A 56,802-nucleotide genomic window follows, 5' to 3' on the forward strand; every position below is an offset into this window, starting at 1 on the left:
ATTTTATGGCCTTGTGGCCGGGATCGAAAAGGCGGTGACATTCTGGCACCCGTCGCAACGCGGATAACAAAAGGAATTCAACAGACCCCGAAAACGGGGCATCAACAGCAACTAGGAGACATGAAGATGAATAAGCTTTTCAGCGGCGCGGTCGCCGCCTTTAGCCTGGCAGCCAGTGCGGCGCTTGCGGCGGATGAGGTGACGTTGCAGCTCAAGTGGGTCACACAGGCGCAGTTCGCAGGCTATTATGTGGCCAAGGACAAGGGGTTCTACGAGGAAGAGGGGCTGGACGTCACCATTCTGCCCGGTGGACCGGACATCGCGCCGACACAGGTGATCGCGGGCGGCGGGGCCGACGTGACCGTGGAGTGGATGCCGGCCGCTCTGGCCGCGCGGGAAAAGGGCCTGCCGCTGGTCAATATCGCGCAGCCTTTCAAGAGCTCGGGCATGATGCTGACCTGCTGGAAGGATGCGGGAATTGGTTCACCCGAAGACCTCAAGAACCGCACTCTGGGCGTCTGGTTCTTTGGCAATGAATTCCCCTTCATGAGCTGGATGAGCCAGTTGGGCATCGACACCGGTGGCAAAAGTGAGAATGGCGTCGAAGTCTTGAAACAGGGTTTCAACGTCGATCCGCTGTTGCAGCGTCAGGCCGATTGCATCAGCACCATGACCTATAACGAATACTGGCAGGTCATCGACGCTGGCGTCAGCCCGGATGAGCTGGTGACCTTCAAATACGAAGATCAGGGCGTCGCCACGCTTGAGGACGGTCTTTACGTTCTGGAAGAAAACCTCGGCGACGCGGCCTTTGTAGATAAGATGGAACGCTTTGTGCGTGCGTCCATGAAAGGCTGGAAATATGCCGAGGAAAACCCGGATGAGGCTGCCGACATCGTTCTGGAAAACGACGCAACCGGCGCCCAGACAGAAGAGCATCAAAAGCGGATGATGGGTGAAATCGCAAAGCTGACCGCAGGGTCGAACGGCGCGCTGGATCCGGCCGATTTTGAACGCACCGTGGGCACATTGCTGGCCGGAGGTTCCGATCCGGTGATCACCAAGCAGCCCGATGGCGCCTGGACCCATCAGATCACGGATGCGGCCCTGAACTGAACCAGTTCAAACAAAACGAATTTGCGCGGCTCCGATCGGGGCCGCGTTTCTGTTTCTATTGGTCGGAATGTGACTGTACTTGAGGCAGGAAAGGCTTAGTATTCTCTTGAAAATGAACGCAATTCATACGATTTGCGATAGATTTGGAAGAAAATGCAGAGCTTTGCAACAGAATTCAGTTCCGCTCTTGCCCTGATTGTGAACGGGGATGCCGAGTTGTGGGCGATTGTTCTGTTATCTCTGAAAGTTTCTGTATTTGCGGTTCTTATCGCCGCGCTGATCGGAATGCCCGTTGGGGCCGCTCTGGCGGTAGCACGTTTTCCGGGGCGTCGGATGCTGATCATCCTTATGAACGCGTTGATGGGGCTGCCTCCGGTCGTTGTCGGTTTGCTGGTTTACCTGGTTCTGTCGCGCTCGGGGCCGCTGGGTGTGCTGGAACTGCTTTATACGCCGACAGCGATGATTATCGCGCAGGTGGTGCTGGTCACACCAATTGTCGCGGCGCTGACACGGCAGGTGGTGGAACTTCTGGCCGAGGAATATTCCGAACAACTCCGCTCGCTGGGTGTGTCGCGGCTGGCCTCTGTGCCGGTGTTGCTGTGGGATGCACGGTTGGCACTGGTGACGGCGTTGCTGGCCGGTTTTGGCCGCGCAATCGCCGAGGTCGGGGCGGTCATCATCGTTGGCGGTAACATCAATCACGTAACACGGGTGATGACCACGACCATCGCGCTGGAGACGTCGAAAGGCAATCTGGCACTGGCACTGGCCTTGGGCACAATTCTGATCGGAATCGCGGTGGCGGTGAATGCCATGGTCAGTGCACTTAGCCTGCGGGCCGAGCAGGAAGGGCTGCGTCATGCGTGATCTGGGCTCTGAAATGGCAAGTTGCCTGTCGGTTGAGCGGGTGCAGATCGCCCGCAAGGGCAAGGCTTTGCTGGATGTTCCGCAACTGTCACTGGACGGGCCGGGGCCGACCCTGATCCTGGGTCCGAACGGATCGGGCAAAAGCCTGCTTCTGCGATGTTTGCACGGGTTGATCGTGCCGGATAGCGGTCAGATCAGGCAGGATGGGGCGATCCTGAACGCCGATCACAAGGCGCGCCAGGCAATGGTGTTTCAGCAACCTGTTTTGCTGCGCCGGTCGGTCGCCGCCAATCTGGACTTTGTGCTGAAACGGCAGGGCATTCCCCGCCGCGAACGGAGGCCCCGCATCGACGACCTGCTGGCCGAAGGCGGGCTGGAAGGCAAAGCCCGGCAATCGGCACGCTCTCTTTCGGGGGGGGAGGCGCAACGTCTGGCCATTCTGCGCGCGCTGGCGCTGAACCCCGAAACACTGTTTCTGGACGAACCGACCAGCGCGCTGGACCCAAGCGCCACCCAGATGATCGAGCGGATGATCCTGCGCGCATCCCGTCGGGGGGTGCGCATTGTCATGGTGACACATGATATCGGTCAGGCCCGCCGTCTTGCCGCCGATATCGTGATGATGCAGGGCGGGCGCGTGGTTGAGCACGGAGTTGCAAGGCAAATATTGGACGCCCCCGAAAGCGATGCCTCGCGCAGGTATCTGGCTGGCGGGCTGGTCACGTAATTCAATTGATCGGAGATCGAAATGATCCGAAATTTCATTCGGGCGGCATTGGTAACCCTTGGCCTTATTGCAGGCCCCTCGTTGGCCGAAGCGCCCTTTATTGTTGTGCAGTCCACGACATCGACCCAGAATTCCGGGCTTCTTGACTATATCCTGCCGGGGTTTGAGGCGGAATCTGGTATCGACGTGCGCGTCGTGGCCGTTGGCACCGGGCAGGCGATCCGAAATGCGATCAACGGCGACGGTGACGTTCTGTTGGTTCACGCCAAACCCGCTGAAGAGCAGTTCGTGGCCGATGGCTGGGGCGTGGAACGGTTCGATCTGATGTACAACGACTTTGTTCTGATCGGGCCAAAAGCCGACCCGGCCAAAGTCAAAGGCAGCGACGACATCGTTGCCGCGCTGACCGCGATTTCCGAGGCCAGCGCGCCCTTTGCATCGCGCGGGGATGACAGCGGCACCCACAAGGCCGAGATGGCGCTTTGGGGTGATGCGGGTCTCGACCCGACCGGCGCTTCTGGCACCTGGTACCGGGAAACCGGTTCAGGCATGGGGGCCACGTTGAACGTGGCAAGCGGAATGGGGGCTTATGCGCTGACGGATCGGGCCACGTGGCAGGCTTTTGGCAACAGGGGCAACCTTGAGGTGCTGCTTGAAGGTGATCCGCGGCTGTTCAACCAGTACGGCGTGATCCTTGTAAACCCGGAGAAGCACCCGCGCGTGCGGGCGGCGGCTGGTCAGCGCTTCATCGACTGGTTGACCGGGCCGGACGGACAGGCGGCGATTGCGTCTTACAAGCTGGATGGCCAGCAGTTGTTTTTTCCAAACGCAGAATAGCGCGGTTTCAGCCGCTGGCGCCGTTGTGGTGGATCGTGCCCAGCCCGGACAGGACATAGCCACCAAACTCCGTCGCGCGGGTCGCGAACCGTTCCGAGTGAAGGAAGCTGAGCAAAGTCAGCATCGGTGCGTCAAAATACGCCCGACGCCAGATCGCCAGATCCAGACGTTCGGAATGGGTGGGCAGGAACCCAAGATCATAGAGCCCCGCCAATGCCCCCAGACCGAACCCCGCCTCGGCCTTGCCATCATGCAGCGCGATGGCCAGTTCTTCTTCGGTTCGGGCGCAGGTGGGCAGGGTGTCCAGATCGTCGCGGGTCAGGTCATGGGCCTCTAGCTGCGCGTCGAACAGCCTTTGGCTGGCCGCGCTGTTCTGGCGCAGGATCACCCTGCGCCCTTTGAGGTCGGCAAACCCGGAGATTCCCGCGACACTCGGTGCCAGCAAAAGGCCGCGCTGTCTTTGCGCGATCTCGAAAAGGACGACCGGGGCTTCACCGAGGCTGTCGCGCAATGCGCTGGTGTTGAATCCGTCCGCTTCGTGGATGTGCAGGGCTGCCGCCTGTGCGCTGCGGTCCCGCAGCCGGGTCAGCCCGTCGAACGAACCGTCGTAATACGTCGCCAGCCCGGACCCGCTTTCGCGCAATGCCCAGTCCAGCAGGGGATCATGGCTGCCGGCCACAATTGGCGGAAGGGGCGGTTCGGCGACCTGCGGGCCGGACCGCGAGGCATTCAGCCAGGCGATGACCTCGGCCCGGGGAAACAGCAGCTTACCCATGGCCCGCACGCAGGGAACTTCACCAGACGAAGCCAGATCATAGGCCTTACGCTCGCCAATGCGCAGCAGGTCGGCAAGCTCCTTGGTGGTCAGGTATTCAGCCATTCAATCGAGCCGCACCGCCGCGCCGGAACCCGCATCTGCGGCGCTGAAACCGATCTGCTCCAGCGCAAAGGGGGCGGCGACCGTGATCACGACCATTGCGGCGACGGCTGTAAGAAAGGCTTTCATATTCTCCTCCGGCTCAGTTTTCCGGTGCCGTGGCGCGGCGCAGAAAGGCGACCAGATCGTCCCGGTCCTGCGACTTCGTGATCCGCTGCATCGGCATCTTCGATCCCGGAATGTAGTGATCCGGCCCCTTGTCGAAAAGAGCGTTTATCGTTTCGTCATTCCAAATGATATCAGAGTCTTGCAGCGTGTCCGAGTAGAAATAGCCGGGCAGGGTGCCGGCCTTGCGCCCGAACACGGCATAGAGAGTCGGGCCGGCACGTCGTTGCCCGTCCGGTGTCAGGCTGTGACAGATCGAGCATTTGCGGGCGAACTGACGCTCTCCGTTGCTCATCTCGTCAGGGTCTTTCAGAAAACTGGGTTCTGAACTGGCCATCTGCGCCTGTTCACCCAAGGCAGCGACAGGCCAGCTGTACATGGCTTCGTCCATGCCGCCCGCATGGAGGTTCTGACCGTCCGTGGAAAAGGCCAGGGCCCAGACCGGGCCGCGCAATGTCGCGCGAAAATCTTGTGCGATGCGCCACTCGGCCGTGTCGATGATCATGATGTAGCCTTCACCATCCCCAACAGCGAGCATGCTGCGATCCGGGCTAAGTGCCAGCGCCAGGATCGGGCGGCGGTCGAGGGTGAAATCATGTTCCTCTCCGGTGGACAGGTCGCGAATGCGCGTGACACCGTCCACAGCGCCATAGGCGATCCAGCCATCCTGCGCGTTGAACACCAATTCGTTTATGCCGAACCCATGTTCGACAACGCGTTGAATTTCCTGACCTTCAGAAATGTCCCAAAGTCGAAGCGCGCCGTCCATCCCAGCGGAATACAGTCGGGTGCCATCGGGGGAAAACACGACAGCATTCACCCCGCTACCCACAGGGCCCAGAATTCGGGGTTCTGAACCGTCTACCGGCCAAAGCCCGATCGTACCGTCCCAACTGGCAGTTGCGACATGCGTTTTCGAGGCGGCGAGGTCGACAATTTTGCCCTTGTGCTTCCCGACGATCTCGCCTCCGGGCCACCGGCGCAGGGTAAAGTCATCGCCTGCCGAATAGATCGCGGTTCCGTTGAAGGCGACGCTGTTGACCGCGGCCTCGTGCCCTTCCAGCCATTCCGGGGACTGGTCGGACCACAGGCCCACAGAATTGTCGAAGCTGGCCGTGGCGATGCGTCCATCCGGCGCGGTGGCGATCCCCATGATCGGCCCGCCGTGACCCTTGAGCGTAAAGAATTCGGCCCAAGCGGGCAGCGGGATCAGCGCCAGTGCCAGCAGGACGCGACGCATCTATTCAGCGGGTGAGGCGGTGGCCTTGCCCGTCTCGTCTTTTTGCACATCTTCCAGCCAGAGCGAATGATGCTCGCGGGCCCATTGCTCTTCGACTTCACCGGTACCCATGGCGTCAAACGCGCCCTCCATGCCAACCGATCCGAGGTAGATATGCGCGATGATGATGGCGATGAAGACATAAGCCACCATGACGTGCCAGACCTGCGCGTACTGCATTTCTTCCTGCGGTGACATCTCAACGGGCAGGTCCAGGCCCAGCATCTGGGGAATGCCGGTGGTGTTGGCAACCTGGAATGTCTTGGCGAACATCGGCAGTTCGAACGGGAACAGCAGGGACAACCCTGACAGGCTGATGGACACGCCCAGCAGGATACAGGCCCAGAAGATGACCTTTTGGCCCGCGTTGAACTTCCGTGCGGGCGGGTGGCTGCCTTTGGTGAACAATCCTCCTCCGGCGGCCAGCCATTTCAGGTCGGTGCGGTTGGGGATGTTATGGGCAATCCAGTTCACGGTGACGATGATCAGCCCCAGCATAAACGCCCAGGCGAGGTTGTTATGCAGCCATTTGCAGCCCTGAGCGATTGCGGCAAACCCCTCTTTGCCAAAGATGGGGATCAGAAAGTCGCGGCCATATAGCGTCAGCAGGCCCGTTAGGCCGAGGATCAGAAATGACCCGGCGAACAGCCAGTGGCCAAAGCGTTCAAAACCGTTGAAACGGGTGACGGTGCGGCCGGTCTTTTCCCCGTCGATGCGAATTCTTCCGCGGATCAGGAAGAACAGCAAGATAACGGCCAGCATCCCGCCAAGGATATAGGTGCCGTACTCGCGCAGAGGCCCGGTGCGGAAGTTCAGCCACCACATGCCGCCGTCCTGAATCAGCACGCTGTCCGCTGGTCCATGGGACGACACGGTCACATCCGCCGAGCCATAGCGCAGTGCGCGATAGACATCGCTGTCCGAGGCAACGCCGCGCGTGCCGAACTGGCCCAGCAGACCTTCGACATTGCCCTGACCGGTGTTTTCCGAGCGATAGCTGTTGTCCACTTTTTCACCGCGTTGCCGTGCCAGAATGTCTTCCAGCGTCGTGGCGCCGCCGGTCCGGGCGCGTTCGTCGGCCATTTCTGCGGCCGGATCATCGCCCGATTGCGCGACAACGATCTGGGCCATCCCGATGGTCAGCAGGAATGCAATGAGTAAGCGGAACATCTGAACCTCGGTCAAAATCCGGGATCAGGCGACCCACGATTGCGGGTCGCCTGTTTGGTTCATGAAAACGGTCTCAGCCGTCTTTCTGGTCGTAGGCCGTGCCCCAACCCCACGCGCCCGAGCCAAACCCGCGCGCGACGACGCGCTCGCGGTAGATGGCCGAGACCACGTCGCCGTCACCGGCAAGCAGGGCCTTGGTGGAACACATCTCGGCGCAGATGGGCAGCTTGCCCTCGGCGATCCGGTTGCGACCGTATTTGGCGAACTCTGCGGTCGAGTGGGTTTCCTCGGGGCCGCCGGCGCAGAAGGTACATTTGTCCATCTTGCCGCGCGATCCGAAGTTGCCCGCCTGCGGGTATTGCGGCGCGCCGAAGGGGCACGCATAGAAACAGTAGCCGCAACCGATGCACAGGTCCTTGGAGTGCAGGACGACACCTTCTTCGTTCTGATAGAAGCAGTCGACCGGGCACACCGCCATACAAGGCGCATCCGAACAATGCATACAGGCCACCGAGATCGAGCGTTCGCCCGGGTTGCCGTCATTTATCGTCACCACCCTGCGGCGGTTGATGCCCCATGGTACCTCGTGCTCGTTCTTGCACGCGGTGACGCAGGCGTTGCACTCGATGCAGCGTTCAGCATCGCAGAGAAACTTTGCTCTAGCCATTAATCGTCCTCCTTACGCTGCCGAGATCTTGCAGAGAGTCGCTTTGGTCTCCTGCATCTGGGTCACTGAGTCATAGCCATAGGTCTGGGCGGTATTGGAACTTTCACCCAGCACATAGGGATCAGCGCCTGCGGGGTACTTGTCCCGCAGATCCTCGCCCTGGAAATGGCCGCCGAAATGGAACGGCATGAAGGCCACGCCGGCACCGACCCTGTTGGTCAGCATCGCCATCACCTTGACCTTGCCGCCTTCGGGACCTTCGACCCAGACCTGTTGCCCGTCACGGATACCAAGGTTGTTGGCATCGCGCGGGTTGATCTCGACGAACATGTCCTGCTGCAACTCAGCCAGCCACGGGTTCGACCGGCTTTCCTCGCCGCCGCCTTCATATTCAACCAGACGACCTGACGTCAGGATTATCGGGTAATCCTTTGAAAAGTCGTTCTTCTGGATCGAGGCATAAAGGGTGGGCAGGCGATAGGCCTGACGGTCCTCGTAGGTCGGATAGTCCTCCACCAGGTCGCGCCGGTTGGTATAGAGCGGCTCGCGATGAAGTGGGATCGGGTCCGGGAAGGTCCAGACGACCGCGCGGGCCTTTGCGTTCCCGAACGGCGCACAGCCATGCTCGATCGCGACCCGCTGGATACCGCCGGACAGGTCGGTTTTCCAGTTGGTCTCTGGTCCCGCAACGGCGTCAATGGCCGCGCGTTCCTCGGCCGTCAGGTCACCGTCCCAGCCAAGGTCCATCAGCATCTGCATCGTGAATTCGGGATAACCATCCTGAATTTCCGACCCAACACTATAGACCCCTTCGGCCAGCAGGTTGTCACCATCCCGCTCCACGCCAAAGCGGGCGCGGAAGGTCAGGCCGCCTTCGGCCACTGGTTTGGACATGTCATAGAGGTTCGGTGTCCCCGTATGACCCATCTCTGCCGTGCCCCAGCAGGGCCAAGGCAGACCATAGTACTCGCCGTCATTGGGTCCGCCAATGGCTTGCAGCGTGGTTCTGTCGAACGTGTGCTGATTGGCCATATGGCTTTTCAGACGTTCCGGCGACTGACCGGTATAGCCGATGGTCCAGAGGCCCGAGTTGAACTCACGCGTGATGCTTTCAACATTCGGGGTTTCGGGGTCCTCCATCTCGATATTGCGGAAGAACCGATCCGCCCAGCCGAACTTGTTGGCGAACTTGGCCATGATGACCTCGTCCGGCAGGCTTTCGAACAGCGGATCAACCACCTTGTCGCGCCATTGCAGCGAGCGGTTCGAGGCCGTGACCGAGCCACGGGTTTCGAACTGCGTACAGGCCGGCAGCAGGTAGACGCCGTCGGTGCGGTCATGCAGAACGGCGGAAACGGTGGGATACGGGTCGATCACGACCAGCATGTCCAGCTTTTCCATCGCCGTCTTCATCTCCGGGCCCCGCGTTTGCGAGTTCGGCGCGTGGCCCCACAGAACCATGGCACGGACGTTGTTGTCCTGATCCATGTTCGCCGGGTCCTCCAGAACGCCGTCGATCCAGCGGGAAACCGGGATGCCGCGTTCATTCATCAGCGGCTTGTCCTTGCCTTCCTTGTCCTTGATCGTGGCGAACTGACCCTTCAGCCAGTCGACATCTTCGCCCCAGACGCGGCTCCAATGCGCCCAGGCACCGTTGGACAGACCATAGTAACCGGGCAGAGTGTGGGACAGAACACCAAGGTCTGTTGCGCCCTGCACGTTGTCATGGCCGCGGAAGATGTTGGTGCCACCCCCCGAAGTGCCCATGTTGCCAAGCGCAAGCTGCAGCACACAGTAGGCGCGGGTGTTGTTGTTGCCGTTGGTGTGCTGAGTGCCACCCATGCACCAGATCACCGTGCCGGGGCGGTTGTTGACCATGGTCCGGGCAACGCGCTTGAGCTGCGAACCGGGTACTCCGGTCACGCGTTCGGTTTCTTCCGGCGTCCAGTTGGCGACCTCTTCCTTGATTTGGTCCATGCCCCAGACTCGGGTGCGGATGAACTCTTTGTCCTCCCAACCGTTGTCGAAGATGTGCCACAGGATACCCCAGATCAGCGCAACGTCTGTGCCGGGGCGGAAGCGGACATATTCATCCGCATGGGCAGCCGTGCGCGTAAAGCGCGGGTCGCAGACGATCAGTGGGGCGTTGTTCTGCTCTTTCGCGCGCAGAACATGCAGCAGCGAGACAGGGTGCGCCTCGGCCGGGTTGCCGCCGATGATGAAGATGGCACGTGAGTTGTGGATGTCGTTGTACGAATTGGTCATGGCGCCGTAGCCCCATGTATTCGCAACACCCGCAACAGTGGTCGAGTGGCAGATACGCGCCTGATGGTCCACGTTGTTCGTGCCCCAATAGGCGGCGAACTTGCGGAACAGATAAGCCTGTTCGTTGTTATGCTTGGCCGAGCCCAGCCAGTACACGCTGTCCGGCCCGGATTCCTCGCGGATATTCATCATGCCGTCGCCGATCTCGTTGATCGCCTCTTCCCAGCTGATGCGCTTCCACTCGCCACCTTCCTTTTTCATCGGATATTTCAGACGGCGCTCGCCATGGGCGTGCTCGCGGACCGAGGCCCCTTTGGCGCAGTGCGCACCCAGGTTGAACGGGCTGTCCCAGCCGGGTTCCTGCCCGACCCAGACGCCGTTCTGCACTTCGGCGACGACTGTACAGCCGACCGAGCAGTGGGTGCATACGGATTTGATGTTTTCGACGGCCTGATTGGCCGCTGTCTGGGCGCTGGCGGGCGTCACGGTTCCACCCGTGGCGCTGATCGCGGCGAGGCCGCCGATCGTCAGGCCCGAGCCACGCAGGAATGCGCGGCGATCGACGGTTTTTTCGCCGATCTGGGACAGGATACTTGTCCGCTGGGGGCGTCTCGCAACCCCGTTGGTCTTTTTCCTAAGCATTTCTTTCCTCCCTTGCGCGCCGTGTTAGCCACGGCTGGCTTGGTACTGCGGGTGCCGACGTCAGGGCCAATCGCAACCGTCAGTCGGTTCGTGACATCGTCCGGTTCGGAACCGGGCGCTGTCGTCGCGGCTCAGAAGCGCGCGCTTTTCAGGTAGGCGCGGGTATGCGCGGTATCCTGAATGCGGGTTTCGTCCGTCGGCAGCTCTGCTGCTTCGGCTTCTCCGCTCAGACTGGCGGCGGCGACGGCAGCAGGCGCTGCGGTTCCGGCCAGCTTCAGGAAGTCGCGGCGCGTGGCGCCTTCTTCCTTGGTCTTGCTCATGGGCTTCTCCTTTCCCATTTGCGATCTAGCGCCCGATCAGGCGCTGGCGAGTGGCAGCGGTTCACGCTGCCGTCATCCGGAAGGCCTCTCGTTCGATTTCCATGAACACCCGACCGGCAGTGCCGACCGAGGCGTAGAGAACCGAGTTTTCAGCGGCTTCCAAATCCGCGTAGAAATGCGTGGCCCAGGGGCCGATATGTTTGCTCCAGAATGCTTTCTGGTCGTCCAGTGTGGCCGGTGAGCCAAAACGCCCGACGATCATGCCCGCCATCATCTCCATCAGCGAGGCAATGTTGTCTTCGGGCTCAAACACGTTTTGCGCCCGTGTGATGCCGCGCGCGGCCATGTCATTGCGCAATTGAGCCAAAGGTTTTTCGTTCAGGAACCCGGTCAGATAGAAGCTGGCATAAGGCAGCAGTTCACCGCGCCCCAGACCGATGAACAGCGCGTTGAATTCCCGTTCCGCGGCCGCAGGCTTGGTGACCTTGGCGACCCGTGCCATGGCCTGAATGGCCTGACCCAGATCAGTGTCGTCACCGCTCAGACCCGCGACCTGATCCAGCAGCATCTGGTCCGGCGGGGCCGACAGCAGCAGCCCCAAAAAATTGTAGAAATCCGCGCGCAGGCGATCCTCGGCTGAGACATCCAAATTTTGCGCGTTGCTTGCGGTCATTGGGTCATCCTTCGAATTCAAACTTCATGCGGCGCGGGGCAGGGGGTGCTTCCACTTCATCGGGGTCATCTGTTTCGGCGACCATGGCCGGAACGGGTTCCTCCGGCACCTCCGGATCTAATTCCGGTTCCGGTGAATTGGGCGCTGTTTCCGCCTCAATTTCTTCTTGGTCCGCGGCCAGCGCCTCGATATGCGCCAACATGCCTTTGCCCACCTGATAGGCTGTCGGAATGTTCTCGATCACGCAGGCGGCGTCGGTATAGTCCTCGCCGTAATCGACCAGCCCGTCCACATTGGCGAGAACCGGGTTCAGCCGCCACAAGCGCCGCAATGCCCGGCGGCGCAGCCGGTCGGGAACGGCTTTGGCCATAAACCCTGAAACGTCATCACCTGCCTGCAACTGATCGGGGTCGGGCAGGTTGAATTCCGCCAAAATCTCGGCATCTGTCTTTTCTTCCAATTCGGCCTGTTGCGCGGCGACGGCCTGTTCCTCTGCCGCGATAACCTCAGCCTCGGCCTCGGCCTGAACGGCGGCCTTGCGGCGTGACCAGAAATCGCGGGCTTCGGTCATTGCACGACCCTCCGCGGTGCGCGGTAGACGTCGGAATCCTGACGGATGCGCGCATCGCCCTTGCCGTCTTCTACAAGGTCCGTCCGCTTTTTGTCGCGGCGCCGTTTGACGAAGACCTCATCACGGTGATGTTTCAGAGCAAAGTCGCGAACCCAGGCGATCAGCCCTTCGGACATGGGGATTTTCTCGACGATCTCCTCACCGGTGTCCGCGTAATCCTGCCCTTCGAACGGGGAAGCTGTGACAAGTACGGCTTCCATGGGCCGGTCGCCATCCAGCGCATCCCGAAGAACAAGGTAGATCGAAGGTTGCCCATCCGAGAGGTTGACCATGTAGGCTTCGGTCTCGTCCGCCCACAAGGTCAATGGCAGGGTCGCGGCGTGATACTCGACCGCTTCACCCTCGCGGCGCAGTTCCAGCCAGTCAGCCGGCCCGGCCCCGGGCAGGACGGCAACGGCGCGCCAGTTCCACTTCGCCCAGCGGGTTACGCCAGGTGTTTTGCGCACGACGACGCCAATCGGCATTTCGATGTGGCTTGCGGCCTTGGCCACTTGCTCCTCCCCGGAAGGCTCTCCCCTGCCTTCCCTTGGGTCCACTATGGTACACAAAGCCTGTTTGTGCCAAGCTTATATTGCGGCCAAAAGGGCCTGATCACCAATAATTTAACTTGTGAATTTCCGATCAATTTTATCGGAAAAATCGGCTGTGTTCGCATTGATTTGACTGCGGATTTCTTGGAACCGGCCCGAGTTTGGATTGCCACATTGCAGATACGGTCTAATGTGCTGAGCATAAGAATATATCCGGGGGAGGATATGGCTACCAAACTTCTGTTGTGCGACTGCGAAGGAACGCAGTCAGTTGACGCCGACCGGATCGCCTCGGCTTGCGACGTTGAATGCCCGAAGGCGCATACCGCGCTGTGCACCCGCGAACTTGCTGTGGCTGCCGATTTCCTGAAGGGCGACGCGCCGGTTCTGATTGCCTGTGGGCAGGAACAGGATGTGTTTCGCGAACTGGCAAAAGACATTGGTGCCGACGCCCCTGCTTTCGTAGACTTGCGGGACCGGGCGGGCTGGTCTGCTCAGGGTGCGGACGCCGGGGCCAAAATGGCCGCGCTGGCCGCCGAGGCGGTGTTGCCGCATCCGGTTACACCCAGCCTGGACGTTATCAGCGAAGGGACCTGTTTCATTGCCGGCCCTGGCAACGTGGCCTTCGATCTGGCCGAACGTCTGGCTCCGACGCTGGCGGTGACGGTGCTGACCACGGATGACACAGAGCCAACATCGCGCGCCTATGACGTGGTGCGGGGGCGTATCCGCGCAATCCACGGTGCTTTGGGCGGGTTCTCAATACACCTTGACACGGTGCAACAGTTGCTGCCCGGCGGTCGTGGCGCATTTGCCTGGTCAGAACCACGAGACGGCGCGCAATCCTCCTGCGATATTGTTCTGGACCTGACCGGCGACACTCCGCTTGTACAGGCCCCGGCCAAGCGTGAAGGGTATTTGCGCGCTGATCCCAGAGATGCCGTCGCTGTCGAGCGTCTGGCCTTCGACGCAGCGCAACTGGTTGGCACTTTTGAAAAGCCGCTATACGTGCGGCTGGAAGAGACGCTGTGCGCCCATTCCCGTGCGGAACAGGTCGCCTGCACCAATTGTCTGGATATCTGCCCGACGGGTGCGATCACCCCGGCGGGAGAACACGTTGCCATCGAACCGATGATTTGCGCCGGGTGCGGCGAATGCGCCGCGCTTTGCCCGTCGACCGCCATCACCTACGAAGACCCGCCGGTTTCGGCCCTGCTGTCGCGGATGCACATTCTGGCGCGCACTTATCGGCGGGCGGGCGGCCACGCGCCGCGTCTGCTGGTGCACGACGCCCATGGGGCCGAGATGATCCGACTGGCCGCCCGGTTCGGGCGCGGCCTGCCCGCAGACGTCGTTCCATTGGAGTTGAACGTGATCTCGGGCTTTGGTCATGCCGAAATGCTGGCCGCGCTGGCGCATGGGTTTGCGCGGGTCGATATTCTGCTGGCCCCGACCACGGAACGCGATGCATTGGACCGTGAACTTGCGTTGGCGCAAGCAATAGGCGGACAGGACGGGATGGGGCTGATCGACGAATCCGACCCGGATGCCCTGTCCGACCTGCTTTACGCTCAACAGGTTCCTGCGCCTTTGGCCGACCCTGTTCTGCCTTTGGGGAACCGCAGGCAAATCGCGCGGTTGTCTGCACAAGCCCTCAATCCGCAGGCCGAGGCGCCATTGCCGCTGCCGGAAAATGCGCCCTATGGTGCGGTTGCTGTGAACACGGACGCCTGCACGCTGTGCCTGAGCTGTGTATCGCTCTGCCCTTCGGGTGCGCTGGTTGATAACCCGGACAACCCGCAGCTCAATTTTCAGCAGGACGCCTGTCTGCAATGCGGCTTGTGCAAGGGTATTTGCCCCGAGGATGCCATCAGCCTTGTCCCACAGCTGGATCTCAGCGATGCGGCCCTGTCCCAGCAGGTGCTGAACGAAGAGGAACCGTTTGCCTGTGTGGAATGCGGGGCGCTGTTTGGTGTGAAATCCACGGTCGAGCGGATCATGGAGAAACTGTCAGGCACGCACTCGATGTTTGCCACATCGGAACAGGCCCGGATGATCCAGATGTGCGACAATTGCCGGGTGAACGCGCAGTTTCAGCATCAGGACAATCCGTTTCAGTCAAAGCCAAAGCCCAAGGTGGTCACGACCGAGGATTATTTCTCGCAAAGAAAGGATCACTGAAGCTGCAGGGGTGCGCCCAGATCGGCGGCACGGATACCCGCGACGAAGGCCAGGATCGCCTCAAGATCGTCCTGCGTCAATTCGACCGGATGAATGGGTGACGGGCGCTGGGGGTCGAACGGTGGGGTAAGCCCGTCAATCTGGGTAAAGGACGGATGGGGGTTGAGCGCAAAGAACGCCTGGAACCGTTCCGACCAGTCGGGCATGGCGCGCAAAACCGCGAAAGAGGGTGTTGAACCAAGCCCGTTCATGCGGTTCCGGGGTCCGATCACATGGCACCGACCGCAATGGGTCATGGATAGCTTTTCGCCTTGTGCTGTATCCCCGTCGACAACCGTATTCGCCGGTGCCGCCGTGACAGCGAAGCTGGCCGAGAAGGGCGCGCCCTGATCCGGGACAAAGCTCTCGACCGTGCGCTTGCCGATATCCGACAGCAACCAGTCCCGAAACCGTTCATGTCTGGTGTTGTCCCTGATCCGCAGGTGATAGATCACGCCATCGCGGGCAAAGACCGGATCGCCGGGCGGGGCAGTTTCCAGCGACAGAACGCCCGCATCATCCGCAATAACGCGTATCCCGGTCTTGAGAGAGAAGCGCGGAAGGATATGTTGCAACAGACCAGAGTCTGCAACCTCGGCCGGGGCCGCGAGGCCAATTGCCTCTTGTGACCAAGAGGGGGTGGCAGAGAGCGTCAGGCTCAGGCACAAAAGGACAAAGCGCATGGTTCAGCCTAGCGGCCCGGCACCAAATGCGTCAATTGAACAGAAAGAGACGGAGACACATGCAATGAGCGGCGACCGGAGTTTGTCGATACGCACGGCCCTGAAGGCAGGGCGCATCAAGGAGACTGACGCATGAGTGTTCGTGACGCGGTTCTGACGAACCTGAAAAAGATCACTGATCCTGTCTCGGGTCAGGACATCGTCAGCGCCGGTGTCGTCCGCGCGCTGAATGTCGAAGGCGACACGGTGCGCTTCGTGCTTGAGATCGACCCAAAACAGGCCGAGCGGATGGAACCGGTGCGCGCGGCTGCCGAACAGGCCGCGCAACTGGTCGACGGAGTTGCCAAAGTGTCGGCCATGCTGACGGCCCATTCCGATAAGGCGCCGCCGGATCTGAAACCCAAGCCTAAACCCTCGCAGACCGGCCCGCAGGCAGTGCCGGGCGTGGATCGGATCATCGCGGTCGCGTCAGGCAAGGGCGGGGTCGGAAAGTCCACGGTCTCGGCCAATCTCGCCTGTGCTTTGGCCGCCGAAGGCCGTCGCGTTGGACTGCTGGATGCAGATGTCTATGGGCCGTCGCAGCCACGAATGCTGGGTGTCTCAGGCCGTCCCGCCAGCCCCGATGGCAAGACCATCCTGCCGCTGCGCAATCATGGCGTTACCATGATGTCGATGGGTCTGATGACCAATGAAGGGCAGGCGGTTGTCTGGCGAGGTCCGATGCTGATGGGCGCGCTGCAACAGATGATGAGTCAGGTGCAGTGGGGTGCACTCGATGTGCTGATCGTCGATCTTCCGCCGGGCACAGGGGATGTGCAGCTGACCCTGAGCCAGAAGTTCAAGGTGGACGGCGCAATCGTCGTTTCGACACCGCAGGACGTGGCCCTGATCGACGCCCGCAAGGGGATCGACATGTTCAATCAGCTCAAGACGCCGATCGTCGGCATGATCGAGAATATGTCGACCCATATCTGCTCGAATTGCGGACATGAGGAGCACGTGTTCGGGCATGGCGGTGTTGCGTCCGAGGCCGAAGCGCTGGGCGTTCCGCTGCTGGGGGAAATCCCGCTGCATCTGGACATCCGCGTCGCGGCGGACGGCGGCGCACCTATCGTCGTCAGTAAACCCGATAGTGCTCAGTCCGATGCGTTCCGCAAGATCGCCCGCGACATGATCGCCAAGGGATACGCATGACGCAGCCGGTCTTTCCCCCGTTGCTGACGGGTCATCCGGTGCAGGGTGGGGAAGACCCATTCGAGCGTGCGCAGGCCATGGCAGCGTTAGGATGTGATGCGGGAACAGTCATCTACAACATTCAGGCCGACCGGCTGCGCGTTGCCATCGTTTTCGCCCCCGAAGTTCCGTTGCGGGATGCGATGGCCATGCTGCCGCTTTGCGCCGTGGGGTTTCAGAATGCACTGGGCGCGCTGGCCCCGCCAGAAGTGGCCGTGCATCTGGGCTGGGACGGGCTGATCTGTGTGAATGGCGCCAAGTGCGGGACGTTCCAGGCCGCAGCCTCGTCCACCATTGCGAGCGAGGAACCGGACTGGCTGGTGATCGGATGGGAACTGGCGTTGTTGCAGACCGGCGATGCGCCGGGCGAAACCCCTGATATCACGGCGCTTTACGATGAAGGCTGTGCCGATGTCTCGCCCGTTCAAATGGTTGAAAGCTGGTCACGCCACATGCTCACTTGGCTCAACCGCTGGCAGGAGGATGGCAATGCTCCCCTGCATGGCGAATGGATGGGCTTGTTGCGCGGTGTCGGCGAACCTTTTGGCGATGGCGGCGTGTTTCTGGGTACGGACGAACGGTTTGGAATGCTGATCCGCAATGGTGCGGACACGCGGCTGCGCCCGTTGACGGAATTGTTGGAGGCGGGATGATGAAACTTGCGCGCGCGATACATTTTGACGAAAGCGACATGAATGTCTTTCATTCTCCGGCCCGAACCGGGGAATGGTGCATTTCCGGAGGGTTTGAATTTTCCAACTGGGGGCAGGCGGATCTGGAAGGCAAGGCACGGCAGGCGTTTTCGAATGGCTGGTTGGGTGTCGAAACCTTCGGGCGCGTGACCTTTGTTGCGGTCACCCGGATCGAACTACCCGAGGTCGCACGGATCGCGCAGAACCTGGCCGAACATTTCGTGCAGTTCTACGGAGCGCCCTCGGTCGAAGCCGCGTTGGGCGTCGCGCAATCCGAAGTCGCCCAAATGACGGAACTGTGCGAAGAACACGCTCCGAACACCTTGCTGACCGTCGCCCGGGAGCTGTCCGAAACCGGCGTGCACGAAGCCTACCGCATCATCACACCGCAAGAGACCCAACTTGAGGCGTTGGCCGTGCATGGCTCATTGGATGAGTGAGTATTAAAGAAAATCCGCAAAACCGCCGAACTGGCCGCGTTTGAAGATCAACCCTTTGCCGGTGCGGTACATGACCGTTTCAACTTCGCCCACGATAATGAGGTGATCGCCGGCCTCATGCCTGGCGTGAAGCTGGCAGTCGAAGCGGGCCAGACAGTTGGACAGGTGCGGGCGGCCTTTTTGATCTGTGTCCCAGTCGGCATGGGAAAAATCCAACCCGTCGCGAGCAAACCGCAGCGCCTGATCCTGCTGTTCCTGCGCCATCACGTGGATCGAGTAGTGCTGGCAAGCGCTGAATGATGCAAACCGGTTGGATTCTTTGGCCAGACACCACAGGACCAAGGGCGGCTCCAGCGAAACCGAGGAAAACGAATTGACGGTGATTGCCCGCGGGCCGCGGTCCGTGTTTGTCGTGATCACCGTGACGCCGGTTCCGAAACATCCCAACGCTTCGCGAAAAGCGATGCTCTGATCCGGGCCGGGCGAAAAGGTCTTTTCGGTCATTGGGTGCTCGTTCGATGGTCGCGCATCAGGTGCCACGACCCGCCGGAATTGTCCATGAAAAGCTGAATCCGGCGGATATGTTTCGGCGGTCAGTTCAGGTCTTCCAGCAGGCGACCGTGTTTGCGGGTTGCCTCGATAACCTCGCCAAAGGTGCTCATGCGGCGCGCCCGCAACATCGGCAGCATCTTGACTAACGCCTCGGCGGTGGCGACTGCGTCACCCAGGGCCGTGTGACGCAGGTCCTGTGGTATCGTGACCTCAAGCCGTTCGCACAAGGCGTCCAGCGTATGGGTGTCGCTTGCGCCAAACAAGACGGCCGACAAGAGAACGGTGTCCAGAATGGGGTGATCCCACTCGACATTCATACGCTTGGCGTGGCGCCGCAAAAAGGCCATGTCAAAGGGCGCGTTATGCGCCACGATCACGGCATTATGCGCAAATTGGTGAAAGATGCGCCCTGCCTGACCGATGTCCGGTGCGCCCGCGACCATGCGGTCATTGATCTTATGCACTCTGGTCGAGGCCGGAGGGATCGGGATGCCGGGATCAACCAGCATGTCCAGGCGTTCGCCATCGACTATCCGCCCGTTGACCACCCGTACCGCGCCGATCTGCACGATTTCATCTTTGTGCGGCAGCAGCCCGGTGGTTTCGGTGTCGAAGACGACGAAGCACAGGTTATGTAACGCAAGTTCCTCGAACTTGTCTTCGGTGTCGCTGTGCAGCAGGTCGAAATCATAGGTCAGAGGCCGGGCGGCTTCGGGCGGGATGTTGGCAATGCTGTCCTCGAAAATAAGCAGGTAGCCGGGCGCGTCGCCCAACGGCTTCATCCGGGCGGAATAGGATTGCGTGCCGTCGATGCTGTTCAGCTTGCATTGAACCTCAAGCCCCGACTTGGCGAGTTTCGCATATGCTCTCTCCAGCGGTTCAGGCAGCAGATACTCAAAAAGCGATGCGTTCAGGCGGGGGTGGGAAATCTGTGCAAGGACGCCGGCGGCCTGTCCGTCATAGAGCACAATCTTGTGGGTCGGGCTTGCCAGTACCATGGCGACCGGAATTTCGGTCAGCAGGGCCGTAAGCCTGCGTTTTTCGACGGACAGATGCGCCGTTTCGGCGGCCACGGCCTCGGCTATGTCCATGGTTTTGTCGGACAGCTGATCCGCCAATCCGGCCGCGGCGGGCGCTAGGTCGCCCAGAAAGCGCGCCGTGTGCGTGTCAACATCCGTGCTGACCCCGGCATGCGCACGGGCGCGCAACTGGGCCGACAACCGTTCGATCGGTTTGGCAACGTTGTCGTCAAACAACAGCCAAACGGCAACGATCAATGCCACGAACCCAAACCCCATCAGGATTTCGGCAAAAATGAATGCGCTGGCCAGATCCGGATCCGCGGCGCGTTTGTAACTGACCCAAAGCGAGAGGGCGCTTACAGCCAGGCTGCCAAGGGCCAGAAGGCAGAAGAACAGGAAAATTCTCAGGCGCAGGCTCAGCCGGATCAGCATGTCACACTCCGCAGGTTGCCTCGATTATCGGGTCATCTTTGCCACCGGTGATCCAGTCCGCGTTCAGCAATTGACCTTCGGTGCCGAACTCGGCCCCGTCCGCGAGATTGGCGCGCAGGTTTTCGGCACAGTCCACGGCAACCGGCAGTTTGGAAACCGGCGCCCATCGGCCAAAGAAATAAAGGTCAACAAGTCGCTGTTCCGGAACCAGTTCGTTGGTGCGAACCGAGACCGTGTCAATCGCCGCAAAGCGGTCCACAAAGGGCACGGCATAAGTCCAGGGGCGGTAAAAGGCGCGGCTTTCGACCTCTTGTATGATGGTCAGACCATCCGGAAGCGCATCGCGCGTGCGGTCGTACCAGGAATACTCGCTGGAGACCGTCACGCCGATCATGCCCACTCCCGCAGCGACCGGCGCGGCCCAGCGGGGCAGGCGGCCCCCCGACAGTTTGTTGACGACCATTACCAAACCGGCAAACGCGAAGCCTGCGAAGATGGTGCCGATAAGTTCCAGAAACATAGTGTCGCTCCGAATTTCGGGCGCTTGCGCCCATTCCTTGGTCAGCCGGGATCAGCCGAGAATTCCTTTGCCATGACCAACCGCCGATTGCATCGTTTTTACAACAACGAACGCGTCCCGCAGATGACTTCGCTCAAAGTCGGACAAGCTGGACGGTGGCAGATAGTTGTCGGGTTCTTTGTCTGATTTGACCAGCCTGACCTGATGCTCAAGGCGTGCTTCGGCAATCAGATCATAGGCGTCCAACAAGTCCCGCGCGCCTGCGGCGCTAAGCACCCCCGCCGCCTCGGCAGCTTTCAGGCGGGCGCGGGTGTTGGCCTCGGTCAACTGACCTTGCAGGCTGTAGACGCGGGCCAGATCGACGACCGGCACAACGCCGTTGTGCTTGAGGTCCAGCGTATTGCGATGCTCGCCCGAGCGGATGGTGGCAAACCCACGCAGCAAGCCAAGCGGCGGCGTGTGCTTTAGCGAGTTCGAGATCATGTGGGCCACAAAGATCGAATTCGCGTTTGCGGCAGCAAGGGTATCGGCCTGAAGATCGGAAAACAGATCGAACGCGCCTCCGATCGGACGCAGGTCGAACATGACCGAGGCCAGCATCTGCGCCTCGGGGTTTGGTTTGGCAATCCAGCCGTGGAAATAATCACGCCAGACGCGCACCGGCTGACACCAGCGCGGGTTCGTGGCCATCATGTCGCCGGGACAGTAGAAATAGCCACAGGCGTCCAGCCCGTCGGAAACAAATTTCGCAAGGTCTGCGAAGTAGGCCATGTCTGCATCGCCTGCGCTGTCATCCAGCATCAGGCAATTGTCCTGATCCGATACGCCGGTCTGTTCCTGCCGCCCCTGCGAGCCGCAGGCCAGCCACAGGTAGGGCACCGGGGCAGCGCCCAGCTTCTTTTCGGCAAGCGCCAGAAGGCGTCGGGTCGCCGTGTCCGCAATATCGGTGATCAGGCGGGTTACGATTTCGTGCCGGTTACCTCCGGCAACCAGTTGCACCAGCAATTGCGGAATTTCCGCCGTCACCGCGGCCATCTGCTCGGCCGTATCGGCATGCGCGATACGCCGGACCAGCTCGGCCGAGTTCACGGCCTGGTAATGGGTCAGATCCGTCTGGGTTACGATGCCGACCAGCTTGCCGCTTTCGGAAATCGGGATATGGCCGACACCGCGTTCCATCATGACATGCAGAACATCAGACCCGATGTCCGACGGTGACAGGGTGACCGGATCAGATGTCATGATCGACGCAACCGGCGTATCACTGGCCATCGCTCCGGCCACGTATTTGCCCGAGATGTCGCGCAGTGTTGCTATGCCAAGCAGCGCATCGCCGTCGGTGACGCAGAGAGACGAGATATGGCGGTCGCGCATCATGCGCGCGGCTTCCTGAACCGGCATGGACGGAGGGCAGGTGGCCGGGTCGCGGGCCATCAGGACGTCGATTGAACTGGTCGCCAGGCTTTGCGGGCCGGTCCGCTCTCCGCGCGTTCTGTTGAAGAATTGGGCGACGACGTCATGGCCGTCGATCAGCCCGCGCACCAGATCCGGCGGCAGAACGATCAGCACAGACGGCGTGTGCGCCCGCGCCTTGGTTGCGGCCTTGCCGTCTTTCAACAGCCCGCGTTCCCCAAACGAATTGCGCAGACCCAGGTGCGAGACGACCGAGCCATTCTCATCCGTAATTTCAACCTGTCCTTCGTAAATGACGAACACCCCGGGCAGCGTGTGGCCCAGTTCGTAAACAGGAAAGTCCTCTTCGACCTCCCAGACTTCGATCTGCTTCGCCAGTTCGTCCAGCGTGTCGGCGGGCAGGGCGTCATAGGGGTGAACGGATTTCAGGAACCGGGTGATCTCATCATGGGACAGGGGCATGGAACGGTCCTCGTCTTCCGGGTGAAAAATCCCGCCCGGTGGAATGCCGGGCGGGAACAGTGGATCGAATGACGCGGTCAGCGACGGAGGTTACTGACCGCATCGAACTCAGTGATCCTGAGCTGCACCCGCACCACGGGGAATGCGGACGCTTTCGACCAGATCCTTGATCTCCTGCGGGGTCTCTTTGGTCATGCCTGCAACCGTGTAGGCAACCGCAAAGTTGATCATTGCACCGATTGCGCCGAACGAAGTCGACTTGATCGGACCCAGCAGCGGGTCAGCATCGGTGAACGAGTTGGTGCCCGGGATGAACAGCCAGCCCTTGTGCAGGAAGATGTAGACCAACGTGACCGTCAGACCAGCCAGCATACCCGCAACCGCACCGGTGTTGTTGATGCGGGTCGAGAAGATCCCCATCATCAGCGCCGGGAAGATCGAGGCCGCCGCCAGACCGAACGCCAAGGCCACGGTTTGCGCCGCAAAGCCCGGTGGGTTCAGACCCAGATAGGTTGCCACAACAATGGCCACAGCCATCGCGATCCGCGCCGCCAGCAGTTCACCCTTTTCAGAGATTGACGGGTTGATTGCACCTTTGACAAGGTCGTGGGACACAGCCGACGAGATTGCCAGCAGCAGACCCGCAGCGGTCGACAGAGCAGCCGCAAGACCGCCAGCCGCGACCAGACCGATCACCCAACCGGGCAGGTTGGCAATCTCGGGGTTGGCCAGAACCAGGATGTCGCGGTTGAACTTGGTCAGCTCGTTACCGACCCAGCCTTTTTCTTCTGCCAGCGCCTGCATGTCGGCATTCGCATCGTTGTAGTACTGGATCTTGCCGTCGCCGTTCTTGTCTTCCCAATCCAGCAGACCGGTTTTCTTCCATGTCGCCATCCAGTCATAACGCGGATCAGTGTCGATTTCCTCGACCGAAACGGCACCGCCTTCAATGCCACCGTTGGGCCACATCATGTCGGTGATGTTCAGACGGGCCATTGCGCCAACCGCAGGGGCGGTCAGGTACAGGAGCGCGATGAAGACCAGCGCCCAGCCGGCGGACCAACGTGCATCAGACACTTTCGGCACGGTGAAGAAGCGCATGATGACGTGCGGCAGACCCGCAGTACCGATCATCAGCGACAGGGTGAACAGCACCATGTTCAGCGTGTTCGAGTGGTGGGCCGTATAGTCGTTGAAGCCCAGCTCGGTCACGATGGCGTCCAGCTTGGTCAGCAGAGGCTCACCGCTGGCGGTGTCGCCAAACAGACCCAGTGCCGGAACCGGCGTGCCTGTCAGCTGCAACGAGATGAAGATGGCCGGGATGGTATAAGCGGTGATCAGCACGCAGTACTGAGCGACCTGAGTGTAGGTCACGCCTTTCATCCCGCCAAACACCGCGTAGGCAAACACAACGCCCGCACCGATCAGCAGACCAGTGGTGTTGCTCACCTCAAGGAAGCGGCCAAAGGCCACGCCCACGCCGGTCATCTGACCGATCACGTAGGTCACCGACGCCACGATCAGACAGATCACGGCAACGATACGCGCGGTCTGGCTGTAAAAACGGTCGCCAATGAATTCCGAGACGGTGAATTTGCCGAACTTGCGCAGGTAAGGGGCAAGCAGCAGCGCCAGCAGCACATAGCCACCGGTCCAACCCATCAGGAAGGTCGAGTTGTCATAGCCGGTAAAGGCAATCAGGCCCGCCATCGAGATGAACGAGGCCGCGGACATCCAGTCCGCCGCAGTCGCCATACCGTTGGTGACCGGGTGAACGCCGCGACCAGCGGCGTAGAACTCGGATGTGGATCCCGCACGGGCCCAGATCGCGATGCCGATGTACAGCGCAAAGGACGCGCCGACAAACAGCAGGTTGATGGTAAACTGGTCCATGCTGATTACTCCTCGTCCACGCCGTATTCAGCGTCCAGCTTGTTCATGCGCCAGGCGTAGTTGAAGATCAGCACCAGAAAGACCAGAATCGATCCCTGCTGTGCGAACCAAAAGCCCAGATCGGTGCCGCCAACGGCGATCCCCGATAGCATCGGACGCAGCAGAATGCCGAATCCAAACGACACCAGCGCCCAGATCGCGAGGCTGATGTAAATGAGGCGCAGGTTGGCCTGCCAATAGCCCTTATCGGCTTCGGCAGTCTGCGCTGAGTTTGTAGATTGATCCGCCATCGCGGGTTCCTCCTTCGCTTCCCTCTGTGACGGTCCGCATCCGACTCCTCCAGTGTCGCGGACCGCCTCCCGATTGCACCTGACGGTGGGTTGACGTCAGGCATAACTTCTCCGGTCCGCCAGGGCGGGTCCTTTGAAGCATTCATGTAAAGGATCAAAGCCTTGGGGCTTATCTCCTCCCCTTAGTTCATCGCCGCACCAACGATCCTTTCGAGATCGCCGGCGATGTCTTCGATCTTGCCCATGGCGTCGGTGCGTTGCAGGACGCCATGTGTCTCGTAATAGGTGATCAGCGGCGCGGTCTGTGCGTGATAGGCCTGAAGGCGCGAAGCCACCGTTTCCGCGTTGTCATCGGCACGGCGCTTGAACTCTGTATGTCCGCACTTGTCGCACTTGCCGTCCTCGGCGGGTTTTTTGAACGTGTCGTGGAACCCTTCGCCGCAGCCCCCGCAGGTGAAGCGGCCCGAGATGCGGATCACCATTTCGGAATCTTCGACCTCAAGGCTGATCGCGGCGCTGATCTTCTGATCGCTTTCCGACAGCAACCCGTCCAGCGCCTCGGCCTGAACCGTCGTACGCGGGAAACCGTCCAGAATTACGCCCTTGGCGCAGTCCGGTTCGGCCAACCTGTCGCGCAGAATGGCAATGACGATCTCGTCGCTGACCAGATCGCCGGCCTCCATCACGGCCTTGGCCGCCTGTCCGGCGTCGGTTCCGGCGGCAACAGCCGCCCTCAACAGGTCACCGGTGCTGAGCTGCACCAGACCGAACTTGTCCTCCAGCATCCGCGCCTGCGTGCCCTTCCCGGCGCCCGGAGGGCCGAGAAGGATCAGAACGGTGGGTGTGGTGATCGTGGTCGCGTCCATCACATCCTCACTTGTTCGCACGGTTTTCGATCAGGTCTTCGACCACCGACGGATCGGCAAGGGTCGAGGTATCGCCCAGCGAACCAAAATCGTTCTCGGCGATCTTGCGCAGGATACGGCGCATGATCTTGCCCGAGCGGGTCTTGGGCAGGCCGGGGGCCCACTGGATCACATCCGGGCTGGCAATCGGGCCAATCTCGGTCCGGACCCAGGTGCGCAGCTCTTTCAGCAACTCGTCCGAGGGTTCGCGATCATTCATCAAAGTCACATAGCAATAGATGCCTTGTCCTTTGATTTCATGCGGATAGCCAACTACGGCGGCCTCAGCCACGGCAGCGTGGGCCACCAGTGCGCTTTCCACTTCGGCGGTGCCCATGCGGTGCCCCGAGACGTTGATCACGTCGTCCACGCGGCCGGTGATCCAGTAATCGCCATCTTCGTCCCGACGACAGCCGTCGCCGGTGAAATAGTAGCCCTTGTAGTCCGAGAAATAGGTTTTCTCGAACCGCTCATGATCGCCCCAGACGGTGCGCATCTGACCGGGCCAGCTGTCCTTGATGCACAGCACGCCTTCGACGCCGTTGCCGTTGATTTCGACACCGGATTGCGGGTCCAGAACGACCGGCTGCACGCCAAAGAAGGGCTTCATGGCCGAACCGGGCTTCATCGCATGCGCGCCGGGCAGGGGCGTCATCATGTGGCCGCCGGTTTCGGTCTGCCACCAGGTGTCGACGATGGGACAATTGCCCTTGCCGACAACCTCGTTGTACCAGTTCCAGGCTTCGGGGTTGATTGGCTCGCCCACAGTTCCCAGCAGGCGCAGATCGCTCAGATCGTGTTTCTCGACCCATTCGTTGCCCTGACCCATCAGCGCGCGGATCGCGGTGGGGGCGGTGTAGAACTGGTTGACCTTGTGCTTCGCGCACACTTCCCAGAAGCGGCCCGCGTCCGGATAGGTCGGCACGCCCTCGAACATCAGCGTCGTCGCGCCATTGGCCAGCGGGCCATAGACGATATAGCTGTGCCCGGTGACCCAGCCGACATCCGCCGTGCACCAGTAGATATCCCCTTCGTGATAGTCGAAGGTGATCTCGTGCGTCATCGCGGCATAGACCAGATATCCGCCTGTGGTGTGCACCACGCCCTTGGGCTGACCGGTTGAACCGGAGGTATAGAGAATGAACAGCGGATCTTCGGCATTCATCTCGGCCGGGGCGCAATAGTCATCTGCCTCCAGCGCCATTTCGTTGTAGTCATAGTCGCGGTCGGCAATCCAGGTGGTCTGACCACCAGTGCGCTTGACCACCAGACATTTGACGGTGTCCTTGCAGTGCAGCAGCGCTGCGTCTGCGTTGGATTTCAGCGGTGTCTTGCGGCCGCCGCGCGGGGCCTCGTCCGCGGTAATGACGACCTTGGCGTCACAACCGTTGATCCGCGCTGCCAGCGCGTCAGGTGAGAATCCGGCAAACACGATGGAGTGGATGGCGCCAATACGAGCGCAGGCCAGCATGGCATAGGCCGCCTCGGGGATCATCGGCAGATAGATCACAACCCGGTCGCCTTTGCGCACGCCCATGGATTCAAGAATATTGGCCATGCGGCAGGTGCGGCGGTGCAGTTCGGCATAGGTGATATGCTGGGCTGCGTCGTTTGGATCGTCGGGTTCCCAGATAATAGCCGTCTGGTCACCGCGGGTTTTCAGCTGACGATCCAGGCAGTTTGCCGAAACGTTCAGAGTGCCATCTGCGTACCAGTTTATACCAACCGAACCAAAGTCATAGCTGACGTCCTTAACCTTTGAGAAAGGCTTGATCCAGTCGATCCGCTTACCATGTTCGCCCCAGAATGCGACGGGATCGTTGATCGAGGCCTGGTACATTTCATTGTACTTGTCGGCATCGACGTGGGCGCGCGAAACGGTTTCAGCGTTCGGCGGATAGACGTTGACCCCTTCCTGGGCAGCGGTTGTCATACTGAGGCTCCTCCCTCTGGACTAGATTTGACCGGATCGCATGTTGCCCGCAGACTGAACAGGCACCGTCGATCTGCTTCCTCCCCGAGAGGAATAATACTGAGAACTGAAAACAAAGAAATAAATTACAGAAAACTCACGATTAGTTTGTAAAGAACTTTTTCTTCGCTTGTCAGTTTAGTAAATTTTCCGACACCGGAATAAAAAATGGTATTTGAATCAACAGATAGTCTGTAACAAAATTCTCTGTCTTGCCTCAATGATTTGCGCTCAGTGCGCCACCGCCCGGATTCTCCTCACAGTTGTTAGCGTATGACGTTGATCCCGGGGGTTGCGCGCATACCCCGTCCGGGGTTGGCACATTCCGATGTTGGCGCTAGCTTTGTGGCCAAGCGCTCGGACAAGGGGCGCAGCATAGGGAGAAATCATGATGAAAAAAATGTTGAGCGGTGCCGCCGTCGCCGCCTTGGGTGTTGCATTCGTCACCGAAGCAGCAGCGACCGAGTGGAATGCGTCCGTCTGGGGCAAACGCCGCGCGTTCACCGAACATGTTGAAAAACTGGCCGAACTGGTCAGCGAAAAGACTGGTGGCGAGTTCACCATCAACGTCAGCTATGGCGGCCTGTCCAAGCCGCGCGAAAATCTGGATGGAATCGAAATCGGCGCGTTCGAGATGGCCCAGTTCTGTGCCGGGTATCACCGCGACAAGAACCGCGCGATCACGGTTCTGGAATTGCCCTTCCTTGGCGTGAATACACTGGAAGAAGAGGTTGCCGTCAGTCATGCGGTATATGATCACCCAGCGGTCAAGGATGAGATGGCGCAATGGAACGCCCGTATCATCATGACTTCGCCAATGCCCCAATATAATCTGGTCGGTACTGGCGATCCGCGGTCCACCCTGGCTGACTTCGACGGTATGCGCGTCCGTGCGACCGGTGGTCTGGGGCAGGCATTCGAAGCCGTTGGCGGTGTCCCGACCTCGGTCCCTGCGACCGAAGCGTTCAATGCCATGGAATCCGGTGTCGTGGATACGGTTGCCTTTGCGCAGCACGCGCATCTGTCTTTCGGGACAATCAATGAGGCCGACTGGTGGACCGCCAACCTGAACCCCGGCACGGTCAACTGTCCGGTCGTCGTGAACATCGACGCCTATGAGGCGCTGCCCGCCGAGCATCGCGAAGCGTTGAACAGTTCGATCGACGAGGCGATTGACCATTACCTCGCCAATTACGGCGGGTTACTGGAGCAATGGGACGGAGTTCTGTCCGAAAAGGGTGTTGAGAAAGTTCAGATCGACGACGCCGTGATCGACGAATTCCGCACCAAGGCGGCCGATCCGATCCGCGAGCAATGGATCGCGGACATGGCCGCTCAGGGCCTGCCGGCGCAGGACCTGTACGATCTGGTTCAGACCACGCTCAAGCAGCAGCGCGGCGGTAACTGATCGCGTTAACCGGGTGCCGAACCAGGCACCCGGACACCGATTACAAGACAGGGGAACGCCGGAATGGCAGGACAGGCCACGGTGCTTGAAGATGGCAGCCGCCTTAGCCGGCTGGATCGTCGACTATTGCAGGCAGAGCGTTTTCTGGCGCTGATCAGCGGAATCGCCGTATTCGGGTTGATGGTGCTGGCGGTTGTTTCGGTCAGCGGTAGGAACGCGATCAACGCACCCCTGCCGGGTTATGTGGACTGGATCGAACAGGCCATGCCGCTGATTGCCTTTCTGGGCGTTTCATTTGTGCAACGCGATGGCGGGCATATCCGGATGGATATCGTCATCTCGCGCCTGCATGGCCGGGCACTTTGGCTGTTCGAACTGATCTCGGTGATCCTGATCCTTGTGCTGATGCTGGCGCTGGTCTGGGGCAGCTGGTCTCATTTCGACCGGTCCTTTGATTTTGGCGCGCCACTGTGGAGCCGCGACAGCTCCATCGACATCGGCATCCCGCTCTGGCCTGCCAAGCTGCTGGCCCCGGTTGCGTTTTCCGTGCTGTGCCTTCGTCTTACGCTTCAGGTCTGGGGCTATGGCCGTGCCTTCGTGCTGGGTTTGGAAAACCCGGTTGCGGTGCCGCTGATTCAGGACACCGCTGCACAGGCCGCCGCCGAGGCCGAGCAGTTCGAAGGGCAGGACTAGCAGATGGACACGATTGATATCGGCCTGTGGGTCACGGGTGGTCTGCTGGTTCTGGTCGTCACTGGCATGCGCGTGGCGTTTGCGGCGGGTCTGGCCGGGCTGGTGGGGCTGATCTGGATATTCTGGGCCAAATTCGACTATGACCCCGATCGGTTCGGCAAAGCGCTGACTGTCGCCGTCAAAACGGCAGGGCAGGTGCCGCATTCCAAGGTTGCCGCACACACGCTCAGCCTGATCCCGACCTTCATTCTAATCGGGTATCTGGCCTATTATGCCGGATTGACCCGCGCCCTTTTCGAAGCAGCCAAGCGTTGGGTCGCGTGGGTGCCGGGCGGGCTTGCGGTCTCGACCGTTTTCGCCACAGCCGGGTTCGCTGCCGTGTCCGGCGCCTCGGTGGCCACGTCCGCCGTTTTTGCCCGGATCGCGATCCCCGAGATGTTGAAGGTCGGTTATAACAAGCAATTCGCGGCCGGGGTCGTCGCCGCCGGCGGTACGCTGGCTTCGCTGATCCCACCGTCGGCCATTCTTGTGATTTACGCGATCATCGTGGAACAGGATGTAGGTAAACTGCTGCTGGCCGGGTTCATTCCCGGCGCGTTTTCAGCCGTGGTTTATGGGCTGCTGATTGTCGGGATCGCGGTCATCTTCAAGTCGGTCGGGCCGCCGGTTACCGGATTTACTTGGAAACAACGGTTCGCATCCTTGCCCGGTGCGTTCCCGATCGTGGCGGTGATCCTGATCATCATCTGCTTTGTCTACAACCCGTTCGGTGAAAAAGCCTGGGGTACGCCGACCGAGGGTGGGGCGATTGGTGCCTTCATTGTCTTCTGTTTTGCCCTGTTCCACGGCATGCGCTGGACAGAACTGAAATCGGCGCTGCTGGAAACAGCCAAGCTGACGGCGATGATCTTTTCGATCATCTGGGGTGTCCTGATTTATGTGCGGTTTCTGGGCTTTGCCGATCTGCCGGGCGTGTTTTCCGACTGGATTACGTCCCTGGAAATGTCGCCGATGCTGATCCTGATTTGTATCCTGCTGGCTTATGCGGTCCTGGGCATGTTCATGGACGCCATCGGAATGTTGCTGTTGACGCTGCCTGTCGTGTATCCGGCCGTCATGGCCCTGAATGGTGGCGAGACCGTCAGTGCCGCCGACAGCGCCTTTGGCATGTCGGGTCCAATGTGTGCGATCTGGTTTGGTATTCTGGTCGTCAAGATGGCCGAGTTCTGTCTGATCACACCGCCCATCGGTCTGAACTGTTTCGTCGTTGCCGGCGTGCGCCCGGATCTGAGCGTGCAGGACGTGTTCAAAGGCGTGACTCCGTTCTTCGTCGCAGACGCCGTCACCATTGCGTTGCTTGTCGCCTTCCCGGCAATTGTTCTCTACCTACCGTCGCTTGCCGGGTGAGCTGGGGTATTTTGCGAGGCTCTGCCTCGCGCTCCGAGGTATTTAGGGCCAGATGAAGCAGGGGATCCTCACTTCATCTGGCTGCAAATACCTCGGGAGAGACGCCGAAGGCGGCGGGGGCAGAGCCCCCCTGTCGGTGCGCTATTCTGCCCGCATCAACATTCCGAAAAGATCGCGCGGATCGTCCGGGTCGGCCAGCATGTCGAGGGGTTCAAAGAACTCTGTGCCTTCGATTGCAGATTTGACGTAGCGCAGGGCAGAGAAGTCCTCGATCGCAAAGCCAACGCTGTCGAACAGGGTGATCTGACGGTCGTCGCGGCGTCCTTCGGCCTGGCTGGTCATGACCTGCCACATCTCGGTTACAGGGTGATCGTCATCCAGCGCCTGAATCTCCCCTTCGATCCGGGTCTGTTCGGGGTATTCAACGAAAATATCCGACCGCAGCAGGATATCGCGGTGCAGTTCGGTCTTGCCCGGGCAGTCACCGCCGATGGCGTTGATGTGCACGCCCGGCCCGACCATGTTATCCGTCAGGATGGTGGCGTATTTCTTGTCCGCAGTGCAGGTCGTGATGATATGCGCGCCCTCGATCGCCTCTTCGGGCGTTGTGCAGGACACGACTTTCAGACCTTTGCCTTGCAGGTTTGCCGCGCATTTTTCGGTTGCTCTACAGTCTGTATCATAGAGGCGGACGGTTGTAATTCCGCACATCGCCTTGAAGGCCAGACATTGGAATTCCGATTGCGCGCCGTTGCCGATCATAGCCATAACCGTTGCGGATTTCGGGGCCAGATAGCGACCCACCAGCGCCGAGGTCGCGGCGGTACGCAGCGCGGTCAGCATTGTCATCTCAGTCAGCAGGGTGGGATAGCCGGTATAGACATCCGCCAGCAGGCCAAAGGCGGTCACGGTCTGTAACCCCTCGGACGTGTTCTTGGGGTGGCCGTTGACGTATTTGAACCCGTAGGCTTCGCCATCCGAGGTGGGCATCAACTCGATCACGCCATGCGGCGAGTGGGCAGGAATGCGCGGGGTCTTGTCGAAGCTCTCCCACCGTTTGAAGTCGGATTCGATTTGGGCCGCAATCTGGGTGATCATCCGTTCGAGACCAATGTGATGCACCAGTCGCATCATGTTGTCGACGGATACAAACGGCACCAGGGCTTTGTCGGAAGGTTGCATGATGGCCTCCTATCGGCGCGAAAGATGGATGCCGGCAATCATGCAGCGCACAGATCCACCTGCGGTTTCGATTGTGGGCACCGAAAGCGGCAGCGGCGTCGCGCTTGCTTCGATGATTGCGATTTGTTCCGGGGTCAGTGATGCCAGCGCCCGGCTGGACAGTGCCAGCACCAGCCCGGATTGGCCGCTCAGTTCGATCGCGTTGCCGGCAAACTCACCGATCTGTTCGTGGGACAGGTCGATGACGGTGCGGCCGGTTTCCTCCAGCCGGGCCTTTACGGTTGCCCGCCGTTCGGGATCGGTGATCATGTCCAAACAGATCAAAGCGTATTCGGTCCCGATGCCCATCAGGACATTGGTGTGGTACACGTCACGGCCTTCAGCATCCTGTGCTTCGAACACGATGGGTTCATAGTTGAAATGGGTGCAGAACCGCTCCAGCAGGACGGGATCGGCGCGGTTGGATTTGACCGTGTAGGCGACGCGGCCAACGTGATCCAGAACCATTGCGCCGGTGCCTTCCAGCGCCAGTTTGTCCTGCTCCAGCCCGGAATAGTCGATCACATCCTGAACGCGGTATTCCTGCTTCAGCATTTCGATGACGTCGGGCCGACGTTCGCGCCGGCGGGAGGGTACGAACATCGGGTAGATCGCGACGTGCCCGCCGGGGTGGGTGGAAAACCAGTTGTTCGGAAAAACGCTGTCCGGCGTGTCGAACTGGCCGTGATCGTCGAAAACATGCACCGTGATGCCTGCGTTGCGCAGCAGTTCCACCGCCCTGTCATGCTCGGCACGCGCCTCGGCAGAGGTCGCGGCGGCCGATCTGTCGGCGAGGGTCTGAAAGGCATTGTCGTCGCGCGTTTCTGGGTTCGAGGCGAACGCGTGTGGGCGGATCATTACAACGGACGAGGGCGCTTGCAGGGATTGCATCAGAAACTCCGGGTCGGGCGGTCAAAGATACGGCGGCCCAGAAGCGAGGCAGCCAGATCGACCATCAGTTTGGCAGTGCGCCCCCGTTCATCCAGAAACGGGTTCAGTTCGACCAGATCCAACGAGCCGACAACCCCGCTTTCGTGCAGCAACTCCATCACCAGATGGGCTTCGCGTTCGGTCGCGCCACCCGGAACGGTGGTGCCGACCGCCGGCGCGATCGAAGGGTCGAGGAAATCGACATCCAGCGAGACATGCAGCAAACCATTGGCAGCCCGGACCCTGTCCAGAAAAGCCATCAGAGGCGCTTTGATCCCGTGTTCGTCGATGCTGCGCATGTCCGCCAGCATTGCGTGGTCCTGCTCCAGCTTGGCGCGCTCGGCGGGATCGACCGACCGCAGGCCGATCATGCCCACACGATCCGTGGGGATCGGCGCGGGTACTGTCGGAAAGGCGTCGAAACCGGATTGCCCGGTGAAATAGGCGACAGGGGTGCCATGCAGGTTGCCGCTACCGGTGCTGTCCGGGGTATGGAAATCGCTGTGCGCGTCCAGCCAAAGCACGAACAAGGGTCGCCCGATCTGATCGGCATGGGCGGCCATGCCTGCGACAGTGCCCATCGACAGGGCATGATCGCCGCCCATGAAAATCGGCAAACCGTTGGGTGCCGCCTCTTGCGCTGCGCGGCTCAGGGCGCTGGTCCAACCGATGCATTCCGGCAGGGCAAACAGATGTGCGTGCTCGGTCACCGTTGTGTCATCCGGCCGGACGTCACCGATATCCGTGACGCGATGCCCCAGATCGGACAGGGCCTGTTCGAGACCAGCAACCCGATAGGCGTCTGGCCCCATACGGCACCCCTGACGACGCTTTCCCGCATCCATCGGGGCACCAACCAAAATTACGTGTTCGATATCCATATGGTTATCTAATTCGTCGGGATGGCTTGCGAGAAGACATCAAAATGTTCAAAATGAAACCAAGAGGCACGAAATGAGAAGCTGACATGGACGATTTGGATAGCAGGCTGCTTAATGCGCTGCACCGGGATGCGCGGGCATCTCTGTCCGAGCTTGCGGAAACGTTGGGCGTGACCCGCACAACAGTGCGCAGCCGATTGCAGCGCCTGAAGCAGTCGGGCGAGATTGTTGGGTTCACCGTTCTCACACGGCAAGACGTGGCGCAAAGCCCGGTCCGGGGTCTGATGATGCTGGAAATCGAGGGCCGGGGAACCGAACGCACGATGGCCAGGATTGCCGCCATGCGTCAGGTGCGCGCCGTTCATTCCACCAACGGCAGCTGGGATCTGATCGCCGAGATCGGGACAGAAACCCTGGCCGAACTGGACGAAGTTCTGTTCCAGATCCGGCGGATGGAGGGGATAACCCGGTCCGAGACCAACCTGCTACTGTCCACACGCAAAGGGCGGGTCTGAACCTGCGTAGCGCTTTGAGCTTCAAAGAAATTGTGCAAGAGTTGCCCGGCGCGGACCGGCCGCGTGCAGGAGTGATGCAGCGCCTGAAGAGCAGGGATACACGATGACCAATCAGGAAACAGGGGAAGAACTCTGGGCCCTTCGCTGGGCCGAGCGGGTGACCGGATTTCTGGAAAAGCCTTGGGTCAAAATCGCGATTCCGATCCTGGTGACCCTGATCGCGCTGACGGTGCTGCACGAATTGTCTTCGCATGTGAAATGGTCGGACGTTCAGAAGGACGTCGCCAATACATCGTGGAAACTGATGTTTTTCGCGCTGTGCTGGACCTGCTTCAGTTTTCTGTCCTTGTCCATGTATGATGTGTTTGCCGTTCAAAGCGTGGCCGAAGGTAAGGTCCCTCTGCCCGTTGCGGGCATGGCCGGCGCCAGCGGCTATGCCGTTTCAAACTGCCTTGGGTTTTCCTACATCACGGGTACAGCGATTAGGTACCGCATCTATGCCTCACTGGGTCTGGACCTCAGCCGGGTTGCCGGAGTCATCGCGACCTCGTGGATTGCGTTCTGGTCCGGCTTTGTGCTGCTGCTTGGCATTCTTCTGACCCTGCATCCGGACGGGATCGCGAAGGTTCTGCCCATCAGCGAAACCACGGAAACGGTGATCGGGATCTGCCTGCTAGCAAGTGTCGCGACCCTGTTCCTCTGGCTGGCGAAGGGCGGGCGCAGGCTCGCCTATGGCGGGGTCGGGTTCAATTTGCCCGGCGGCAAGCTGGCGGGCCTGCTGACCCTGGCGGCGGTCGGCGATCTGTTTGGGGCGTCGATGACGCTATACGTGCTGATGCCGGATGATCTGGGTGTTGGCTATCCTTATTTCTTTACGATCTATATCGGAGCAATTGCCGTTGGCATCCTGAGCCATGCGCCCGGCGGGATCGGCGCATTCGAGGCGACGCTGATCGCGGGGCTGGGCGCCTCGGGGCGGTCTGACGTCATCGCGGCATTGTTGCTGTACCGGCTGGTTTACACTTTCTTGCCCTTTGCAATCGCAAGCTTGTCCATCGCCGTCGCGTCGGCCATGACGCACCGCCATCACATCAGCGGTGCCGCGACCTGGGTCTACCGTGTCATCCGCCCGATTGTTCCGATGGTCGCGGCCGGGGTCGCTGCGGTGGCCGGGGTCATCCTGCTGGTTTCCGGGGCGCTGCCCTCCAGCAGTCAGAACCTTGGGGCGCTGCGAGAATTCCTGCCCCTGTCTTTTGTCGAAGCCTCACATCTGGTCGGCAGCGCCGTAGGGGTCCTGCTGATCCTCGTGTCGCGCGGGCTGTTCCGAAAACTCTACCGCGCCTGGGTCGTTGCGATGTTGTTGATGGTGGCCGGATTTGTGGCGTCGCTGGCCAAGGGGCTGGATACCCACGAGGCGATCAGCATGCTGGGCACCATTGCGCTGCTGGCCATGTTCCGGGGCGCGTTCTATCGCGTCAGCGGCGCATCGATCTTTCGGCTGAACATCCCCTGGCTGGTCAGCGTCATCGCCCTGCTGGCCGTCGTTTTCTGGGTCGGGCTGTTTGCCTATTCACATGTTGAATATCAGAATTCCCTGTGGTGGGAATTCGCCTGGAATGGCGACGCCTCGCGCTTTTTACGGTCCAGCCTCGTAGTCGCAGTCATTCTTGGCGTGGTTGCGGTGAATTCCCTGTTCGGGCGCGACATCCCGCCGCCGGTACGAACCGAGATTCCGCCTGTCGTCGAACGTCTGGTGATGGAATGCGAAGACACCGAATCCCAAATCTCGCTGACGGGCGACAAGCAGTTCCTGATCTCACCCGATGAAACCGCGTTTCTGGCTTATGCCGATACGGGCAATGCGCTGATCACCAAAGGCGAACCTGTGGGTGATGAAGCCGCCGGGAAGCAGTTGATCTGGCAACTGCGTGAAATGGCAGACCGCGAAGGCAAGCTGTGTGCATTCTACAGCGTATCCACCAAATACCTGCCGACCTTTCTGGATCTGGGCCTGTCCATCCTGAAAATCGGCGAAGTCGCGCGCGTGCCGCTAAAGGATTTCTCGCTGGACGGCAAGTCGCGCAAGCGATTCCGGCAGGCTAAAAACCGGGCCGAGCGTGAGGGGTACGTGTTCGAGATCATACCAAAGGAAAAGCTGGCCCCGGTGCTGCCCGAGTTGCGAAAGATTTCGGACGACTGGCTTGAGCGGAAGGCCGGCGAGGAGAAGGGGTTTGCCCTGGGCGGTTTTGACGACCAATATCTGTCCTACTTTGATCACGCGGTGCTGCGGAATGGCGACACCGGCCAGATCGTCGCCTTTGCCAACCTGTTTCAGGGTGGCCATAAATCCGAGCTGTCGCTGGACCTGATGCGGTATGAACCCGACAGCCCAAGTTTCGTCATGGACGCCTTGTTCGCGGAAATGATGGCATGGGGGGCAGAGCAGGGGTTTCGGTGGTTTTCGCTGGGCGCGGCGCCGTTTTCGGGGATCGAGAACCGGCAGCTGGCGTCGCTGTGGAACCGCATCGGCGGGTTCGTTTACGAACATGGCGAGCAATTCTATCACTTTGAGGGGCTGCGGTCCTTCAAACAGAAATTCGAACCGGAGTGGAGCCCGAACTATCTGGCCAGCCCCGGCGGGTTGGCTGCCCCGCGGATCCTGTACGAAGTTAACATCCTGATCTCGGGCGGGCTGCGCGGGCTGACGAAATAACGGTCAGTTCAGGCTGGCGCGGGTCGGGGTTTCCTCCAGAAGATCGCCCCAGTCGGTCCGGTAGGCCATCTCGGCCAGCACGGTTTCCGGCAGGAATTCCTGATTCTGCCGGATTTGCCAGCCACCGCCCAAGCCCTTGTAGACGGCGACCAGATTGCTCGACACTTGCTGTCGCGCCTGGATCAGATTGGCCTGCGAACGCAGCAACGCGGTTTGCGTGTTCAAAATACGGGAATAGTCGGCGATGCCGTCGCGATACTGATCCACGGCGATCTCGGCCGCCTTGCGCGAGGCTGTGACGCTGTTTTCATAAAAGCCCACCTGTTTGCGCGACTGCGCATAGGCGACCATGGCGCTTTCAACCTCGGAATAGGCGGTCAGAACAGTGTTCTGATAGTTGGCGATCAGTGCCTGATAGGCTGCATCCTGCGCGCGCACATTATTCTTGATCCGTCCGTAGTTCAGCACGTTCCAGACTACGCCGGCATTCGCCAGTCCCGTGGAACTGGACGACGAAAACAGATCCCGCCCTCCGGAAGCCTGCAGACCGATAGTGCCGGACAGGATGAACTGCGGATACAGATCCGCTAGCGCAATCCCGACCTGCGCCGATTGTGTGGCCGCCGCAAGTTCTGCCGCGCGCACATCCGGGCGGCGACGCAGCAGTTCCGCAGGTACGCCAACGGCCACATTGGACCGCGCGGATGGAATGCGTCCGGCGTTGCCCAAAAGGCCGGTCATGCGCGAAGGTGTCTTGCCCAGCAGCACGGCCAGCGCATTCTTGGCTTGTTGAATGTCACTTTCAATCTCGGGCACCAGCGCTTTGGTGTTGTTCAGCAGCGCCGTGGATTCCTGCACGTCCAGTTCTGTCGTTACGCCGTTGTCAAAACGTAACTGGGTCAGGTCAGCGGATTCCTGTTGCAGCTGTATGTTGTCGCGCGCAACGGCCAGAGATTCCTGCAACGCGCGGATGTTCACATAAAGGGCCGCCACGTCTCCGGTCAGGGTGACCAAAGCGTCGTCATAATTGGCAACTTGCAGCGCCAGATTGGATCGCGCCGCCTGCACGCCACGGCGTTGCTGACCCCAGACATCCAGCTCCCACTGGGCATCGAATCCCACCTGCGAGGTTGAAAATTCCGTATCCAGCGGAATGATCCGGCGAATGTCCGAAATCGGCCCCAGGTTTTCGCTGATTTGGCGGCGTTGGATGGAACCGCCGATGGCCTGCGATTGCGGATAAAGTTCTCCGAACGCGATGCCAAGCTGTGCGCGGGCCTGCAACACGCGGGCTCCGGCCACCTGCAGATCAAGGTTTTGGGCGTAGGCTTCGGCGATCAGTTTGTTCAGGGTCGGATCGTTGAACGTTTCCCACCATTTCACCACGGGCGCGCTGCGCGAGGTCAGGCCGCCCGCGCCGGTGCTGGGACTGTTTACCTCGATCCATTGCTTCATCACCGGAGAGTTCGGGCGCACGAAATCCGGACCAACCGGAGCGCAGCCCGCCAGCAGGGCGGCGCAAAGGGCGGTGCCGATCAGGCTGCGGTAAAGTTTGGCCCGGATCATGTCATGCGTCCTCAGATATCCAGTGGTCGGATGAAGTTGGCGAAAGAGTAAAGGCGGATATTGATGCGCCGCAGGAACTCAAAGCTTTTGCCCTGACCCGTATAGATCGCCACTGCCGCGTGACCCCCTGCGGGAAAAGTATGGCCATCAGGTATATCGACCGAGATTTGCACCGCGATACGTCCGGGCAGTTTCGGCAGTTCAAACCCGGGCAGGCGGCCCGAGGGCAGGTACTGACCCTGTCGTGTGGCCCACCAGATCGCTTCGACCTTGCCGGTGAGAATTTCGCCGGGATACAGGTCAAGGGCAACCTCAACCTCCTGACCCGGCTCGACAAATTTCAGGTTCTGCTGGCGATAAGTGGCCAGGATATAGGGGTTTTCCTTGGTCACAAAGCTGGCGATTGCACCCAGTCGGATATCGCCGACCACCAGGCCCGGTCGCGCCTGTTGCGAGACGATCATACCGTCTTCGGGGGCGTAGATCGTAGTATTGTTCAGGAAATACTGCGCCTTTTCCAACTGCGCCTGTGCCTGAAGGATACCGGTGTTCACCCCGTCGATCTGAGAGTTCAGCGCCAGCTCGGCCTTTTCCAGATTGGCCTCGGCCTCTTTGATCTGTGCCTGATCTTCGGTGACCTGTTCGTTCCAGCGATCCAGTTCGTCCTGACGCGCCCCGCCGGCAGGGACCAGATTTTCATACCGCGCCTGCTGTGTCTGCGCATAGGCCAGCTGCGCATTCGCGCGTTCGACGGCCTCAGCCGCGACAATCACATCCTGCTCAAGGATTTTGGCGTTCTGCTGGGCTGCGACCAGTTGCGCGGTCGCCTCTTCGACCTCAAGCGCGAAGACTGTGTCGTCGAAACGGTAAAGCGGGTCGCCTTTCCTGACCTCGGTATTCGGTTCGACCAGCACTTCTGTCAGGATGGTCGGTTCGGTCAGGCGAGGCACGATCTGGATGGTCGAGCGGACAACGTGGCTGTCGAGCGAAAAGGGTTGAAAAAAGCGCAGGGCGACCAGAAAGATCAACAGCAGGTGTGCGCCCACCCAAAAGGACACGATGCCCCAGGTGATATTGAATTTCAGCCACTTCGCCTTGAAGAAAATGAACCAAACGAAAATGATGTAGAACAGCGTAATGCCGAGGGCGACAAACATATTCTGTGACTTCCTTTGGCCTTAGCTCTTCTGCGTCTCGTCGGGGTCCAGCGGGTCGCGGTATTCTTCGTTGAGTTTGCCGCCCAACCGTTTGATTTCCTTGCGTACCGCGTCGCGTTCATCGTCGGGCATGCGGCGGATATCGACGGTTGTCCCGTCGTGGAATGCCCAGATAAAGGCGTGTACCCACGGGACGATGGCCAGAAACCCCATCCAGCCCATGATTTTGACGGCCTCGGCATGTGGGTGGTTGCGTTTGATCGCGATGCGCCCCGGCAATCCCATGATGAACAGAAACAGTGCCATCACCGCGATCAGCAACAGGATCAACGCCACGAATGTCAGATAGTCATAGTAGCCCAGCGGCTGCCCCAATAAGCCCATGCTCGTGCCTCCTTTTGGGAAGGTTGACCTATCCTCAGCCGTTGCTACCCACTTCGTCAATCAATTTGTAGCTGGTCGGCGGGTCGGCACAAATTCCCGGGCCGCATTCCAGCAGTGTCGTGCCTGCGTTCAGCGCCGCCAGACCCAGCATGATGAAAAAGGCAACCTTGGCCAACATACTGCCACCAAAGCGCGGCTGCGTGTCGGTGCCGTTTGCATATTGGCGATCGAAGAGCAGCATGATCGCCGTTCCAAGTAGGATCAGAAAAAAGCAGATGGCCGCCCAGGTGTAGTAGTGCAGCCCCAATACGGGTGAGCCGTAATGGCCGGTGCCCGGAACGATGTGCAATAGGATCTGGCGGACGGACACGCTGCCGCCATAAAGCGCGGCGATCAGCATGATGGCATAGTGCCGTGGGCGCGCGCCGTATAGCAGGTTCAGACCCAGACCAACACCAACTGCCACAAAGCCAACCCTTTGCAGCAGGCACAGGGGGCAGGGCAGTTCGTAGAGTTTCAATTGATAGATATAGGCCAGCGACAAGACAAGGCTGACGGCCAGCATACCAAGCGCATTCAGGGTTCGTGACAGTTCAGGTGTCATTGCGGCCCCCTACAACTGAATGGTCAATTGGCTGGTGGCGTGAAACTTCAGCCAATACACACTCAACGCCAGCGTGAAAAAGAACAGCACGTTGGCCGCGGTGGTTCTTTGGTAATAGTTCAGCCCCATCGTGGCTGTAAGTAACGCAAACAAAAGCGCTATCATGGCCCGGTCCTCCCCTCCCGTGCGACGATTGCCATGTTAACGGATAGTGTCAGGTGAATGTGCCTCTGGCAAGAACCGGTATGCGCTGTTCTCGTATAATGCGAGTCGTCCGGGCTCAGCCGCACACGGTAATCTGCGTCTTCCACGCGGCGCACTTGCGGGCCAGACCCTTGGGCGGGGCTTCATCGGTGTAGAACACGTCGACCTCGGAGAGAGAGGCAATACGCGCAGGGGCGGTTCGCTGAAACTTTGACTGATCGGCCACAAGGCAGGTCCGGCGGGCCTGAGCGATGATGGTCTGGCTGACGCGCACTTCCTGAAAGTCGAAGTCCATCAGATCGCCTTCGAAATCCAGGGCCGAGCACCCGATGATCGCGTGATCGAACTTGAACTGCTCGATGGTGGATATGGTCAGATTTCCGATCAACCCCCCGTCCGAGCGGCGCAGAACGCCACCGGCGACAACGATCTGGCAATCAGGGTTTTCGACCAGGATGTTGGCCACGTTCATGTTGTTGGTCACCACCATCAGGTCCTTGTGCGACAACATCTGGCGGGCGACGGCCTCGGTCGATGTGCCGATATTCATAAAGACGGAAGCTCCGTCAGGGATATCCTGCGCGCATCTTTGGGCGATGCGTGCCTTGGCCTCGGAGTTCAGTGCGCGACGATCCTCGTACCCGATATTGGACACGCCGGACCGCAGCACCGCGCCACCATGCACCCGGTCCAGCTTACCCATATCGGCAAGATCGGACAGATCCCGGCGAATGGTCTGCACCGTCACGCCGAATTTCGCGGCCAGATCCTCGACCATCACCCGGCCGTCCTGTTTGGCTATGTTCAGAATGTCCGACTGTCGAAAGGAAAGTGACATGCTCCGCTCCGGCTGATCCGCTGTATTCGTTTTTGTTCCCTTTGGTTCAAAATGCAAGGGTTCTGTAATGAGTGTGGGCTTCGGAAAAGATAACTTTCTGGTGCATTTTTCAGTTTTTGGCCGTTGCAAGTATCCTAAAAGCGAAAATAAACGAAAATCAACATTGACGAACCGAGCCTTCACCGCGTTAATGAGCGCGCGTTTTCCACAGTGGGGAATCATCCGGAAATGGAACAGCAAAACGATCAGGTAACCGACCTTTTCATCATCGGTGGTGGGATCAACGGATGCGGTATCGCCCGCGACTCGGCGGGGCGGGGATTGTCCGTCACCCTGGCGGAAATGAACGATTTGGCGTCGGCGACATCATCGTCTTCGACCAAGCTGTTCCACGGCGGTCTGCGCTATCTTGAATATTTCGAGTTCCGCCTGGTCCGCGAAGCCCTGATCGAGCGGGAAACGCTGTTGCGGGCGATGCCGCATATCAGCTGGCCGATGCGGTTTGTGCTTCCGTACCACGCGGATATGCGGTTCGACTCGGAAACCCCGACTTCACGCCTTCTGAGTACGGTCATGCCCTGGATGAAGGGGCGGCGACCTGCCTGGCTGATCCGTTTGGGATTGTTCCTGTATGACAATCTGGGGGGGCGCAAGATCCTGCCGGGTACGTCGTCGGTGAATCTGTCTGCATCCCCGGAGGGCGCGCCGTTGCAGGACAAGTTCGTGACCGCCTACGAGTATTCCGATTGCTGGGTCGAAGATTCTCGGCTGGTCGTCTTGAATGCCCGCGACGCGGAAGCCCGCGGCGCGAATATTCTTGTGCGCACCGAGGTCCTTTCGGCCCGACGAGAGGGCGATCTGTGGGAAATCACGGTTCGGGATCGGGATTCGGACGAAACCCGCGTGTTTCAGTCCAGAATGCTGGTCAACGCGGGCGGTCCCTGGGTAGGGGATATCATCCAGACCAAAATCCATGTGAACTCGCGCGAAGGTGTGCGGTTGGTGCGCGGCAGCCATATCGTGACCCGCAAACTGTTTGACCACGACAAATGCTACTTCTTTCAGGGCGAGGACGGCCGCATCATCTTTGCCATACCGTATGAGCGGGATTACACGCTGATCGGCACAACCGATCAGGACCATCCGGACCCTGCCGAACCTCCGGTCTGTACCGAGGCCGAGCAGGACTATTTGTGCGCATTCGCATCCAAATACTTCAAATCCCCTGTTACACGCGACGACATAGTGTGGACCTATTCCGGGGTTCGTCCCTTGTACGATGACGGTGCCAGCAGCGCGACCGCCGCAACGCGGGACTATACGCTCAAGGTGGATGCGCAGGGCGGGGCGCCGGTGCTGAACGTTTTCGGCGGCAAAATAACAACCTACCGGCGGCTGGCGGAAAGTGCGCTGGAGAAAATTGGCGAACACTTCCCGGATCTGCCCGGCCCCTGGACCGCGGGTGTTGCGCTGCCCGGCGGTGACTTTCCCGTTGACGGGGTGCAGGATCTTGTGGCCGGGCTAGAGGCCGACTATGCCTTTCTGGACCGGGCCTGGGCCGAACGGCTGGTGCGCGCTTATGGCACCGAAGCGCGCGGAATTCTGGGCGAGGCGCAAACCGCGGACGATCTGGGCGACAGTTTTGGGGCAAACCTGACTGCGCGCGAGGTGGAATGGCTTATGGACAAGGAATACGCGCGCCGGGCTGAAGATGTGGTCTGGCGCCGGAACAAGCTGGGCCTGAAACTGAGCGGTGACCAGATAACCCGCCTTCAGGAGTGGATGGACCAGCGTCGCAGCTAGACTCAGGCCCTTGTTCAACAATACAAGCGAAAAGCCCCGCCATTTCGGCGGGGCTTTCATTTGTCTCAGGCTGCCTTTTCCGAAGGCCCGGGATCGTTTTTCGTGCCTTTGATCCACTCCCTCAGCCCCTGCATCATCGCATAGAGCACCGGCACAAGGATCACACCGATCAGCGTCGCAGCCAGCATACCGCCGAAAACAGCCACACCGATGGCCTTCTGGCTGGCCGCTCCGGCACCGCTGGCCGCAAGCAGCGGGACAACGCCCAGCAGGAAGGACAGCGCGGTCATCATCACCGCGCGAAAACGCTGAAAGGCTGCTTCGGCGGCTGCGTCCCTGATCGACAGACCCTTGGCCCGTTGTTCCATCGCAAACTCGACAATCAGAATCCCGTTCTTCGACGCCAAACCCACAAGCATGATCATCCCGATCTGCGTATAGAGGTTGATGTCGCTGCCCACGATCGCCACGGCGGCCACCGCCCCGAAGAGGGCGACAATCACCGACAGAAGGATCGAGACTGGCATCGACCAGCTTTCATACTGGCCAACCAGGAACAGGTATCCGAACAGGATCGCCAGCCCGAGGATCACAATCACCAGACTGCCCGAGGCCAGTTGCTGCTGGGCGGTACCGGTCCATTCGAACGCATAGCCCGGGGGCAGGGCGGTCGCCGATTCCTCGGTCATGACATTGATCGCGTCGCCGCTGGACAGACCGGGCGCCGGGACGGCGGTCACGGTCGCCGAACGGAACAGGTTGTGCCGTTTCAGCAGTACCGGACCCAGCACGTTTTCGACGTCGATCAAAGTCGCAAGCGGCACCATTTCCCCTTTGGTGGACCGGACATAGAGGTTCCCGATGTCTTCGACATTGTCCCGATAAGACCCGTCCGCCTGTATCATGACGCGATAGACGCGGCCGAACAGGTTGAAGTCGTTGACGTAATAGGACCCCAGTTGCGCCTGCATGGTCTGGAAAATTTCGGCCACGGACACTTGCAGCGTTTTGGCCTTTTCCCGATCCAGATTGACGAACAGTTGCGGCACGTTCGCGCGGAACGTCGTGTAGGCCTGTCCGATTTCCGGGCGTTGGTTGGCGGCATAAACAAAAGACCCCACGGCCGAGGCCAGATCCTGTGGTGAGCCTCCGCCGGTCTGCTGAACCTCCATCTCGACACCGGCCGACATGCCCAGGCCCTGAATGGGCGGCGGGTTGAAAGCCACGATCGAGGCGGCGGACTCGCCGTTGGCAATGGCCAGAATCTTGGCCAGAATGGCGTTCGCGCTCAGGTCATCCTCTTGCCGCTCGTCCCAATTGTCGAGGTTCACGAAGATCGCCGACCCGTTGGTGATGGTGCCGTTGAGCAGCGAGTAGCCGTTGATGAGAACCGTGCTGGCCACACCGGGGATCTGCTGAATCTGCTCGTCGACGCGGCTGGATACGGCCTCAGTGCGTTCCAGGGTCGCAGCATCAGGCAATTGGATATCCACGAAGAGATAACCGTTATCCTCCAGCGGGATGAAGCCGCTGGACGTGTTGGACATGATCGTGCCTGTCCCCATGGCCAGCGCAACAATCACACCCAGGGCGATGACTGGCAGGATCAGAAGCTTACGCACAATCGCGACATAGCCCAGCCGGACGGTTCCGATAAAATTCTCGAACAGGGCCAGCAGACCCTTGGGCGGGCCTGTCCGTTCCCGCAACACCAAGCCGCACAGGGCCGGGGACAAAGTCAGCGCGTTGATCGAAGAGATCACCACCGCGGTCGAGATTGTGACGGCAAACTGCGAATAGAGCCGCCCTGAAATGCCGGGCATGAAGGTGACGGGAACAAACACCGCCAAAAGCACCAGCGTGGTCGCAATGACGGGGCCGGTGATCTGACCCATGGCCTTGCGGGTTGCATCGGCAGGGGGCAGGCCTTCATCCGCGATGATCCGTTCGACGTTCTCCACCACGACGATGGCGTCATCCACGACGATGCCGATTGCCAGCACCAGCGCGAACAGAGAGATAGTGTTCAGCGACATGCCAAAGGCAAGCAGGAAGGCGAAGGTGCCGATCAGCGAAACGGGGATGGCAACCGCCGGAATGATGGTCGCACGCCAGCTTCCGAGAAACAGGAACACAACCGAAATCACCAGAATGAAGGTCAGGATAAGCGTCGAAACCACGTCATTTAGTGATTGTTCCACAAAATCCGTGGTGTTGAACGGTACCTGATATTCGACATCATCCGGGAACGAACGCGACAGCCTCTGCAACTCGGCTTCAACCCGGTCGGACACGGCAAGCGCGTTGGCTCCGGGCGCCTGATAGATCCCGATGACCGTGGCGGGTACGCTTTCGAAATACCCGGACGCTGCATAATATTCGGCGCCAAGTTCGACGCGGGCAATGTCCCGGATCCGGACAATCGAACCGGCATCGCCGGTCCGGATGACAATGTCACCAAATTCGGCGGCCGAGGTCAGCCGGCCCTTGGCCTTGATCGTGTATTGGAACGTCTGCCCTTCCGGAACCGGGGGCGCGCCGATTGATCCTGCGGACACTTCGACATTCTGTTCGCGAATGGCGTCGATCACGTCGCCCGGCGCGATGGACAATGCTGCCATCTTGTCGGGGTCCATCCAGATCCGCATCGCATATTCCAGATTGGTCAGCACGTCCGCCTTGCCGACGCCCTGCACCCGCGCCAGCGCGTCCTTCAGATTGATCGAGGCGTAGTTGGAAAGAAATACACTGTCATAGGTGCCGTTGGGCGAGGTCAGCGTCACCAGCAAAAGCATGTTGGTCGACGCCTTCTGCGTGACCACGCCAGAGGATGTGACCTCGGTCGGCAACGACGCCATGGCCTGGGCCACCCGGTTCTGAACGTTCACCGATGCGATATCGGGATCGGTACCCACCTCGAAAGTGATATTCAGCGAGTAGTTGCCGTTATCCGATGAGGTGGACGTCATATAGATCATGTCGTCCACGCCATTGACCTGCGCCTCGATCGGCGCGGCGACGGTGTTTTCAACCGTTTCGGCATTCGCGCCGGTATATGTGGTTGTGACACTGACCACCGGCGGCGTGATGTCCGGGAACTGCGCCACCGGAAGCACCAGATAGCCAATCCCGCCCATGATGGTCAGGACAAGCGAGATGACAAGCGCCAGCTTGGGCCGGCTTATGAATAGAGCTGAGAACATCGGTTATTCTCCCGGCTGCTCAGACGCGACAACCGCGTCGACAGAGACGCCGGGCCGGACCCTCTGCAGGCCCTCCACGATCACGCTTTCGCCTTCGCGCAGACCATCCTTGACGATGATCGCCGATTCCACCGTGTCGCCCGTGGTGATATAGCGTTGTTCGACCATCTGCTTGTCGTTGACGACCAGCACGAACTCACCCCGTTGGTCCCGCTGTAGCGCGGCCTGTGGGATCAGCACCTCCAGAGTGGGTTCCAGCGCTTCGATATTCACGTTCAGGAAGGCGCCGTCGATGATCAGCCGGTCGGCATTGTCAAACTCGGCCCGTAACGAGATTGCCCCGGTCAGCGGATCAATCCGGTTGTCGACGAAAACGATCTTACCGGTTTCCTCCAGTTCCGTTCCGTTGGGCAGGGTGACCCGGACGACCGGGCTCTGATCGCTGCCGGCCAGCGAGGCGGCGTTTTCTCCAAAGGTCTCCAAAACCGTGGTGAACTGCTTTTCGTTCAGTGAAAAATTGACGTAGATCGGCGCTTCGCTGACGATATTGACCAGCGGTGGATTGGTCGGGCCGACAACGTCGCCGACACTGATGGCGACGCGACCGATGCGGCCGGTAAACGGGGCCTGGATCTGCGTGTAACTTAAGTCCAGTTCGGCCTGCTGAATGGCGGCCTTGGCGGCTTTGACCTCGGCCTCGGCCACCAGTTCGTTGGCGCGGGCTATGTCGCGTTCGGATTCCGGTGTGGCGTCGCGTTTGTACAGTTCTTCTTTCCGCGCAAGTTCCACCCGGGCCAGTTCCAGGCTGGCCTCGGCCCGGTCCAGATCGGCGTTCCGGGCTTCAAGCGTCGCCTCATACAGATCGGGTTCGATGGTGAACAGCAGATCGCCCTCATTCACCAGCGCGCCGTCTTCGACGTTCTGACTGTCCAGAAAGCCGCTGACGCGTGCGACGATGTCCGCCTTTTCCAGCGCTTCCGCACGACCGATGAACACCGCTTCTTCGGTGATTTCCTGTGAATAGGCAGCCGCGATCGACACTTTGGGCGGGGCAGCTTCGCCCTGATCCTGCGCTGATGCGCTCTGTGCCAGTCCGATGCAGATCACAGCAGCGGATGGCCACAGAAATCTGGCAACGATGCCTTTTTGACGGTATCCGGAAAACGTCGATACAAGGGACATGGCAATGGCCTCTTTGAAGTAAATATGCGCACAACCCGAACCGTCAGCTTTGGACCGAGTCACAGGAACTTTGGGTCAGGATGGCGGGTTTGAGTGTATTTCTCAACCTTGTTGACGCCCGGGACGTGAATGCAATTGCAGAAATTATTATGACTCCGCGCGGGTTTACTGCCGCCTTCCAACGTCGAGGGTCGGCTGTGGGCCTTTGAGATGTGCAGCCGCGAGGGCACAAAAAAGGGGGCCGGAGCCCCCATATTGGTCGTTACTTTTTGTCCGATCAGCCGCGCGTGCCGGCGAACCGGTTTTGCCAGTCTTCGCGTTGTTCATCGGTGATTTTGGCGAACAACACGTCGGGCACGGTAAACGCGTGCCCGGCGGGCAGGGCGTTCAGCGCGGCAGCGACATCGTCGGGCCAGGTGGTGTCCAGCGTGTTCATCGCGCTCAGCATCCGGGCCGAGGTTTCGGGGATGAACGGCGCGCTCAGCACGGCGTAAAGGCGGATCAGGTTCAGGCCCAGACGCACCTGCGCGGCGGCTTGCTCCGGGTCTTCCTTGAAGGTCGACCAGGGGGCTGCGGCTTGCAGGTATTCGTTGCCAGCGACCCAGATCGCCCGCAATTCCCGCGCGGATTTTCGGACCTCCATCGCTTCCATATGCTCCTCATAGGCGCGGACGCGATTGGTCAGCTCTTCGATCAAAGCTTGCTCGCGCGGGCCATTCGCACCGCCTTCGGGCACCGCCTCGCCGAATTTCGAGCGGCAGAACTTGGTGATACGGCTCACGAAGTTGCCCAGAACGTCGGCGAGGTCCTTGTTCACCGACTGCTGGAAATTCTCCCACGTGAATTCGCTGTCGCTGCTTTCGGGCGCATGGCTCAGCAGCCACCAGCGCCAATAGTCGGCGGGCAGGATCTCAAGCGCCTGATCCATGAAGACGCCACGACCCTGCGAGGTCGAGAACTGGCCGCCGTCATAGTTCAGATAGTTGAAGGATTTCAGGTGGTCGACCATCTTCCAAGGCTCACCCGAACCCAGAATGGTGGCCGGGAAGCTGAGGGTGTGGAAGGGCACGTTGTCCTTGCCCATGAACTGGACATAACGCACGTCGTCCGCGCCCTTGTCGGTGCGCCACCAGCGTTCCCATTCGGCGTCCGTCTTTCCGTTGGCCTCGGCCCATTCGCCAGCGCAGGCAATGTATTCGATGGGCGCATCGAACCAGACATAGAAGACCTTGCCTTCCATCCCCGGCCAGTCCTGATCGCCTTTCCTGACCGGCACACCCCAGTCCAGATCGCGGGTAATGCCGCGGTCTTGCAACCCATCACCGTCATGCAGCCATTTCTTGGCAATCGAGGTGGTCAGGATCGGCCAGTCGGATTTGCTGTCGATCCATGCGTCCAGCTGGTCCTTCATCGCGGATTGACGCAGATACAGGTGCTTGGTTTCGCGTACTTCCAGATCGGTCGAGCCGGAAATAGCCGAGCGCGGCTCGATCAGGTCGGTCGGGTCCAGCTGTTTGGTGCAGTTCTCGCACTGGTCACCCCGCGCACTCTCATATCCGCAGTTCGGGCAGGTGCCCTCGATATAGCGGTCGGGCAGAAAGCGGCCATCGGCGTTGGAATAGACCTGTTTCTCGCTGACTTCGCGGATCAGCCCGGCATCGTCCAGCTTGCCTGCGAAATGCTGCGTCAGTTTCTTGTTCTGTTCGCTGGAGGAACGACCGAAGTGATCGAAGCTGAGGCCAAAGCGCTTGGCGATGTCGGCCTGAATGCCATACATCTCGGCGCAATATTCGGCCACCGGCTTGCCCGCCTTGGCCGCCGCCAGTTCTGCGGGTGTGCCGTGCTCATCCGTGGCGCACAGGAACATGACCTCGTTCCCCCGGCCACGCTGATAGCGCGCGTACAGATCGGCAGGCAATTGCGAGCCGATCAGGTTGCCGAGGTGCTTGATCCCGTTAATGTATGGGATCGCCGAGGTGATAAGAATCCGAGCCATGTTCCGTATCCGCGTATCTAACTGCGCGCCCGTCTACATTATGTAACCCGCCAGCAAAAGCCCGGCTTTCGTGCAGATGTGATTTTAAGCACGCACCGTCCGGAAAATCGGTGAATCGGCGATTCCCGGATTGCAGAGGTTTTAAGGGCTGCAATACCCATAGGTTGAACATTGGAATCACAACCTCTTGATTTTTTGTAATGACTGCCCATCTAGAATGTATACCAAAGTATACTAAAACGGGGACTACTTGCTGATGCTCAACTTTCTGCTCGAGGGTGCGTTTGCGCCCTTTACAATGGCGCTCGCTTTACTGTTCAGCCTTCTGGCGCTCGAACTGATTGCGCTGGCGTTGGGCGGAAGTCTGATAACCGGCGATGGCGAGGTCGATCTGGACATGGTCGACGCCCCCGATCTGGACGTTGCCGATTTCGATCTGGATATCGACGCCGATGTTGATCTGGGCGATTTCGAACTGGCCGAGGTCGAGACGGAAGCGCCCGAGGCTGCCTCGGCCGGTCCGTTCGGCTGGCTGGGTATCGGCAGAATGCCCTTCATGATCTGGCTGCTGGTCCTGCTGGCGGGCTTTGGCCTCAGCGGTATGGGTCTGCAACTGGCTCTGCGCGATTTGCTGGGATTCAGCCTGCCGTCGTGGATGGCCGCGATCCCGGCCGGTCTGTTCGGCCTGTGGTTCGCGCGCGGCTTCGGCGGTGCCTTTGCCCGCCTGCTGCCCAAAACCGAATCCGAAGCGATGTCTGAACGAATGCTGGCCCGCCGCCGTGGAGTGATCACGCAAGGCACGGCATCGCACGGTCGCCCGGCCGAGGTTCGTGTGACCGATCGTTATGGCAATGCGCACTACCTGCGGGCTGAACCCTTGCAGGCCCAGGACGCCCTGACGCAAGGCACCGAAGTGCTGGTGCTGCGCGACCGACGGCGCGACCGGTTCGTTCTGGTCGGCTTGTCAGACTAACCAAATTTCAACCCCAATACGGAGGATTTTGCATGGAACTTACATTCCTGGCCGTCACAGTTGTGACCATTCTGGCGGTATTTCTTTTCATCGGTCTTGTGCTGGGTCGGCTCTACCGCCGCGCGACCCGAGAGGTCAGCCTGGTGAAAACCGGCGCGGGTGGCAAAAAGGTCATCATGGATGGTGGCGTCATCATCGTGCCGCTTCTGCATGAGGTCAGTCCCGTCAACATGAAGACCCTGCGCCTTGAGGTGCAGCGCAGCGGTGAGGCTGCCCTGATCACCAAGGACCGCATGCGTGTGGACGTTGGCGTCGAGTTCTACGTCTCGGTCATGGCGACCGAAGAGGGCATCGCCCGCGCCGCACAGACGCTGGGTGACCGCACCTTCGACGTCGAGCAACTGCGCGAGATGATCGAAGGCAAACTGATCGACGGCCTGCGCGCCGTTGCGGCCCAGATGACCATGGACGGTCTGCATGAAAACCGCGCCGACTTTGTGCAGGAGGTTCAGAATGCGGTGTCCGAGGACCTGTTGAAAAACGGTCTGTCGCTGGAATCCGTTTCGCTGACCGCGCTGGACCAGACACCGTTTGAGGCTCTGGACGAAAACAACGCCTTCAACGCCGTGGGTATGCGCAAGCTGGCTGAGGTCATCGCTGTGTCGAAGAAAGAGCGCGCTCAGATTGATGCCGAAGCCGAAGTTGAGGTGCGCCGCGCCGCGATGGAGGCCGAACGCCAGAAGCTGTTGATCGAGCAGGACGAGGCGCAGGCGCGCATCGAACAGACGCAAAAGGTCGAAACCCTGCGCGTGGCGCAAGAGGCCGAGATCGCCGCACGGACTGAGGACTCGGTGCGTGAAACCGAACGCGCACGGATTGCCCGCGAAGAAGCCATCCGTGCCGCGGATATCGAGCGCGAGCGCAAGATCCGCGAGGCCGAAATCTCGAAAGAGCGTGAGCTGGAAGTGGCCGAGCAGGAACGCCAGATCATCATCGCGCAGAAATCCGAAGAGGAAAGCCGCGCGCGTGCATCTGCTGATTTGGCCCGGGCCGAGGCGACCAAAGCAACCGAAGCCGTGGCAACCGCCCGCGAAGTGGCCGAGGCCGAGCGTCAGAAGCAGATCGCCCTGATCGAAGCCACCCGTGAGGCCGAACGTCAGGCCACCGCGATCCGACTGGCTGCGCAGGCCGAGAAAGAGGCCGCTGCCGACCGGGCCGAAGCCCGTCGTGAAGAAGCGCACGCCGAAGCGGACGCACTGAACATCCGGGCCGAGGCCAAGAAGAATGACATGCTGGCCGAAGCGGAAGGTAAGCGCGCGATTGTCGACGCCGATAACGCTCTGTCCGCGGCGCAAATCCGCATGAAGGTGGATCTGGCACGGATCGAAACCATGCCGTCGATCATCTCGGAAATGGTCAAACCGGCCGAAAAGATTGACTCGATCAAGATTCATCAGGTTGGCGGCATTGGTGCTGCAAGCGGTGGCACCGCGTCAAATGGCGACAAGCCGGTGGTCAACCAGGCGCTGGATTCGATCATGGGCATGGCCGTTCAGATGCCCGCGCTCAAGAAGCTGGGCGAAGAGTTGGGCCTGTCGATGGAAAACGGGGTCGGTGGTGTCGTGAACGGCGCTCTGGAACCCACACCCGAGCCCGCGAACGCGATCGAGGCGGCGGACGACGAAGCCGCTCCGACGCAGCAGTAAGAGAAAAAAGGGCCGGGATTTCCCGGCCCTTTCCCTGTCATTCCTCCCGCGATCTTTTCAGCAATCGGCCAATGGTGAAGGATGTGCGCGGGGCGTAGACGTAATTGGTGCGCTCGTCCGGCGTTGGCCGTGACCGCATCCGCGCCAGCCCAAACACGATCAGCCCCAAATGACCAACCGCCACAAATGCGAACAGCGCACCGGGGCCGAATTGCTGGATCAGCGTGGATGAGATGTAGGGCGACGCAATGGCCCCCAGCGCGTACCAGAACATCAGCGCCGCAGACAGTTCGACCCGTTGTTCCGTCGTCGCAAAGTCATTGGCGTGCGCCGATGACAGCGAAAAGATCGGGAACGTCGTCAGGCCAAAGAACCCGGCGGCCAGCATGACGCCCATCGTGCCCGCGCCACTGGCCAGCATCGTTACACCGCAGCTCAGCACAGCGGCGGCGGATAGCCAGATCAGCACCCAGCGCCGGTCGTATTTGTCGGCAAGCCAGCCCAGCGGGTATTGCGCCAGCGCCCCGCCCAGAACGAATGAGGCCAGAAAGAACGCGATCTGATCCACGCCCAGCCCGACCTCTTGCCCATAGACCGGGCCGACCATGCGAAACGACGCTGAACTGAGCGCTGCGACGATGACCCCGGCAACGGCCAGTGGTGAGCTTTGCCATGCCAGCCGAGGGCGCAGGCGCGGCGCGTCCGGTGTTTTGGGCTGACTGGCTCGCGTGAGCGCCAGCGGCAGCAGCGACGCGCAACACAGGATCGCCAGCAGGTTGTAAGACACATAAGAGGCCGGTGGCAGGACGGCGATGATCAACTGCGCACACAGCGACGCGCCCAGATCCGCGATGCGGTATGTGCCCATGGCGCGCCCGCGGGTCTCGTTCGTGACCTTGGCGTTCAGCCAGGCCTCGATCACCGTGTAGCACCCAGCGACACAGGTGCCGGACGCGATGCGCAGGGCGGCCCATATCTGCGGGTTTTCCGTCAGCGTGTGACCCAGCAACCCCATCGCACCCAAAGCGGTGCAGACGGCAAAAGCGCGCGAATGCCCGACGCTGCCCATAAGGCGCGGTGCCCACCAGCACCCGATAAAGAACCCGATGAAATGGGCCGAGCCCAGCAGACCGATCTGTTCAGTCGAAAAGTTCAGGGTCAGGCCCGAGATGGCGTCCAATGGTCCGACGCCGCCCGTCGAAAGCTGCAGAAGAATGACGGAAAGAAACAGGGCGGCAAAGGAAATAATCGTGCGCATAATGGTCTTTGCTAGGGGGAAAAGATTGGTGATGCGCGCGACTAATCGACTCTGGCGCGTCGTTTTTTGCCTATTCGACCCGTTTGATTTCCGCCCTGATGTCCAGCCCGACCGTGTCCTGCACCAGATCAGCATAACCCGAGGCGCCAAAGTCGTGACGGTTCAGGGCACCGGTCAGGCGGATGGAAAGGTCGTCCAGACTGTCGGCGGCACTGCCGGGGCGACGGTAGAGTTCCGCCTGAAGTGTAATCGGACGGGTCACGCCGCGCAGCGTCAGGTCGCCGGTAACTTTCGCCCCGCGCGAGATGCGCCCGCCTTCGCCCAATTGAATTTGCGTCGAAACGAAGTGAATCGTGGGAAACCGCGCGGCATCCAGTACTTCGGCGCTGAGCATCGGTTTACGGGCAAATGGCAGTCGCGTCCGCGCCCTGGCGACGTTCAGGATGACATTGACGCGACTGTTGGCCAGGTCGGCCAGGTCGATCTGAATATCGGCAGACTGGATCGGCATGGTCCCGGACTGGGCAATTCCGGACAGATCGAAGGTGAAGTCGACCGAGGTTCCGCTGGGCACCAGCCTGTACGGCCTTCGCCCGGCGCGGGCCGCGCGTGTCAGGGGCAGGGTCGCCAGCCCGGCCAGAAGGGCGCGCCGGGTCAGGCACCTCATATTACGGCCTCCTGCCGGCGGGGGCGCGACCGGTGCAGCAGCATCAGCAGAATCGCGATATTCAGCCCGTTCCAGAGAATGCCGTTGATGAAGGCCAGTTGGTAGTTCCCGGTGACATCGTAGATCCAGCCGGACATCCAGCCGCCCAGCGCCATGCCCATGATGGTCATCATCATCACGAAACCGACCCGAGCGCCGGCCTCTTGCGGGGGCATGTATTCGCGCACGACAAGGGCATAGCTGGGTACGATCCCGCCCTGTGCCAGTCCGAACAGCAGGCTGATGACATATAGCGAAACCATCCCGTCATACGGCAGAAACAGGAACAGGGCGATGCATTGCAGGACCGACCCGATCAGCAGGGTCATGATCCCGCCAAGCTTGTCGGCGACCAATCCCGAAATCACGCGGCTGACCACACCGCCCAGCAACATCAGCGACAGCATCTCGGCCCCGACCGCGGGGCCATAGCCCAGCCCGACGCAGTACGAGACGATATGAACCTGCGGCATGGACATCGCCACGCAGCAGCCGATCCCGGCCAGACCCAATATGTATTGCAGGGCGCGGGGCGGTATTCCGACGCTGCTGGCGTTGATCCGGGCATTGGCGGCGGCGGTGCTGTGCGCCTCGGCCGGGACCTGACGACGCAGCAGCAGGGACAGGGGGATAACAACCGCCAGGGTAATGACCGCCAGCGTCAGATAGACCTGCTGCCACCCGTCGCGGGCCAGAATGCCCGACAGCAGGGTGGGCCATATCGCGCCGGACAGATAGTTCCCGCTGGCCACCAGTGCGACAGCGATGCCGCGTCGTCGCATGAACCAGTGTGAAATGTCGGCGATCAGCGGGCCGAACCCGATCGACGTACCCAGCCCCAGCAACAGATGCGCGACCGACAACAGGATGATGTTCGGGGCAAGTGTCGCCAGCAGATAGCTTATGGCGCTCAGCACGGCCGCCCCGATCAGCGCCCGGGTCACACCCAGCCGGTCCACCATCTGCCCCAGCCACATGTTCCCCAGCGCAAAGCCGATCATCGACAGAACGTAAGGCAACGAAGCCTCGGCGCGCCCCGCGTTGAACTGGGCCTCGACCGCGGGCATCACGACGATCACCGCCCACATGCCCACATTCGCCACCATTGCGATGCCGAGCGTGATCAGCAGGCGGAACCAGGAATAGCGGCTGTCATGGATCGGGTGGCTCATGCCGAAACGCTAGGGCGGGGCCGGTTTTTTTGCCAGTCACAAGTTTTGTGATCCTCGTGAGGTGTCACACCAAAGCATCTTCGGTTTCAGCCTTTTGCAGGTTCAGCCCGGCGCGCGGCGCGGTCTGGGTGGCCTGCCAGCTAACCGGGGGCAGGGCGCGCGCGCGGCGGCGGGTCAGGGTCCAGCGGCGGGCCTCGCCCTGATGGTTCGCGGCCATGTGCCAGCGGGTCTCGACCCCCTGCGCGCCACCGTCGCCGGGCGTCAGCAACAGACCCAGCGGGGCCCGTCCCATCGCGCCGCCCTGTTCGGCGGCCAGATGCATGCGCCGCACCGGCGTCAGCCCCGGCGCGCCGGGCAGATCACCGATCACCAGCGGGATTGCCCCGCTGCGCAGCGCCTCTTCCATGCACCACAGCAGATCTTCGGCGCGGGTGGGGCGCACGAACAGGAACCGGGCCGGATCGGCAAAGGGCATCATGCCGTCGGGGTTCAGCTGATCGGGTTCCCACGCGGGCGAAATCCATAATACCGGCCCCTGCGCCTGACCGGCCAGCCACATGGCAAAGCTGCGCCGGGCGGGGCCGCAGGCCTCGTGCACGCGGGCCAGTTGCAGGGTGATCTGCGGGTGTAGAGCCAACCCCGGCGCCGTGCGTGCGGGTTTGCGGCCAAGAAGATGTGTAGACATGCTGTCAGATTAGCATGTTCTCACTTTGTTCTCAATTGGTGAATGTGACCATTGCCCGTTACCGCGACAGGATCATGCGCCCGTTCGAGAACTGGATGTTCG

Annotated in this window: 53 protein-coding genes (2 of these 53 running past the window's edge); 17 read left to right on the top strand and 36 right to left on the bottom strand. The window is 60.5% G+C overall.

What is annotated here, in order from left to right; translation table 11 throughout:
- The 5 genes from ACR0D8_RS04415 to ACR0D8_RS04435 all read left to right on the top strand — a co-directional run.
- A protein-coding gene (locus tag ACR0D8_RS04415; protein WP_475159875.1) for an ABC transporter permease crosses the window boundary here: on the top strand, window positions 1-67 show its 3' end. Its footprint begins 779 nt before the window's first position; 67 of the gene's 846 nt are visible here — the last part of the coding sequence; its start codon lies off the left edge, out of view; the stop codon is at window positions 65-67.
- Window positions 68-126: 59 nt separating this feature from the next.
- Window positions 127-1,116, top strand: a complete 990-nt coding sequence (locus ACR0D8_RS04420) for an ABC transporter substrate-binding protein (protein ID WP_475159877.1) — start codon at window positions 127-129, stop codon at window positions 1,114-1,116.
- Between the two features lie 153 nt (window positions 1,117-1,269).
- Window positions 1,270-1,983 carry an ABC transporter permease gene (locus ACR0D8_RS04425; RefSeq protein WP_480644850.1) on the top strand — a complete coding sequence of 238 codons (714 nt, stop codon included), beginning with the start codon at window positions 1,270-1,272 and terminating at the stop codon, window positions 1,981-1,983.
- Window positions 1,976-2,710 carry an ATP-binding cassette domain-containing protein gene (locus tag ACR0D8_RS04430; RefSeq protein WP_480644851.1) on the top strand — a complete coding sequence of 245 codons (735 nt, stop codon included), beginning with the start codon at window positions 1,976-1,978 and terminating at the stop codon, window positions 2,708-2,710. The genes ACR0D8_RS04425 and ACR0D8_RS04430 overlap by 8 nt, the downstream gene beginning before the upstream one ends.
- Window positions 2,711-2,731: 21 nt before the next feature.
- Window positions 2,732-3,547 (top strand): ABC transporter substrate-binding protein, encoded by an 816-nt coding sequence (locus tag ACR0D8_RS04435; RefSeq protein ID WP_480644853.1) that lies wholly within the window; start codon window positions 2,732-2,734, stop codon window positions 3,545-3,547.
- Window positions 3,548-3,554: 7 nt separating this feature from the next.
- On the opposite strand, the gene ACR0D8_RS04440 is transcribed toward ACR0D8_RS04435, so the two are convergent.
- From ACR0D8_RS04440 to ACR0D8_RS04485, 10 genes are all read right to left on the bottom strand, one after another.
- Complete coding sequence (locus ACR0D8_RS04440; RefSeq protein ID WP_480644854.1) at window positions 3,555-4,427, bottom strand: substrate-binding domain-containing protein; 873 nt, start codon at window positions 4,425-4,427, stop codon at window positions 3,555-3,557.
- Window positions 4,428-4,553 (bottom strand): hypothetical protein, encoded by a 126-nt coding sequence (locus ACR0D8_RS04445; protein WP_480644856.1) that lies wholly within the window; start codon window positions 4,551-4,553, stop codon window positions 4,428-4,430.
- A gap of 13 nt (window positions 4,554-4,566) precedes the next feature.
- Window positions 4,567-5,829 (bottom strand): c-type cytochrome, encoded by a 1,263-nt coding sequence (locus ACR0D8_RS04450; RefSeq protein ID WP_480644858.1) that lies wholly within the window; start codon window positions 5,827-5,829, stop codon window positions 4,567-4,569.
- Window positions 5,830-7,038, bottom strand: a complete 1,209-nt coding sequence (locus ACR0D8_RS04455; RefSeq protein ID WP_480644859.1) for a formate dehydrogenase subunit gamma — start codon at window positions 7,036-7,038, stop codon at window positions 5,830-5,832.
- 73 nt (window positions 7,039-7,111) lie between these two features.
- On the bottom strand, window positions 7,112-7,705 hold the full coding sequence (fdh3B, locus tag ACR0D8_RS04460; protein WP_037307340.1) for a formate dehydrogenase FDH3 subunit beta: 594 nt from the start codon (window positions 7,703-7,705) through the stop codon (window positions 7,112-7,114).
- 12 nt (window positions 7,706-7,717) lie between these two features.
- Window positions 7,718-10,612 carry a formate dehydrogenase subunit alpha gene (locus tag ACR0D8_RS04465; RefSeq protein WP_480644861.1) on the bottom strand — a complete coding sequence of 965 codons (2,895 nt, stop codon included), beginning with the start codon at window positions 10,610-10,612 and terminating at the stop codon, window positions 7,718-7,720.
- Window positions 10,613-10,743: 131 nt separating this feature from the next.
- Complete coding sequence (locus tag ACR0D8_RS04470; protein ID WP_475159904.1) at window positions 10,744-10,932, bottom strand: ubiquinol-cytochrome c reductase iron-sulfur subunit N-terminal domain-containing protein; 189 nt, start codon at window positions 10,930-10,932, stop codon at window positions 10,744-10,746.
- A 61-nt stretch (window positions 10,933-10,993) separates the two neighbouring features.
- Window positions 10,994-11,605, bottom strand: a complete 612-nt coding sequence (locus tag ACR0D8_RS04475) for a TorD/DmsD family molecular chaperone (protein WP_475159906.1) — start codon at window positions 11,603-11,605, stop codon at window positions 10,994-10,996.
- Window positions 11,606-11,609: 4 nt separating this feature from the next.
- Entirely contained in the window at window positions 11,610-12,176 is a 567-nt protein-coding gene (locus ACR0D8_RS04480; RefSeq protein WP_480644863.1) for a DUF3306 domain-containing protein, read from the bottom strand.
- Complete coding sequence (locus tag ACR0D8_RS04485) at window positions 12,173-12,727, bottom strand: DUF3305 domain-containing protein (RefSeq protein ID WP_480644865.1); 555 nt, start codon at window positions 12,725-12,727, stop codon at window positions 12,173-12,175. Before ACR0D8_RS04485 ends, ACR0D8_RS04480 begins: the two co-directional genes overlap by 4 nt.
- Window positions 12,728-12,991: 264 nt before the next feature.
- Here ACR0D8_RS04485 and ACR0D8_RS04490 point away from each other — a divergent pair, with 264 nt between their 5' ends.
- Entirely contained in the window at window positions 12,992-14,947 is a 1,956-nt protein-coding gene (locus tag ACR0D8_RS04490) for a 4Fe-4S binding protein (protein ID WP_480644866.1), read from the top strand.
- Here ACR0D8_RS04490 and ACR0D8_RS04495 read toward each other — a convergent pair.
- Entirely contained in the window at window positions 14,941-15,669 is a 729-nt protein-coding gene (locus ACR0D8_RS04495; RefSeq protein ID WP_480644867.1) for a c-type cytochrome, read from the bottom strand. The two genes, ACR0D8_RS04490 and ACR0D8_RS04495, sit on opposite strands and share 7 nt — an antisense overlap.
- A gap of 132 nt (window positions 15,670-15,801) precedes the next feature.
- On the opposite strand from ACR0D8_RS04495, the gene ACR0D8_RS04500 reads away from it, so the two are divergent.
- From ACR0D8_RS04500 to ACR0D8_RS04510, 3 genes are read left to right on the top strand one after another with little or no spacing between them, the layout of a single operon-like run.
- Window positions 15,802-16,863: an Mrp/NBP35 family ATP-binding protein gene (locus ACR0D8_RS04500; protein WP_480644868.1), complete on the top strand. Its 1,062-nt coding sequence runs from the start codon at window positions 15,802-15,804 to the stop codon at window positions 16,861-16,863.
- Window positions 16,860-17,555, top strand: a complete 696-nt coding sequence (locus ACR0D8_RS04505; protein ID WP_480644870.1) for a biotin/lipoate--protein ligase family protein — start codon at window positions 16,860-16,862, stop codon at window positions 17,553-17,555. Before ACR0D8_RS04500 ends, ACR0D8_RS04505 begins: the two co-directional genes overlap by 4 nt.
- On the top strand, window positions 17,555-18,034 hold the full coding sequence (locus ACR0D8_RS04510; protein WP_480644871.1) for a DUF6505 family protein: 480 nt from the start codon (window positions 17,555-17,557) through the stop codon (window positions 18,032-18,034). The genes ACR0D8_RS04505 and ACR0D8_RS04510 overlap by 1 nt, the downstream gene beginning before the upstream one ends.
- A gap of 3 nt (window positions 18,035-18,037) precedes the next feature.
- On the opposite strand, the gene ACR0D8_RS04515 is transcribed toward ACR0D8_RS04510, so the two are convergent.
- The 8 genes from ACR0D8_RS04515 to acs form a co-directional block, all read right to left on the bottom strand.
- Window positions 18,038-18,538: a flavin reductase family protein gene (locus tag ACR0D8_RS04515; RefSeq protein WP_480644873.1), complete on the bottom strand. Its 501-nt coding sequence runs from the start codon at window positions 18,536-18,538 to the stop codon at window positions 18,038-18,040.
- A gap of 89 nt (window positions 18,539-18,627) precedes the next feature.
- Window positions 18,628-20,040, bottom strand: coding sequence for a 3'-5' exonuclease (locus tag ACR0D8_RS04520; RefSeq protein ID WP_480644874.1), 1,413 nt, complete (start codon window positions 20,038-20,040; stop codon window positions 18,628-18,630).
- Between the two features lies 1 nt (window position 20,041).
- Complete coding sequence (locus tag ACR0D8_RS04525; RefSeq protein ID WP_480644875.1) at window positions 20,042-20,560, bottom strand: hypothetical protein; 519 nt, start codon at window positions 20,558-20,560, stop codon at window positions 20,042-20,044.
- A gap of 51 nt (window positions 20,561-20,611) precedes the next feature.
- A complete protein-coding gene (locus ACR0D8_RS04530) occupies window positions 20,612-22,435 on the bottom strand; it encodes a DUF294 nucleotidyltransferase-like domain-containing protein (protein WP_480644876.1) in 1,824 nt (607 codons plus the stop codon).
- A 108-nt stretch (window positions 22,436-22,543) separates the two neighbouring features.
- Window positions 22,544-24,328 (bottom strand): sodium:solute symporter family protein, encoded by a 1,785-nt coding sequence (locus ACR0D8_RS04535; protein WP_475159951.1) that lies wholly within the window; start codon window positions 24,326-24,328, stop codon window positions 22,544-22,546.
- Window positions 24,329-24,333: 5 nt separating this feature from the next.
- Window positions 24,334-24,618, bottom strand: a complete 285-nt coding sequence (locus ACR0D8_RS04540; protein WP_475159963.1) for a DUF4212 domain-containing protein — start codon at window positions 24,616-24,618, stop codon at window positions 24,334-24,336.
- Window positions 24,619-24,800: 182 nt separating this feature from the next.
- A complete protein-coding gene (locus ACR0D8_RS04545) occupies window positions 24,801-25,484 on the bottom strand; it encodes an adenylate kinase (protein WP_480644877.1) in 684 nt (227 codons plus the stop codon).
- A 7-nt stretch (window positions 25,485-25,491) separates the two neighbouring features.
- Window positions 25,492-27,456, bottom strand: a complete 1,965-nt coding sequence (acs, locus tag ACR0D8_RS04550) for an acetate--CoA ligase (RefSeq protein WP_480644878.1) — start codon at window positions 27,454-27,456, stop codon at window positions 25,492-25,494.
- A 430-nt stretch (window positions 27,457-27,886) separates the two neighbouring features.
- Between acs and ACR0D8_RS04555 the strand changes: the two genes are divergently transcribed.
- The 3 genes from ACR0D8_RS04555 (at window position 27,887) to ACR0D8_RS04565 (ending at window position 31,003) form a co-directional block, all read left to right on the top strand.
- The gene (locus ACR0D8_RS04555; RefSeq protein ID WP_480644879.1) at window positions 27,887-28,903 is read left to right on the top strand and encodes a C4-dicarboxylate TRAP transporter substrate-binding protein; all 1,017 of its coding nucleotides are present in this window, start codon (window positions 27,887-27,889) and stop codon (window positions 28,901-28,903) included.
- A 63-nt stretch (window positions 28,904-28,966) separates the two neighbouring features.
- Complete coding sequence (locus ACR0D8_RS04560) at window positions 28,967-29,596, top strand: TRAP transporter small permease (protein ID WP_480644880.1); 630 nt, start codon at window positions 28,967-28,969, stop codon at window positions 29,594-29,596.
- 3 nt (window positions 29,597-29,599) lie between these two features.
- Window positions 29,600-31,003, top strand: coding sequence for a TRAP transporter large permease (locus ACR0D8_RS04565; RefSeq protein WP_480644881.1), 1,404 nt, complete (start codon window positions 29,600-29,602; stop codon window positions 31,001-31,003).
- Window positions 31,004-31,144: 141 nt separating this feature from the next.
- Here the strand turns inward: ACR0D8_RS04565 and ACR0D8_RS04570 are convergent, their stop codons facing one another.
- From ACR0D8_RS04570 to rocF, 3 genes are read right to left on the bottom strand one after another with little or no spacing between them, the layout of a single operon-like run.
- Window positions 31,145-32,188, bottom strand: a complete 1,044-nt coding sequence (locus tag ACR0D8_RS04570; protein ID WP_480646357.1) for an ornithine cyclodeaminase — start codon at window positions 32,186-32,188, stop codon at window positions 31,145-31,147.
- 6 nt (window positions 32,189-32,194) lie between these two features.
- On the bottom strand, window positions 32,195-33,115 hold the full coding sequence (gene ctlX / locus ACR0D8_RS04575; RefSeq protein ID WP_480644883.1) for a citrulline utilization hydrolase CtlX: 921 nt from the start codon (window positions 33,113-33,115) through the stop codon (window positions 32,195-32,197).
- Window positions 33,115-34,035, bottom strand: a complete 921-nt coding sequence (gene rocF, locus ACR0D8_RS04580) for an arginase (protein WP_475160004.1) — start codon at window positions 34,033-34,035, stop codon at window positions 33,115-33,117. The genes ctlX and rocF overlap by 1 nt, the downstream gene beginning before the upstream one ends.
- Window positions 34,036-34,121: 86 nt before the next feature.
- Here rocF and ACR0D8_RS04585 point away from each other — a divergent pair, with 86 nt between their 5' ends.
- Window positions 34,122-34,550, top strand: coding sequence for an Lrp/AsnC family transcriptional regulator (locus ACR0D8_RS04585; protein WP_475160011.1), 429 nt, complete (start codon window positions 34,122-34,124; stop codon window positions 34,548-34,550).
- Window positions 34,551-34,653: 103 nt separating this feature from the next.
- On the top strand, window positions 34,654-37,263 hold the full coding sequence (mprF, locus tag ACR0D8_RS04590) for a bifunctional lysylphosphatidylglycerol flippase/synthetase MprF (RefSeq protein ID WP_480644884.1): 2,610 nt from the start codon (window positions 34,654-34,656) through the stop codon (window positions 37,261-37,263).
- Window positions 37,264-37,266: 3 nt separating this feature from the next.
- On the opposite strand, the gene ACR0D8_RS04595 is transcribed toward mprF, so the two are convergent.
- The 6 genes from ACR0D8_RS04595 to ACR0D8_RS04620 all read right to left on the bottom strand — a co-directional run bounded on the left by ACR0D8_RS04595 (window position 37,267) and on the right by ACR0D8_RS04620 (window position 42,016).
- The gene (locus ACR0D8_RS04595; RefSeq protein WP_480644886.1) at window positions 37,267-38,829 is read right to left on the bottom strand and encodes an efflux transporter outer membrane subunit; all 1,563 of its coding nucleotides are present in this window, start codon (window positions 38,827-38,829) and stop codon (window positions 37,267-37,269) included.
- A gap of 11 nt (window positions 38,830-38,840) precedes the next feature.
- Window positions 38,841-39,986 (bottom strand): HlyD family secretion protein, encoded by a 1,146-nt coding sequence (locus ACR0D8_RS04600; protein ID WP_475160027.1) that lies wholly within the window; start codon window positions 39,984-39,986, stop codon window positions 38,841-38,843.
- 21 nt (window positions 39,987-40,007) lie between these two features.
- The gene (locus ACR0D8_RS04605) at window positions 40,008-40,370 is read right to left on the bottom strand and encodes a DUF3302 domain-containing protein (RefSeq protein WP_480644887.1); all 363 of its coding nucleotides are present in this window, start codon (window positions 40,368-40,370) and stop codon (window positions 40,008-40,010) included.
- A 34-nt stretch (window positions 40,371-40,404) separates the two neighbouring features.
- The gene (locus ACR0D8_RS04610; protein ID WP_480644889.1) at window positions 40,405-40,974 is read right to left on the bottom strand and encodes a disulfide bond formation protein B; all 570 of its coding nucleotides are present in this window, start codon (window positions 40,972-40,974) and stop codon (window positions 40,405-40,407) included.
- 9 nt (window positions 40,975-40,983) lie between these two features.
- Window positions 40,984-41,139, bottom strand: coding sequence for a DUF5993 family protein (locus tag ACR0D8_RS04615; RefSeq protein WP_475160048.1), 156 nt, complete (start codon window positions 41,137-41,139; stop codon window positions 40,984-40,986).
- A gap of 115 nt (window positions 41,140-41,254) precedes the next feature.
- The gene (locus ACR0D8_RS04620; protein ID WP_480644891.1) at window positions 41,255-42,016 is read right to left on the bottom strand and encodes a DeoR/GlpR family DNA-binding transcription regulator; all 762 of its coding nucleotides are present in this window, start codon (window positions 42,014-42,016) and stop codon (window positions 41,255-41,257) included.
- A 228-nt stretch (window positions 42,017-42,244) separates the two neighbouring features.
- Here ACR0D8_RS04620 and glpD point away from each other — a divergent pair, with 228 nt between their 5' ends.
- Window positions 42,245-43,819 (top strand): glycerol-3-phosphate dehydrogenase, encoded by a 1,575-nt coding sequence (gene glpD / locus ACR0D8_RS04625; protein ID WP_480644892.1) that lies wholly within the window; start codon window positions 42,245-42,247, stop codon window positions 43,817-43,819.
- Between the two features lie 65 nt (window positions 43,820-43,884).
- Here glpD and ACR0D8_RS04630 read toward each other — a convergent pair whose 3' ends face one another.
- The 3 genes from ACR0D8_RS04630 to metG all read right to left on the bottom strand — a co-directional run bounded on the left by ACR0D8_RS04630 (window position 43,885) and on the right by metG (window position 50,200).
- A complete protein-coding gene (locus tag ACR0D8_RS04630) occupies window positions 43,885-47,022 on the bottom strand; it encodes an efflux RND transporter permease subunit (RefSeq protein ID WP_480644893.1) in 3,138 nt (1,045 codons plus the stop codon).
- Window positions 47,023-47,025: 3 nt separating this feature from the next.
- Window positions 47,026-48,204 carry an efflux RND transporter periplasmic adaptor subunit gene (locus ACR0D8_RS04635; RefSeq protein WP_480644894.1) on the bottom strand — a complete coding sequence of 393 codons (1,179 nt, stop codon included), beginning with the start codon at window positions 48,202-48,204 and terminating at the stop codon, window positions 47,026-47,028.
- Between the two features lie 277 nt (window positions 48,205-48,481).
- Complete coding sequence (metG, locus tag ACR0D8_RS04640) at window positions 48,482-50,200, bottom strand: methionine--tRNA ligase (RefSeq protein WP_480644896.1); 1,719 nt, start codon at window positions 50,198-50,200, stop codon at window positions 48,482-48,484.
- 256 nt (window positions 50,201-50,456) lie between these two features.
- On the opposite strand from metG, the gene ACR0D8_RS04645 reads away from it, so the two are divergent.
- Both ACR0D8_RS04645 and ACR0D8_RS04650 read left to right on the top strand, forming a co-directional pair.
- A complete protein-coding gene (locus ACR0D8_RS04645) occupies window positions 50,457-51,173 on the top strand; it encodes an OB-fold-containig protein (RefSeq protein ID WP_480644897.1) in 717 nt (238 codons plus the stop codon).
- A gap of 32 nt (window positions 51,174-51,205) precedes the next feature.
- Complete coding sequence (locus ACR0D8_RS04650; protein ID WP_480644898.1) at window positions 51,206-52,879, top strand: flotillin family protein; 1,674 nt, start codon at window positions 51,206-51,208, stop codon at window positions 52,877-52,879.
- Window positions 52,880-52,916: 37 nt separating this feature from the next.
- Here the strand turns inward: ACR0D8_RS04650 and ACR0D8_RS04655 are convergent, their stop codons facing one another.
- The 5 genes from ACR0D8_RS04655 to ACR0D8_RS04675 all read right to left on the bottom strand — a co-directional run.
- A complete protein-coding gene (locus ACR0D8_RS04655; protein WP_480644900.1) occupies window positions 52,917-54,137 on the bottom strand; it encodes an MFS transporter in 1,221 nt (406 codons plus the stop codon).
- A 70-nt stretch (window positions 54,138-54,207) separates the two neighbouring features.
- Window positions 54,208-54,804, bottom strand: coding sequence for a YceI family protein (locus ACR0D8_RS04660; protein ID WP_480644902.1), 597 nt, complete (start codon window positions 54,802-54,804; stop codon window positions 54,208-54,210).
- Window positions 54,801-56,015 (bottom strand): MFS transporter, encoded by a 1,215-nt coding sequence (locus ACR0D8_RS04665; RefSeq protein ID WP_480644903.1) that lies wholly within the window; start codon window positions 56,013-56,015, stop codon window positions 54,801-54,803. The genes ACR0D8_RS04660 and ACR0D8_RS04665 overlap by 4 nt, the downstream gene beginning before the upstream one ends.
- Before the next feature lie 64 nt (window positions 56,016-56,079).
- Window positions 56,080-56,700 carry an ImuA family protein gene (locus ACR0D8_RS04670; RefSeq protein ID WP_480644905.1) on the bottom strand — a complete coding sequence of 207 codons (621 nt, stop codon included), beginning with the start codon at window positions 56,698-56,700 and terminating at the stop codon, window positions 56,080-56,082.
- Window positions 56,701-56,758: 58 nt separating this feature from the next.
- Window positions 56,759-56,802 carry the end of a retropepsin-like aspartic protease family protein gene (locus tag ACR0D8_RS04675; RefSeq protein WP_475160098.1) on the bottom strand. The gene runs 538 nt beyond the window's last position, so the window shows 44 of its 582 coding nt (coding positions 539-582); its start codon lies beyond the right edge, outside the window — the gene reads right to left on this strand; its stop codon occupies window positions 56,759-56,761.

The organism is Ruegeria sp. BG10 (assembly GCF_056538575.1).

Bases quoted from the DNA above. Each gene is read 5' to 3' on its own strand.
- fdh3B (WP_037307340.1), bottom strand. From the start codon at position 7,705: ATGGCTAGAGCAAAGTTTCTCTGCGATGCTGAACGCTGCATCGAGTGC.
- ACR0D8_RS04610 (WP_480644889.1), bottom strand. From the start codon at position 40,974: ATGACACCTGAACTGTCACGAACCCTGAATGCGCTTGGTATGCTGGCC.
- ctlX (WP_480644883.1), bottom strand. From the start codon at position 33,115: ATGCAATCCCTGCAAGCGCCCTCGTCCGTTGTAATGATCCGCCCACAC.
- ACR0D8_RS04420 (WP_475159877.1), top strand. From the start codon at position 127: ATGAATAAGCTTTTCAGCGGCGCGGTCGCCGCCTTTAGCCTGGCAGCC.
- ACR0D8_RS04540 (WP_475159963.1), bottom strand. From the start codon at position 24,618: ATGGCGGATCAATCTACAAACTCAGCGCAGACTGCCGAAGCCGATAAG.
- ACR0D8_RS04510 (WP_480644871.1), top strand. From the start codon at position 17,555: ATGAAACTTGCGCGCGCGATACATTTTGACGAAAGCGACATGAATGTC.
- ACR0D8_RS04545 (WP_480644877.1), bottom strand. From the start codon at position 25,484: ATGGACGCGACCACGATCACCACACCCACCGTTCTGATCCTTCTCGGC.
- ACR0D8_RS04495 (WP_480644867.1), bottom strand. From the start codon at position 15,669: ATGCGCTTTGTCCTTTTGTGCCTGAGCCTGACGCTCTCTGCCACCCCC.
- ACR0D8_RS04630 (WP_480644893.1), bottom strand. From the start codon at position 47,022: ATGTTCTCAGCTCTATTCATAAGCCGGCCCAAGCTGGCGCTTGTCATC.
- ACR0D8_RS04530 (WP_480644876.1), bottom strand. From the start codon at position 22,435: ATGCCCCTGTCCCATGATGAGATCACCCGGTTCCTGAAATCCGTTCAC.
- ACR0D8_RS04595 (WP_480644886.1), bottom strand. From the start codon at position 38,829: ATGATCCGGGCCAAACTTTACCGCAGCCTGATCGGCACCGCCCTTTGC.
- rocF (WP_475160004.1), bottom strand. From the start codon at position 34,035: ATGGATATCGAACACGTAATTTTGGTTGGTGCCCCGATGGATGCGGGA.
- acs (WP_480644878.1), bottom strand. From the start codon at position 27,456: ATGACAACCGCTGCCCAGGAAGGGGTCAACGTCTATCCGCCGAACGCT.
- ACR0D8_RS04450 (WP_480644858.1), bottom strand. From the start codon at position 5,829: ATGCGTCGCGTCCTGCTGGCACTGGCGCTGATCCCGCTGCCCGCTTGG.
- ACR0D8_RS04615 (WP_475160048.1), bottom strand. From the start codon at position 41,139: ATGATAGCGCTTTTGTTTGCGTTACTTACAGCCACGATGGGGCTGAAC.
- ACR0D8_RS04605 (WP_480644887.1), bottom strand. From the start codon at position 40,370: ATGGGCTTATTGGGGCAGCCGCTGGGCTACTATGACTATCTGACATTC.
- ACR0D8_RS04500 (WP_480644868.1), top strand. From the start codon at position 15,802: ATGAGTGTTCGTGACGCGGTTCTGACGAACCTGAAAAAGATCACTGAT.
- ACR0D8_RS04475 (WP_475159906.1), bottom strand. From the start codon at position 11,605: ATGACCGCAAGCAACGCGCAAAATTTGGATGTCTCAGCCGAGGATCGC.
- ACR0D8_RS04650 (WP_480644898.1), top strand. From the start codon at position 51,206: ATGGAACTTACATTCCTGGCCGTCACAGTTGTGACCATTCTGGCGGTA.
- ACR0D8_RS04670 (WP_480644905.1), bottom strand. From the start codon at position 56,700: ATGTCTACACATCTTCTTGGCCGCAAACCCGCACGCACGGCGCCGGGG.
- ACR0D8_RS04480 (WP_480644863.1), bottom strand. From the start codon at position 12,176: ATGACCGAAGCCCGCGATTTCTGGTCACGCCGCAAGGCCGCCGTTCAG.
- ACR0D8_RS04515 (WP_480644873.1), bottom strand. From the start codon at position 18,538: ATGACCGAAAAGACCTTTTCGCCCGGCCCGGATCAGAGCATCGCTTTT.
- ACR0D8_RS04655 (WP_480644900.1), bottom strand. From the start codon at position 54,137: ATGCGCACGATTATTTCCTTTGCCGCCCTGTTTCTTTCCGTCATTCTT.
- ACR0D8_RS04465 (WP_480644861.1), bottom strand. From the start codon at position 10,612: ATGCTTAGGAAAAAGACCAACGGGGTTGCGAGACGCCCCCAGCGGACA.
- ACR0D8_RS04520 (WP_480644874.1), bottom strand. From the start codon at position 20,040: ATGCTGATCCGGCTGAGCCTGCGCCTGAGAATTTTCCTGTTCTTCTGC.
- ACR0D8_RS04635 (WP_480644894.1), bottom strand. From the start codon at position 48,204: ATGTCCCTTGTATCGACGTTTTCCGGATACCGTCAAAAAGGCATCGTT.
- ACR0D8_RS04445 (WP_480644856.1), bottom strand. From the start codon at position 4,553: ATGAAAGCCTTTCTTACAGCCGTCGCCGCAATGGTCGTGATCACGGTC.
- glpD (WP_480644892.1), top strand. From the start codon at position 42,245: ATGGAACAGCAAAACGATCAGGTAACCGACCTTTTCATCATCGGTGGT.
- ACR0D8_RS04525 (WP_480644875.1), bottom strand. From the start codon at position 20,560: ATGTTTCTGGAACTTATCGGCACCATCTTCGCAGGCTTCGCGTTTGCC.
- ACR0D8_RS04535 (WP_475159951.1), bottom strand. From the start codon at position 24,328: ATGGACCAGTTTACCATCAACCTGCTGTTTGTCGGCGCGTCCTTTGCG.
- ACR0D8_RS04660 (WP_480644902.1), bottom strand. From the start codon at position 54,804: ATGAGGTGCCTGACCCGGCGCGCCCTTCTGGCCGGGCTGGCGACCCTG.
- ACR0D8_RS04600 (WP_475160027.1), bottom strand. From the start codon at position 39,986: ATGTTTGTCGCCCTCGGCATTACGCTGTTCTACATCATTTTCGTTTGG.
- ACR0D8_RS04620 (WP_480644891.1), bottom strand. From the start codon at position 42,016: ATGTCACTTTCCTTTCGACAGTCGGACATTCTGAACATAGCCAAACAG.
- ACR0D8_RS04505 (WP_480644870.1), top strand. From the start codon at position 16,860: ATGACGCAGCCGGTCTTTCCCCCGTTGCTGACGGGTCATCCGGTGCAG.
- ACR0D8_RS04555 (WP_480644879.1), top strand. From the start codon at position 27,887: ATGAAAAAAATGTTGAGCGGTGCCGCCGTCGCCGCCTTGGGTGTTGCA.
- ACR0D8_RS04560 (WP_480644880.1), top strand. From the start codon at position 28,967: ATGGCAGGACAGGCCACGGTGCTTGAAGATGGCAGCCGCCTTAGCCGG.
- ACR0D8_RS04435 (WP_480644853.1), top strand. From the start codon at position 2,732: ATGATCCGAAATTTCATTCGGGCGGCATTGGTAACCCTTGGCCTTATT.
- ACR0D8_RS04470 (WP_475159904.1), bottom strand. From the start codon at position 10,932: ATGAGCAAGACCAAGGAAGAAGGCGCCACGCGCCGCGACTTCCTGAAG.
- mprF (WP_480644884.1), top strand. From the start codon at position 34,654: ATGACCAATCAGGAAACAGGGGAAGAACTCTGGGCCCTTCGCTGGGCC.
- ACR0D8_RS04490 (WP_480644866.1), top strand. From the start codon at position 12,992: ATGGCTACCAAACTTCTGTTGTGCGACTGCGAAGGAACGCAGTCAGTT.
- ACR0D8_RS04585 (WP_475160011.1), top strand. From the start codon at position 34,122: ATGGACGATTTGGATAGCAGGCTGCTTAATGCGCTGCACCGGGATGCG.
- ACR0D8_RS04440 (WP_480644854.1), bottom strand. From the start codon at position 4,427: ATGGCTGAATACCTGACCACCAAGGAGCTTGCCGACCTGCTGCGCATT.
- ACR0D8_RS04425 (WP_480644850.1), top strand. From the start codon at position 1,270: ATGCAGAGCTTTGCAACAGAATTCAGTTCCGCTCTTGCCCTGATTGTG.
- metG (WP_480644896.1), bottom strand. From the start codon at position 50,200: ATGGCTCGGATTCTTATCACCTCGGCGATCCCATACATTAACGGGATC.
- ACR0D8_RS04455 (WP_480644859.1), bottom strand. From the start codon at position 7,038: ATGTTCCGCTTACTCATTGCATTCCTGCTGACCATCGGGATGGCCCAG.
- ACR0D8_RS04665 (WP_480644903.1), bottom strand. From the start codon at position 56,015: ATGAGCCACCCGATCCATGACAGCCGCTATTCCTGGTTCCGCCTGCTG.
- ACR0D8_RS04430 (WP_480644851.1), top strand. From the start codon at position 1,976: ATGCGTGATCTGGGCTCTGAAATGGCAAGTTGCCTGTCGGTTGAGCGG.
- ACR0D8_RS04565 (WP_480644881.1), top strand. From the start codon at position 29,600: ATGGACACGATTGATATCGGCCTGTGGGTCACGGGTGGTCTGCTGGTT.
- ACR0D8_RS04645 (WP_480644897.1), top strand. From the start codon at position 50,457: ATGCTCAACTTTCTGCTCGAGGGTGCGTTTGCGCCCTTTACAATGGCG.